Here is a 57,671-nt window from a genome sequence, read left to right as displayed (position 1 = left end):
CTTATGAACAATAATCCTGTTCACAACGATTTACCGTCGCTGTCTATCCGGCGGCCGGTGCTGATTGTTGTTCTGAATCTGCTTATTATCATTGCCGGTATCGCTGCCATTAATGGTCTGGAAGTAAGGGAGTTACCCGATGTTGACCGGCCTATAGTTTCAGTGACAGCCAGTTTTCCGGGCGGCTCGCCGGAAACTGTTGATACCGAAGTTACCAGTAAGCTTGAAGGCGCTGTAGCACGGGTGTCCGGGGTTAAGTCTATTAATGCCTCCAGTGAAGAGGGCAGCTCACGGGTTCGGGTCGAGTTTCGTCCCGGTACTAATTTAGATGATGCCGCCAATGAGACGCGTGAAGCAGTAAGCCGGGTGCAACGTGAGTTACCTGACGGGGTGGAGCGCTTAGCCATTATAAAAGCCGATAATGATGCTCAGTCAGTTGTCAGTATCGCGGTATCGAGTACCACGCTCGATTTAGAAACGTTGACGGAGCGGATTGAAACCGACCTGGCGCCTTTGTTTTTAACCATACCAGGGGTGGCTGACGTCAGACTAAATGGTGACAGGGAGCGGGTGCTGCGGGTTATTCTGGACCCGCTTCGTCTGACAAGCTTTAATCTGGCAGTGACCGATGTTGCTGCTGCGCTGCGCCAGGCACCTTTTGATGTGCCGGCTGGCAGTATGCGCTCAACGGATCAACAGCTTATCGTCCGGGCCGATGCCACGTCAGTCAGTGCGGAACAGGTGGAAGACATTATCGTTAGTGGTAACACGAGGATTGGCGATGTCGCCACCGTCTATTTTGGGCCGGCAGATGCTAACAGTATGGTGCGGCTGGACGGCAGGCCGGTTATTGGCCTGGGCATTATTCGTCAGGCCCGCTCTAATACCATCGAAATTTCTGATGAAGTACTGGCGTTGGTGAAGCAGGTAGAGAGCCGTTTTCCAGAGCTGCAATTGCAGGTAACCTCTGATGATGCCGAATTTATCCGCGGCTCGGTGCGCGAAGTTATTACCTCACTGGCGCTTACTGTTTTGCTGGTTATTTTTACCCTTTGGCTGTTTATTGGTTCCTGGCGCGCCACCATTGTCCCAGCCTTATCTATACCGGTGTCGCTGATTGGGGCACTGGCCGCCATCTGGTTGATGGGCTTTTCAATAAATATTCTGACATTGCTGGCATTGGTTCTGGCAACCGGTTTAATTGTGGATGACGCCATTGTAGTTTCAGAGAACATTCAGCGCCGGCGCAGTATGGGCTTAGGCGCACGCGCAGCTGCAGTTATCGGCACCCGGGAAGTATTTTTCGCGGTGGTGGCCACTACTGCAGTACTGGTCGCTGTGTTTGTGCCAATTGCATTTTTACCGTCAACTGCTGGCCGCTTATTCCGTGAATTTGGTGGTGTGTTGGCTGCGGCTGTTATTATTTCTTCCTTTGTCGCCTTGTCACTGGTACCGGCATTAACGGCCCGTCTGCCCATTAAAGAGGGCGCCAGAAATATGTTTGGTGGCATAGGTAACCGGCTGCTTGCTATTTACAGCCGCAGCCTGCACTGGACCCTGGACCACGCTATCATTGTTTTTATTGCTTGTTTGCTGGCCGCCGGTGGTGCAGGTGCCTTATATCTGGTGCTTGATAATGAACTGATGCCAAGTGAAGACCGCGGTACTATCAGAGTATTCGCCCGTGGCCCTGATGGCGTTGGTTTAAACTTTATGGACCGCCAGGCAGATAAAATGGAGGAAATTCTGCTCCCTTATGTTGATGATGGCGATATTGACTCTATTTATACGGTCGTGGGCCAATGGGACCCTAATCTGGTATTTATCACGGTGCCACTGAAAAACTGGAGTGAACGTAGTAAGTCGCAGCAGGAGATAATTAATCAGATTAGTCCGCAACTTGCCGCGATTCCGGGGGCGCCGGCGCGGGCCTTTGGTTCTAACAGCCTGAACCTGCGCGGCCAGGGCGGTGGCCTGGAACTGGCACTTACCGGTGAGTCTTATGCCGGTATCTTTGCCGCCGCTCAGGCATTCTCAAAAGCTATTCAGCAGCAAATGCCTGAACTGGGGATGCCGCGCATTTCTTATCAGCCAACCCAGCCACAGCTAAGAGTTAATATTGACCGGCGCCGCGCTGAAGAATTAGGTGTGCCGCTGTCTGATATTGCCGCAACCTTGCGGGTAGCGATAAACGGTGATGACTTAGCCGATTTAAATGTGGGCGACCAATCAATACCCATTATTTTGCAAGCGGCGGCTACCTCAGTGACCGATCCTTCTGATCTGGCAAATCTTTATGTGGGCTCCCGAACCGGCGGCTTAGTGCCGTTATCCAGCCTGGCTTATATTTCAGAGGAGGGAGTTGCGGCTGAGCTTGAGCGTCAGGCGCAGCGCAGGGCTATTGAAATGGAAATGGAGTTGCCGGCAGATTACCCACTGGATCAGGCAGTAGAACAACTGCGGGCGCTGGCCCAACAGGAGCTTCCTGCTAATATCGGCCTGGTATTTCTGGGTGAGGCGCTAACCTTCGAGGAAACTGCGCGTGAAGTCACCCTGACTTATGTGTTGGCTTTTGTCATTGTCTTGCTGGTATTAGCGGCCCAGTTTGAAAGCGCCAACAGCGCAGTTGTGGTAATGGCGACGGTACCATTTGGTATTGCCGCCGCTTTATTTGCGCTGTTTTTAACCGGCACATCTATTAATATCTATTCCCAGATTGGCCTGGTAATGCTGATTGGCCTGTTGGCTAAAAATGCCATTTTGCTGGTTGAATTCGCTGACCAGTTGCGGGACCGCGGCTATACCGTCAGAAAAGCGGTAGAAGAAGCGGCGCAAATCCGCTTACGGCCAATTGCCATGACATTACTGTCAACTTTACTGGGTGGTTTACCACTTATTTTATCCAGTGGCGCTGGCGCAGAAGCACGAAATGCCATTGGTTGGGTGGTGTTTGGTGGTTTGGGTATTGCGGTAGTATTTACCCTGTATCTGACACCAGTACTTTATCTGGCATTGGCCCGCTTTGCTAAACCCCGGGCAGACGAAAGTAACCGTCTGGAAAAAGAATTAGAGGCAGCGCAAAAGCTTGATTAATATCTGGCGCATAAAAGGGCTGATGACAGCAATTAGCAACGAATGATAGAAATAAAGCTGTGCGACCAGTTAGCAAACATTGGTGCAGCGGCATGGGACAGCTTATTTACTGCTGACATGCCGTTTTGCCGCCACGCTTTTCTGACAGCGTTAGAGCAGGGGGGCAGTGTTGGCGAAGGCACTGGCTGGCTGCCGCAACATTTGCTGCTGTATCGCGACGGTTGCTTAATTGCAGCTATGCCGCTGTATCTGAAGTTACATTCCTATGGCGAATACTTATTTGACTGGGCAATAGCGGAAGCTTATCAGCATTATCAGTTAAGCTATTACCCCAAATTACTCTGCGCTATTCCATTTACGCCGGCCGAGGGGCCCAGGCTTGGCGTAGCTACTGGCGAAAACCCGGACCAGCTTTTCCCGTTACTTTTGCAGGCAGTTAAACAGCGTCAGCAGCAACTGGCATGCAGTAACTTTCAATGTTTATACCCGGATCTGCCAAGCCAGCAACTTATGCGCCAGCACGGCATGCTGCCGCGCATAGATATCCAGTTTCAGTGGCACAACCATAACTACACCGGCTTTGCTGGCTTTTTAGCTGCGCTGCCCGCCCGTAAACGTAAACAAATCAATAAAGAGCGGCGCCAGGTAACACAGCAGGGTATCGTGATTAAATGTCACACGGGTGCTGAGCTTAGCCCTGACTTCTGGCAGAAATTCAGTCAGTTCTACAGCGCGACTTATCAGAAAAGAGCGGGACACAATGGCTATTTAACACCAGAAACCTTCATGCTTTGGGGCCTGAATGTGCCTGACAGCATAGTGGTGTTTGCAGCATACGCCGACAATGAACTGGTCGCCGCAGCATTGTGTTTTAAGTCAGACAGTTGCTTATATGGCCGTTATTGGGGCTGTCTGGCCGAGTTTGATAAGTTACATTTTGAATGCTGTTATTACGCGGGTATCGAATATTGCATCAACCACAATATGGCGCGGTTTGATGCCGGCGCTCAGGGGGAGCACAAACTTAAGCGTGGCTTTGTCCCTGTTATCCGGTATGGCTTTTATCATTTCAGCCCCAGCCCGCTTAAAAATGCCATTACCGATTATTGTCAGCGGGAACGCCTGGCATTTTTGCAACACTATCAGCTGACGCCTTAAACGCCCGCATTTTATTCAGTGTTAAAGTGAATTTATTTGGTTTTTTAGTATCAATATTCTGATTTCAAAAAAAATAATAAGGTGCCAATATGAATACAAAAGGCTTATTAGACCAATTATTAAAATCAGGCTCGGGTTTACTTGGCAATAGTACTGCGGGTGGCAACAGAACCAGCGGTTCGACAGCTATGGGCGGGCTTAGCGGTATGTTGTCAGGTAAAGGCGGTGCGGCCATGGCAGGTGGCGCCCTGGGCCTGCTGCTCGGCAGCAAAAAAGGCCGCAAACTAGGCGGGAAAGTATTAACATATGGCGGCATGGCAGCACTTGGCCTTGTCGCCTATAAAGCCTACAGCAACTGGCAGCAGAACCAGCAACAGCAAAATCAGCAATCGCAGAACTACAGTCCGGCAACGATAGATCGGGTTCCGGAAGCTGACGTTGAAATGCACACTAAAGCAATTCTGATTGCAGTTATCGCGGCGGCCAAATCTGATGGTCACATTGATGACCGGGAGCGGGAAATTATTGATGCTGAAGTGGCGAAATTTACCCGCGACGCCAGTTTGTTACGCTGGATTGATGCTGAACTGCAAAAGCCCCTGGATCCTGTGACTATCGCCTCAGCTGCCAGCAGCCAGGAAATCGCCGCAGAAATGTATCTGGTCAGTGTACTGGTTATTGACGAGGAAAGTTTTATGGAACGTAGTTACCTGAATGAGCTGGCGAAACAGCTGAAGTTACCCGTTGAATTACAGCAGGAAATAAAAAAGCAGGCGGTTGCGGCAGAGCAAATGGCAGCCTCCTGATCTAACACGGCTGAATTATTCCGGTTGTCACTGAGCTTATCCTGAGCCTGCTGCGTAACTCAGTTATCTGTCTATTATCCAAGGGACATAATGACTGACAATTCATCTCAGGTACCAACCAACCGGCTAAGCCGCTTTGGCGGTCTGGCATCACTTGCTACAAAGGTTGCCGGCGGTATGCTGGCAGAGGGTGTCAGACAACTGGCGCAGGGCAATCGTCCAGACAGCAAAACTATGCTGCTGACCCCGGCGAATATTAAGCGGGTTGCTGACAAACTGGCCCATATGCGCGGTGCGGCAATGAAAATGGGCCAGCTGTTGTCGATGGATGCTGGTGATTTACTACCCGCAGAACTGACGGAACTGCTGGCCCGGCTGCGCGCCAATGCCAACCCGATGCCATTTAAACAATTGTCCATGGTGCTGCGGCAGGAATTGGGCGAGCAATGGCAGCAGCACTTTGCTGATTTCAGCTTTAAACCAATGGCCGCCGCGTCAATAGGTCAGGTACATCAGGCTTATCATGATAACGGCGATAAACTGGCCGTTAAAATTCAGTACCCCGGTGTAAAAACCAGTATCGACAGTGATGTGGACAATGTGGCGTCGCTGCTGAAAATAAGCGGCTTGATCCCTGCTGGAGTTGAATATCAAAGTTTACTGGCTGAGGCTAAAAAACAATTAAAAATTGAAGCTGATTACCTGCAGGAGGCCGTCTATATGCAACGTTATCGTCAGCATTTGGCAGCTGACACCGCTTATTTGCTGCCGCAGGTATACCCACAACTAAGTACTGCAAATATCCTTAGCATGTCTTTTGTCGCAGGTGAGCCCATTGAAAACCTGCACACAGCGCCGCAGGCAGAGCGGGACAGGGTACTTGGGCTGATGTTCAGTTTGTTCTTTCGCGAGTTATTCGAGTTCAGACTGGTACAAACTGACCCCAATTTCGCTAATTACCTGTATAACCCGCAAAGCCAGCAGCTGGTATTATTGGATTTTGGTGCGTGCCGGGATTACTCGGAACAAATCAGTGACGGTTATCGGGCTTTATTTAACAGCGCCTGTCAGGATGATCGACTGGCTATGGAAAATGCGCTGACAACGATTGGTTTTTTCAGCCAGACCATTTTGCCTGCACAAAAAACAGCGGTATTACATTTAGTGGAGTTAGCTTGCGAGCCGTTGCGCTGTAACGACGTCTTCGATTTTGGTAGCAGTGATTTAGCAATCCGCCTGCGCCAGGCAGGCACAGCGTTAAGTATGGAGCAAAATTATTGGCACAGCCCGCCCGCTGATGCGCTGTTTCTGCATCGTAAAATTGCTGGTTTATATTTACTGGCGGCAAGATTAGGCGCCAGGGTTAATATAAGGCAGTTGCTTGAACCTTATCTCCAACAGTTTGTTACTAAACAGGAAAAGCATGGTTAAGCCTATAAAAAAGTTACAACTGGTCGGTACGGTTTTGGTTGCCGGTGTGTTTGCTGCTGTAGTAAAAGCCGAGCCCGCCACCGAATTGCCGCTATGGGAGGCGGGCATAATAGGCCTGAGCATTGAACAACTGGCGTATCCGGGTTCAAGCGAGCAGGTGCAACGCAATTTTGTGCTGCCCTACCTGATTTACCGCGGCGATTTTTTGCGCGCAGATCGTGATAATGTTGGCTTGCGTGCTTATAAAAGTGACACCCTTGAGCTGGATGTCGGTTTTGCCGCAGCGCTGGGTTCGTCCGAAAGTGATATACCCCAGCGTGATGGCATGCCAGAACTTGGCACCCTGGTCGAAGCTGGCCCGCGATTGCGCTGGACTATCAGCGATAATATCTGGGGCAGCCGGCTGCGCCTTGATTTGCCGGTTCGGGCCGTGTTCGATATTGAAGAGGGTATGCGTTACAGTGGTGTCAGCTTTGAACCGGCACTTTTTGCAGATGTTACCACTGCGGCTGAGTTAAGCTATACCTTTGGCGTCAGTGCGCTGTTTGGTAGTGAGAAACTTACCGATCGCTTCTATCAGGTGGCGGGTCAGTATGCCAATGCCGGGCGGCCAGAATTTGATGCCCAACCCGGGCTGATAGCGCTACGGGTATCCGGCGCAATAAGTAAAAAGTTTTCATCCAAATGGCGCGGTTTTGGTTTTGCCCGTTATGAGACAGTAACCATGGCCAGGAATCGTCGCAGCCCCTTAGTCGTTGATAATGGTGGCTGGTCTGTGGGCATAGGTGTAACGTATATCTGGGCCACATCGGCCCAGACCGTCACGGGTTGGTAAGTGTTGCCCGAACCTTAACGCACATGTTTTTCAAGGCTGGCAAAGTCGTCACTGCTATGGCGCTCTGGCAACTGCGGGCCATCACCCCAGTTGCGGTTAACCATTACCCCGCGTTGTACCGCCGGGCGGGCATCGAGCTGTTTCGCCCAACGCTGCAGGTTAGGGTAGTCCTGTACCTGTAAGAACTCTGCTGCATCGTACAGTCGACCCAACGCCAGGGCACCATACCAGGGCCAGATCGCCATATCGGCAATAGTGTAGTCGTCGCCGACAATATACTCATGCTGAGCCAGTTGCTTATCTAACAAGTCAAGCTGACGCTTGGCTTCCATGGCGTAACGGTTTATCGGGTACTCAAGTTTCTCCGGGGCATAAGCATAAAAGTGCCCAAAGCCGCCACCTAAAAACGGTGCACTCCCCATTTGCCAGAACAGCCAGTTTAACGTTTCGGCTCGTTTGGCTGGATCTGCAGGGATAAAAGCACCGAATTTTTCAGCCAGATATAATAAAATTGAACCAGATTCAAACACCCTGCTGCCTGTTGTGGTATCAAGCAGCGCCGGAATTTTTGAATTCGGGTTTAGTTCGACAAAACCGCTGCCAAACTGGTCGCCGTCTTTAATGCTGATTAGCCAGGCATCATATTCTGCGCCGCTGAAGCCCGCTTCCAGTAACTCTTCGAGTAAAATAGTTACCTTGACGCCGTTGGGTGTTGCCAGCGAATGTAACTGTAAGGGCTGTTTGCCTGTTGGCAACAGCTTTTCATGAGTAGCGCCGGCCACCGGGCGGTTAATGCTGGCAAACTGGCCGCCGCTTTTGGTATCGGGGTGCCAGACTTTGGGTGGGGTATAGCTATTACTCATAAATGCCTCCGGATAATAGTTAATGGCTGAAAATGATCTTGTTAAAAGATATTGGCGTCTGCTGCCATTAACTCAAGCCATATCATGCGCTGTGAAAAAAGAATTTAGTACTAAGCCAGATTAAATTTGAATATGCTGATTGCGATTGCGCTAATACACTGTTTAAACAATAAGCTTAGCGCCTGACCAACAGTATGAATAAACCACTAATAACCTTTTTAACCGGGGTAACATTGTTGCTTGGCGGTTGTGCTCAATATCAACCAAACCCGGTAATAACAACAAATCAGACTGAACTGCCAAAGCTTGCCAACGTCAGCTACGCCAGCCTGCTCAGTTTGCCATATACCGATAACAGTCTAAAGCTGCAGTACGGGGAGAGTACATTGCAGTATGGCCGCTTATACTTGCCGCAGACAGCACATATCCAAACCACATCACAGACAAAAGCACCGCTTGTGGTTTTTATTCACGGCGGCTGCTGGTTAAACGCCTATGATATCAGCCATAGCCGGGCGTTTAGTCAGGCAGTCGCGGCACAGGGTTTTGCGGTCTGGTCGTTAGAATACCGACGCATTGGTGATGAGGGTGGAGGCTGGCCGGGCAGTTTGCATGATGTGTTGCAGGGTCTTAGCTTTGTCAAAAACGGGCTTAATGGCTTTGTAGTAGATAACACCAATATTGTAATCGCCGGTCACTCTGCAGGCGGACAACTGGCCTTGCTGGCGGGAGGCCATAGTTATGTTCAGCCACAAGCCACTGCATTACCTGCGGTAAAAGCTGTAGTCGGATTAGCAGCTATAACCGATATGTTTGCCTATGCCAGCGGTGATAACAGCTGTCAGCGCGCAACCAACCAATTTATGGGTGGTAGCCCCACTGAGCAGCCGGCACGATATCAGCAGGCCAACCCACAACAGCAAAGGCTGCACCCGGCAACTTTGCTTTTACATGGCAGCGAAGATAGTATTGTGCCGTTAACTCAGGCCAGCGCCAGTGGTTTGTCATTTAAAACAATAACCAACGCCGGCCATTTTGATTGGATCCATCCGCACACACTGGCGTATAAGCAGTTTATTGAAACCTTGCAGGAGCTTTTTGCACAGTGACTAACCCCCTGGAATTTTTTGAAACAAACACCAGCCCATTAAGCCGGCAATTATTACAACATTGGGATAGTCAGGATCTTCTGGCGGCTAAAAGGGATGCTTTTGTTTTGCCAGAAAATACGGTTTATCTGGATGGAAATTCGCTTGGCGCCATGCCCAGAATGGCGGCAGAGCGTGCGCAACAGGTGTTGGCTCAGCAATGGTCACAGGATTTAATTAAAAGCTGGAACCAGCATAGCTGGATTGACTTACCCGGGAATGTCGGGGAAAAGATAGCCCGTTTAGTGGGTGCGGCCAGTGGTCAGGTCATTTGTTGCGATTCCACCTCGGTCAATTTATTTAAAGTTCTCAGCAGTGCCATGTTAATGCAGCCAGACCGCAAGGTGGTGTTATCTCAGGCTGGTAATTTTCCGACCGATCTTTATATGGTTGAGGGCCTGGCCAGTTTACTGGGTGAGCAAAATTGCCGCTTAAAACTGGTAGAGGATAGCGAGAATGACCAGTTATTGCGCCAGGCATTAACCGAAGAAGTCGCCGTACTAATGTTAACCCAGGTTGACTTTCGTAGCGGCCGCTTACTCGATATGCAGCGGCTAACCGAACTGGCGCACGGCAAAGGTATTCTGGTTATCTGGGATTTAGCACACAGTGCCGGTGCATTACCCATTGAACTCGATGCCTGTCAGGTAGATTTTGCGATAGGCTGTGGTTATAAGTATCTTAACGGCGGCCCGGGCGCCCCGGCCTTTATTTATGCGGCGACACGTCATCATAATGCTGTGCGGCAGCCATTGTCTGGCTGGATGGGGCACAGCTCGCCTTTCAGTTTTGATAAGCAGTACCAGAAAGCGCCGGGTATTAGTCAGTTTTTAACCGGCACGCCGGCAATAATATCAATGAGCGTGTTAGATGCGGCGCTGGATGTGTTTGCAGATGTTGATATGGCGCAGCTGCGCCTGAAATCACTGGCGCTTAGTAACTGTTTCCAGCAACTGGTGCAGCAACACAATAGTTTAAAACAGCTGACGCTGTTGACACCAATACGGCGGGCAGAGCGGGGTAGTCAGCTGGCTTATCAGCACCCTGCTGCTTATGCCTTGTGTCAGGCACTGATTCAGCATGGGGTAATTGCTGATTTTCGGGCGCCGGATATTCTGCGGCTGGGGTTTACGCCACTTTATTTAAGGTATGTGGATATCTGGCAGGCAGTAACCACGCTGGCGGAGTTGGTGCAAAGTGGTGAGTACTCAAAACCAGCATACGCAGTGAAGAACAAAGTTACTTAGCCCTGCAGGGTTTTAGTAAACCAAAGTAAGCGATTATTGGCTGGCATGGCGTAATCCTGCTGTAAATTAAAGCCTTGCTGCTGCGCCAGCATTAACACCTGCTCACTATTCCGGATGCCCATTGCCGGGTCGCGACTTTTTAAACTGGCATCAAACGCCTGGTTACTGGCGCTGCTGAACTGACCATTGTAATTAAAAGGGCCATAAATACATAAACTGGCCCGTGCTGCAGTCAATTCACTTAGGCGACTAAAAAAGTGATTAACCACCGGCCAGGGCATAATATGCAGGGTATTGGCAGTAAATAAGCCTTCTGCCACAACGACTGGAGGCGGATCTGTGCAGATATCTAACGGTAGCGGTAGCGGCAAATTTGGTAACGCGGCACGACGGATGCGCTCTTTTAACGCAGGAAGATAGACCGGCTGATCAGACGCCTGCCAGCACAGATGCGGTAAATGCTCAGCAAAATGCAGCGCATGCTGGCCAGTACCGCTACCGACTTCCAGTACGTTGTTGCAGCCGGCAAAAGCCTGCTGCAGCACAGTTAAAATAGGTGATTTGTTATTTTCACATGCTTGTGAAAACGGTAAGTCAGAATCCATATTCATATCTATTTTAAAATCTCTGTTACTTAGTATTAGTTACCAACGGTCACGCCACCAATAATCAATGGGTCAAGTGTTCCCAAGCGCTTAAGATCTTTATTGGCATAATGAAATTGCTGCAATACATAGCGCATCGCATTTAAGCGGGCACGTTTCTTACAATCAGATTTAATCACTATCCAGGGCGCATGTTGACTGTTGGTTTTGGCAAACATCGCGTCTTTTGCGTTGGTATAGTCATCCCAGCGGTCAAGTGAGGCCCGGTCAATCGGGCTTAATTTCCACTGTTTAAGCGGGTGTGATTCACGCTCCAGAAAACGTCTTTTTTGCTCTGCACGGCTGACTGAAAACCAAAACTTAATCAGATGGATCCCCGAGTCAGTAAGACTTTTCTCAAAATCAGGTACCTGCTGCATAAAGTTATGGTATTGCTGTTCGGTACAAAAATTCATTACCCGCTCCACCCCGGCGCGGTTGTACCAGGAGCGGTCAAACAGGACAATTTCGCCGGCCGTAGGTAAATGCTGAACGTAGCGCTGAAAATACCACTGTCCCTGTTCAACATGCGTCGGTTTTTCCAAAGCTACCACTCGCGCACCACGAGGGTTAAGGTGTTCCATAAAGCGTTTAATGGTACCACCTTTGCCGGCGGCATCACGTCCTTCAAACAGCACAACCAGACGGGTGCCGGTATCCTTAAGCCAGTGTTGCAGCTTTAATAACTCAACCTGTAAATCATATTTCTGCTTTTCATAAGTTTTACGCTGCAAGCGGTTTTTATAAGGGTAGGGGCTGTCACTGTCATTGGCAAAGCGCTCAGTATCAAGCTCAACGCTATTCGTTGCTTGTTTGTTCAGATGCTCCAGTCGCAAAGACTTACCGAGCAACGCGATATCATCTGGTGATGCACCTTGTAAAATTGCTCTGAACTGTGCGCTAAAACCGGCAATAGTTTCAGCATCGGCATCATCAACACTGCGACTAATAATATCTTCCAGCACTACTTCTAATGACTGCTGCCCAGCAAGCATCCGCTGTTTAACAGTAGTTTGAGCAATTGCAGCAGGGGTAAGCTCTTTCAAAACGCCTGTATCAGCAAGGGATTGCTGTTTTTCAGATGTGATGGGCGGCTGCTTAGGTTCAGTTTTGACCATTAATCTTTCCTGTTTATCAGCTGCAAAAAAAACCAGCAAACGTCAACACGTCATAGTATAGATAAGTCGAGTTTTCATTATTTACTAAGGATAGCTTGCGCTAACATCTGTGCCCAGATGCCGCTACCTTTGGCTGAGGGATGAAAGCCATCTGCTGCCAGCAGATCGGTTGTTAAAGGAGTCTCGCTATTAACCATTTGTGCTTTTGGCCAGTGCTTTAATTCGGCAGCCAAAGCCTGGTTAAGTATACTGGCTTTTAAACCTAGCCAATAATTAAGGGGCGAGGGCAAGGCAGTGAAATCCTGCATCGGAGGTATGGCGCTAAATAGCACGTAAGGATTTGTAAAATCAGTGGCCAGTCTGGTTAATAATGCTCTGATCTGCTGTTTAAACTCAGCCTTGCTGCGACGTGCAGTAACATCATTTACGCCAATTGACACCACGACCACATCTAGCCGGTAAACCGCATTATTATGGGCATAAAGCTGGTGTAATAAGTTGTTTAACCCAATGCTATCAAGCCCGGTTTTCGCGGCTAGCTGCCAGTTCACCTGGTACTGCTTTGCCAGTAACTCAACTAATTGCCCGGAAAAAGCCTGTTGTTGCTGCTCAATACCCACACCCGCAGCGGCCGAATCACCACATATCAATAAGCGGAGCGATTCGCCGTTGCCCAACATACCACTGCGCCGCCCGGCAGCTTCAGGCAAGCGCAATGCTAATTTGCATACCCGCTTACCTTGCCACCATAACAAAGGCCAGCAGAGCAGGGTTAAAAGTAGCCATCTTATGGTCATCAGTTAGGATTTAAGCCTTAACAGCCCGCTCCATCAAAGTATAGTAATCACCATATCATGTATTTTGATTTTAGGATAAATGACGTTTTATTTTAGCTATAATCGATATTTATCCATGTACTTGAACTGTTCCTTGGGTATGATCGCAAACTAATTTTGTCATAAGGATTTTTCCTCTTTTGCCAGTGCCAGAAAATTCCAGTAAAAACGCTGCGGTCGCCAAATTCGCCTTAATTATTGTCTGTCTGGGCTCCATTATTGGGCCTCTGGGAATGGCTTCTGTAAATATTGCGATTCCAGATTTGGCAGCTGATTTACAGGCAAATGCCAAGATGGTCTCGTGGCTACCGACACTATTTATCTTGAGCAGTGTAATCTTCATGCTGCCTGCTGGAAAATTAGCAGACAACTATGGAAGAAAGCGCATCTATTCTTACGGCCTGGCCTTAAACGCCTTCTCTTCTTTTATGTGTGGAGTTGGCTCCAGCATTGAGTGGATCCTGTTTTGGCGATTTGTACAAGGAGCTGCAGCGTCGATGATATTTGGTACTGGTGTTGCAATCATTACATCAGTTACCCCTTCTTACAAAAGGGGGGCAGCGTTAGGGATCACTGCAGCATGTATTTATGTTGGATTGACCATTGCGCCAGCAGTTGGAGGCTGGCTTACGGAACTGTGGGGCTGGCGCTCGGTGTTTTTCTTTCAGGTACCGATCGTCCTTGCACTTCTACTGTTAATTAAAATGCGCCTGACCGGTGAATGGAAGAATGATGAGAAAACTAAATACGATTGGTGGGGAACTGGTATTTTTGCATTATTCTCTGCAACCTTAGTTTACGGTTTAAGCATATTACCCAACAATTTGGGATGGGGGATGCTAGGACTATCTGCTATCAGTTTAGCGCTGTTCATCTTGCATCAGAGTCGAAGTCATCGGCCGCTTATTCGGGTACAAATGTTTCGCGAGAGCAGAGTGTTCTCTATGTCATTGACTACGTCACTGTTGATGTATGCCAGTAATTTTCCGCTGGTTTTTCTGATGAGTTTATATTTGCAATATGTAAAAGGCCTGAGTCCTTCCCATGCTGGGCAGGTTTTATTGGTTCAGGCCTTCTCGATGGCTATAATGGCCCCGTTGTCTGGCAAGCTAGCCGACAGATTCCAGCCAAGGCTGGTGGCTACTTTGGGTTGTGTAATTGTTGCTTGTGGATTACTGGTATTGAGCTTTATGAACACAGCAACCAGTGTGGCTTATATTGCCAGTTCGCTGCTACTGATTGGTATCGGATTTGGCTTATTTTCTACGCCTAACAACAACGCTATTATGGGAGACGCTAGGCCTCAAGAAGTAGGGGTGGCTTCTGCTTCGATGAATCTTGCACGAACGATAGGCAATCTTTTAGGAATGAGTCTGGTAAACCTTATGGTGCATTACTATTTAGGTAACGCACAATTTACTCCAGGGCAAAACCCCGCACTTATTAAGACGGTTGAGATGGCACTCAATATGTCTCTTGCATTTGTTGTAGTAGCCTGTGGAATATCAGTTTTGCGTGGTAAGTCGAGAGCAGCGTAAACTGGACAAAGTAAACTTTTAAATTCAGTGCGAGAAAAAAATTCTTTTAAAAAAACGGCAGCTAATAATCCAATTTAACATAATATACATTAGCGGCTATATATTAAGGCCAGTTAATATTAGCTGATTTAAAGTTAATACCAAGGCCAGCTGACTCTGTGTTCGATCTGAAGCCTTCCCTTAAGCGTATAAAAATTAATTACCGGAACTGCCTAATACCGGTTTAAAGTTTCGGAGGTTATCATGCGAGTTTATCTAATCTATGTTCTGTTCACGTTATCTGGAGTCCTTACAATGAATGCTGAGTCTGAGCCTTTAGAACAACCGGCAACAGCATTAATGCCAGGTACAGTAGCGCTGGAGTTTTACAACCCGGAGCACTTTAGTCTGGTGCAACTGGTGCACGATACTGTTATGGGCGGACGTTCTGAAGGTTCAGTAAAAGCAGTATCAGAGCCTGCAGGCCTGCGCTTCTTTGGTAACTTATCACTGGCAAACAATGGTGGTTTTGCTTCTGCTGAATTCAAGCTCGCAAAAGCACTAGCTCCTCATATTTACCGAAGTATTAAGCTAAACATTGCAGCTGATGGCAGACAATATCAGTTAAGATTGAAAACGCCCTATATCCCGCAAGGTGTAGCCTATGTTGCTGACTTTAACAGCACTAAAGATAAGCAAAGTTACTATTTTACACCCGCTGATTTTAATGGTCGCTATCGTGGCCGGCTGGTGACTAATCTGCCAGAACTCAGGCTTGCCGATGTTAGCCATGTCAGCGTAATGCTGGCAGACCAGACCAGCGGCGCTTTTAGTATTGTGTTGTACTCAATCAGCTTATCACCGGCACAAGCCATATAGTGGCTCTAATTTAAAAAATCAGGGTTCAAGTGCCTTAATACCAACCTGAATTATAAGGCCATTTTCATCAAGTTCCCTTACCGTCAGCACTAATTGGTCAAGCCTGACCTGGTCACCTATTACCACACGGCGGTGAAACCGCTCGCTGATATAGGATGACAAGCTCTGCTGCTTGTTTTGATCAGCCATATTGATGGTATAAAACGCATCTAAGTCTGCAAGGCTTACTTCGCCATTTAGTACGAAGTCACCAAAGAAGTTACTGTTACTTAAGCCTGAACTGTCTGCATCACTGGCCAGTACTTCACTTATTTTCTTCACGTCTTTCAGCTTTGCCAATACCATTACCGTATCACGGCTGTTAAATACCGGTTCTTTGTCAGGTAACTGCCATTCGCCATCCCGGATAATGCCGAGAAACTGTACTGATACGCTAAACTTTAAATCCTGCCAACAAACACCGCGGATTGGTGACTGTTCTTCAACATTAAAAGCTAATACCTCCATTACATCTTTGCTGGGGATTGCGTCCAGCGGCATGGCCTGATCCGGTTCTAATTCGCCCGGTACTTCAAGTTTTAACCAGCGGGCTACAGGTACCAGCGTCCAACCTTGCAGAACCAATGATACAATCACAACGACAAAGGCTACGTCGAAATATAGATGTTCGTTCGGAACCCCGGCCAACCAGGGAAATAACGCCAGAATAATCGGCACGGCGCCACGTAAACCAACCCAGCTGATAAAAACCTGGTCTTTAATAGGAAAGCGGAATGGAATTAAACTGACTAGCACGGCAAGTGGCCGGGCAATAAATATTAAAATGCCCGCCAGAATTAACGCATCAATTAAATGCTCTTTCAGATTACTGGGAACGACAAGCAAACCCAACATCAGAAACATACTTATCTGACTTATCCAGGCTAAGCCATCATGCATTCGAAGGATATGAATAATTTGCGGCAGTCTGGCATTACCTACCAGATAGCCCATTAAATACACGGCCAAAAAACCGCTACCACCAAAGCTGTTGGTAATGGCATAGATAAAAATACTACTGGCTACAGCCAGTAAAGGGAAAAAAGCGAAACTTAACGGCAATTTCCGACATAAAAATACGAATACCCGCCCTGCTCCGTACCCCATGGCGCCGCCAACCACAGCCTGCTGCAAAAATGATATTAATACTATCCAGTCCAGCTTGGCGTCCTGGGCTAATACACTTACCAAAGTCAGTGTCAGCATTACTGCCATCGGGTCATTACTACCCGACTCAATTTCCAGGGTCGAGGCGACTCGCTGTTTAATTCTAAGCCGTTGCGATTGGAATATTGAAAAAACCGCAGCAGCATCGGTAGAGCTTAAAATTGCGCCTAACAGCAGTCCTTCGACGAAAGAAAGGTTTAGCAAATAAGCGGCAGATACCCCCACTACCCCACAGGTAATGACAACGCCCAGCGTCGCCAGCATTGATGCTGGTGCTAATGCCACCCGGAAACGTTCCGGATGAGTACGCATACCACCGTCAAATAAGATAATAACTAAGGCAATAGAGCCTATCAGAAACGCGGTTTGTGGGTCATCAAACTGAATGCCGACAATGCCATCTTCGCCGGCTATCATACCGATGATGAGAAAGATAAGCAGCATAGGCGCACCTAAGCGCGCCGATATTAGTGTGGCAATAATACTGACGAAAAATAATAAGCCGCCAATCAAAATAGAGAGGTTTATCGCATCCAAAAAAACCTCCTGTCGTTATAAATACTAGGCTCTGGCGTTGATAACTTCGTTTACCACAGTCTGTAATGCCACTAATGGCGACGTTGCCTGAGTGATTGGCCGGCCAATCACCAGATAATCTACTCCGGCTTTAATTGCCGCCGCCGGTGTCATAATCCGCTTCTGATCATCAGCGCTGCTACTAGCAGGGCGGATCCCAGGGGTAACTAATTGAAAATTATTACCAAATTGCTGTTTTAATGCAACCGCTTCCTGTGCAGAACATACTACGCCATCTAAACCACTTGCGGCAGCCAACCCGGCGAGTTTCTGCACTTGTTGTGCCGGGCTAAGTGTAATACCCAGCTCAGTTAAATCGCTTTGTTCCATACTGGTCAGCACGGTCACCGCAATAAGTTTTGGTTTATTAATGCCGTAGCGCGCTATTGCTTCCCGGGCAGCGGTCATCATTTTACTTCCGCCACTGGCATGGACGTTAACCATCCAAACCCCAAGATCAGCAGCTGCCTGTACCGCTTTGGCTACCGTGTTCGGTATATCATGAAATTTCAGATCGAGAAAAACTTCAAAATTTCGTTGTTGCAACTCAGTGACAAAAGCCGGACCAAAATGAGTAAACATTTCCTTGCCAACCTTCAAACGACATAAAGCCGGGTCAAGTTGTGCCACTAAATTAAGTGCTTCAGTTTGATTGGCATAGTCAAGCGCAACAACAACAGGCGTGTTACAAGACATCGATATTCCTTATGCACAGGTAAATTACTAACGGCCGTCAATACCAGTAATTGGCTCTACGGTTTCCCATTGCTGACAAGATGGACATAACCAGTATTGTTGACGGGTCTTAAAACCGCAATTGCGGCAACTATACAACACTTTATTAGCCAGGTAGGCTTGTACCAGCTCTTCCACTGAAAAAAGCGCTTCTGCCGCGGCAGTGGATTGATGCTGTCGTACCTGTAACAATTTTTGAAAAAGACGAATACTGGGTTGCTGCTGCAATTTGTCCAGTAAAAACTGTTCAGCTGCCTTTGGCGAGCCATGCTCTGCCAACCAGTCTGCCAGTAAGCCACTAGCTGTTACATTGTGTTGCTTATTCGCCAGCTGGCTGAGTAGCTGATACCATTGATCACCGTTGAAGTCACACTGTTGTAACAGCGGCAATACTTCAGCACTCCATTGCGGCTTTTGTTTGATGATACTGAGTAGTGGCACCTTTGCCTGCTCACTCTGCTCTTGCGCCAGATAAAATTTGGCCTGGGCAAAGCGCGGGCGGATAGCCAGCGGGCTACTATCAACTAACTGCTGTAAACGTTTAACATCGGGCTGGTCTTGCATTGCCTCCACGGCCATATTTGCCAGCGCAATTTTTAAGGATCGGGACTGGCTGTTATTGACTTCTTCTTCCAGCGCTAACGCTTTATGCCAGTCATGACTGGCGGTGAAAATACTAAATAATTGTTTTAATGCCGGTTCACGCCAACGGGTGGTATTAACCAACGGCGTGGCAAGACTTTCAGCCCGGTCATATAAACCGGCAGAAAAGTAATCCTTTGCGAGTTCGTACTGAATTTGCTGAGCTTGGGGTTTTGCTAACTTCAGCTGATGTAGCTTTTCATGAATACGTATAGCTTTGTCCCAATCGCCTTTACGCCGGAACAAGTTTGCCAGGGCCAAATAAGTTTCGATAGTGGCTGCTTCAATATCCAGCAGCTCCAATAACTGCTCAATTGCTTTGTCTTCTTGATCAGTCAGTAAAAAGTTAAGACCGGAAGAGAGATTACGGGTAACGCTGGCGCGATCTTTGAGTTCAGTATGTTTAACGCTATTTCTACCCATAAACCAACCGTAAGCAGCAGCAACAGGGAGCAACAAAAATAGCAATTCCAACATAAAAGTCAGGTTTTCTCTGCGGAAGGTTTAAGCCAGTTTTTAGTGCGTCGGGCCATACTTAACCAGGCAGCAATTATTAATCCTAACAGTACGCCGGTTATTAGGAAAATAATGGCAATATCAACAACGCGTAATTGCAGCTTTACGACAAGAAAGTGAATATCGGTAAGCTGTTGGTTAATAGCACCAAACACAAAACCTACTACCAGAAAAGCAATAATCAGTATCAGATACAGTAATCTGCTCAAAAGACTCTCCGTGTACTGCAATTGACCTGATTAGGGATCAGGTATTATCTTTTACCCGATCGCGTAATTCTTTTCCTGGCTTAAAGTGTGGGACGTATTTACCGTCTAACTCAACTTTGTCACCGGTTTTCGGATTGCGACCAATACGGGGAGCACGATAGTGCAGCGAAAAACTGCCAAAACCGCGAATTTCGATACGTTCATTCGATGACAGTGACTGGGCCATCTGTTCCAGAATTTCTTTAACAGATGCTTCGACATCCTTGACTTGAATATGCGGGAAATCGGTTGCTAATTTTTCAATCAATTCAGACTTGGTCATAGACCCTCCTGCAAAACCCAAATGATAAAGCAAGGGGCAGATGCCCCCTGCTTTGCTAGCAATTAATCCTGCTTCTGAGCAGCTTTAAATGCTTCGGCCATAGCATTACCACCGAAGTCAGCTTCTTGCTGCTTGGTATTAACGGTATCCATAGCTTCTTTTTCTTCAGCTTCGAATTTCGCTTTGATTGACAGGCTGATTACGCGGTTTTTGCGATCAACACCCATTAAACGAGCTTCAACTTCTTCGCCTACTTTCAGTACTGTTGAGGCATCTTCTATCCGCTCACGCGCGATATCAGAAACCCGGATGTAACCTTCTACAGCACCTTCTAACATTACAGCAGCGCCTTTAGCGTCAACGGCAGTAACTTCACCTTTAACGATAGCACCTTTTTTGTTGTCAGCAAGGTAACCATTGAACGGATCTTCATCCAGTTGTTTGATACCTAAAGAAATACGCTCGCGCTCTGGGTCAACTTGTAACACAACTGCGTGTACTTCGTCGCCTTTCTTAAACTCACGTACCGCTTCTTCGCCAGTAGCGTTCCAGCTGATATCTGATAAGTGAACCAGGCCGTCAATGCCGCCATCTAAGCCGATAAAGATACCGAAGTCAGTGATTGACTTGATCTTACCGCTTACGCGATCATTTTTGTTAAAGCCTTTAGCAAACTCTTCCCAAGGGTTAGCTTTACACTGTTTCAGGCCTAAAGAAATACGACGACGCTCTTCGTCAATTTCTAATACCATTACTTCAACAGAGTCACCTAAGTTAACCACTTTAGATGGGTGAATGTTTTTGTTAGTCCAGTCCATTTCTGAAACGTGAACCAGACCTTCAACGCCTTCTTCGATTTCCACGAAGCAGCCGTAGTCAGTTAAGTTGGTTACGCGACCAGTGATGCGGGCACCTTCTGGGTAACGTGAGGCGATAGCGGCCCATGGATCTTCACCCATTTGCTTCAGACCTAATGAAACACGTTGCTTCTCGCGGTCAAATTTCAGTACTTTTACTGGAATTTCGTCGCCAACATTAACAATTTCACTTGGGTGCTTAACGCGCTTCCATGCCATATCAGTGATATGCAGTAAGCCGTCTACGCCACCTAAATCTACGAAAGCACCGTAGTCAGTAAGGTTCTTAACGATACCTTTCACTTCCATGCCTTCTTCTAAAGTTTCTAACAGCTGATCACGTTCCTGGCTGCTTTCTGACTCGATCACCGCACGACGTGATACAACCACGTTGTTACGCTTCTGATCCAGCTTGATAACTTTGAATTCAAGTTCTTTGTTTTCCAGGTGTAAGGTGTCACGTACCGGACGCACATCTACTAATGAACCTGGCAGGAAGGCACGAATACCGTCGACTTCAACCGTAAAACCACCTTTGACTTTACCGGTAATAACACCGATAACAGTTTCTTTATCTTCGCAAGCTTTTTCCAGGCGAACCCAGGCCTCATGGCGCTTAGCTTTTTCACGAGATAACAAGGTCTCACCGAAACCATCTTCAATAGCATCTAACGCTACATCAATGATATCACCAACGCTAACTTCGATTTCACCGCTTAGCGATTTGAACTGCTCAACAGGGATCGCAGCTTCTGATTTAAGACCGGCGTCAACCATAACAACGTCTTTCAGAACAGCAACAACGGTACCTTTAACAATGGCACCCGGGCGGGTTTCGATGGTCTTGAGGCTTTCCTCAAATAATTGTGCAAAATTTTCAGTCATAGTCACTTTTTCAGTTAAGTGCTCCACTTCGCATCATGCGTTATGGGGTTGCTAAGTTTACCAGCAACAATCCTTGTTACCGGCTGTCCAAAATGCAGTTGTGGTATTTAGCCCACATTCAGCAGCGCATTGCTGTTGATGTGGTTAAGTACCTCTTCCAACACTTGTTCAATGGGTTTATTGGTCGAATCCAGCATATAAGCGTCGGTAGCAGGTTTTAAAGGCGCTGCTGCCCGGTTCATATCGCGCTCATCACGCGCCCGGATTTCGTTCAAAAGGTCGCCGATATTAACATCCACACCCTTTTGTTTCAACTCTAAATATCTACGGTTGGCGCGTTCTGCAGGGTCAGCTGTTAAAAATATTTTAACTTGGGCCTGTGGGAACACCACAGTGCCCATGTCGCGGCCATCAGCTACCAGGCCAGGTGCCTCTGCAAACGCCCTCTGCCGGCGTAACAGTGCTTCGCGTACCCGTGGTAAAGACGCTATCTTAGACGCTTCATCGGCTACTTCCTGAGTGCGAATAGTGTGCGAGACGTTTTCGCCTTCCAGTGTTACCTTGGTATTGCCCTGTTCATCTGCACTGAACTGCACATCCAGGTGCGCTGCCAGCGGCTGTAATGCTTCTTCGTCATCAGCAGCAATTTGATGATGCATCGCAGCCAGTGCCAGCACCCGGTAGATAGCGCCACTGTCAAGTAATTGCCATCCTAACTTCTGAGCCAGCAAACGGCTTAAGGTGCCTTTACCTGAGCCTCCCGGGCCATCAATGGTAATTACTGGTGCATGTTGCGGCATCCTACCTCCTAAAGAGCATTAATTTGCTAACTCAAATTTTTAAACCGCCATATTATACAGGTTTTTGCGACAAAAGCTGTGTTTAGTTGCGATAAAGATGCTGGCTAAGACGCAGCCAGGATGACTGCGTCAGTTGTAAGAAGAGATATTTCAGGCTTGCAGGCTTTGAAACAGGGCAAAATAGCCAGGGAAAGTTTTTGCTGTACAATCTGGATCTTCAATGGTGACCGGCGTATCGCCCAGCGCAACCAACGAAAAACACATTGCCATTCTATGGTCGTTATAGGTAGCAATGCTGGCATGCTTTAATTGCGCAGGTGGCGTGACTTTAAGGTAATCATGTCCCTCTTCCACTGTGGCCCCAACCTTTCTGAGCTCGGCAGCCATCGCGGACAACCGGTCGGTCTCTTTAACCCGCCAGTTATAGACATTACGGATAACGGTCGGCCCTTTGGCAAATAATGCGGTAGTGGCGATGGTCATAGCCGCATCAGGAATAGCGTTATAATCACGATCTATGCCGGCCAGTGTGTTACGCGTTACTTTAATATAGTCGTCGCCCCATTCCACGTTGGCGCCCATCGCTTCCAGAGCATCGGCAAAATGAATATCGCCCTGTACAGCATGTTTACCAATACCCGTCACTGTAATGCTGCCACCTTTAATGGCCGCGGCTGCCAGAAAATAAGAAGCCGAGGAAGCATCCCCCTCCACCAGCCAGTTGCCTGGGGATCGATACTGCTGATTGCCGCGGATAATAAAACGCTGGTAATCATTATTCTGCACAGTCACCCCAAAGCGTTGCATCAGCGCCAGAGTGATATCAATATAGGGTTTGGATACCAGCTCACCGATAATTTCAATATCGCTATCGCCGTCGAGTAACGGCGCTACCATTAAAATCGCGGTTAAAAACTGGCTGGAAATGCTGCCGTCTATCTGAACTTTTCCTCCTTGCAGCGCTTTGCCTTTGATTCGCAATGGTGGAAAGCCGTCGTTGTCCAGATAGCGAATATCGGCCTGCAACTGCTGCAGCGCTTCAACTAAATGACCAATCGGTCGCTCGTACATTCGCGGCTCACCTGTCAAGGTGACATCAACGTTAGAGGCGGCCAATGCAGCGGTTAATGGCCGCATTGCTGTACCGGCGTTACCAAGGAACATTGTAATAGCCTTGGGCTGCTTAAACAGGCCGCCCACCCCATGCACTGCGCACTTGGTGCGACAGGCTGACAACTGATAACTGACACCTAATGCCGTTAATGCATTGAGCATATGCCGGACATCATCACTGTCCAGTAAGTTGGAAATGTCAGTCGTACCTTCAGCCAGCGCTGCCAGTAACAGGACCCGGTTAGAAATACTTTTGGAGCCCGGTAAATGCACTTCGCCCGCCACTTTAGCAATGGGTTCTATGGTTAATGTTTTCATCCGTTTACCCGCTCAAATTCCTGCATAAAGCTAACCAGTGTCTGCACGCCTTCAAGTGGCATCGCGTTGTAAATACTGGCCCGCATGCCACCGACCATCCGGTGACCTTTTAAGGCAAGCAAGCCGTGCAACTGTGCCTGCTCAACGAACATATCGTTCAGGCGCTCGTCGGCTAAGAAGAAAGGTATATTCATCCACGAGCGACAGGCTTTAGCGACGTCATTACTGTAAAAGTCACTTTTATCAATATAATCATAGAGTAAACTGGCTTTAATTTGGTTACGCGTTGCCATTTCGGTTACGCCACCCTGCTGTTTCAGCCACTTAAACACCAGGCCTGCCAGATACCAGGCAAAGGTTGGCGGTGTATTAAACATGCTGTCGTTTTCTGCTGCCAGCCGGTAATCCAGCACTGCCGGAATAGCAGCGCCTGCCACTGGCAGCAGATCTTCCCGTACGATTGCCAGGGTTAAACCTGATGGGCCGATATTTTTCTGAGCTCCGGCATAAATAACCCCGTAGCGACTAACATCAATCGGGCGCGATAAAATGGTTGACGATAAGTCAGCCACGATTGGCGCGTTGGTTTGCGGCAGGTCAGTGAATTCGATGCCATCTACTGTTTCATTCGGGCAACAATGCACGAAGGCAGCGTTTTTGCTGAGATGCCACTGCTCAGGTCCAGTAATCGTCCGCAGGCCCTCTGCCGTTTTTTGGCGAATATCCAATACGCTCAGGTTACCGTATTTATGCCCTTCCTCTACTGCTGCCTTAGACCAGGCACCGGAAATCACATAATCGGCACCACTTTTGCCGGAGTTAGTCTCTGCGTTAAACAAATTAAGTGGTACAGCGGAAAACTGACCCCGGCCACCACCATGCATAAACAGCACTTTGTAATTAGCTGGAATATTCAGTAAATCGCGTAAGTCTTGTTCGGCCTCTGCCGCTACCTTAATAAACGGCTTGCTGCGATGACTGATTTCCATTACCGAGCAACCCTGCTGTTGCCAGTTGATAAACTCCTGCTGCGCTTGTTGCATCACTGCCGTTGGCAACATGGCCGGGCCGGCACAAAAATTAAAGGTGGTCATGTATTACTACTCTCAACTATTTAAATCAGTAATTCTTAAAAATCAGCTAAAAAAAACGAGCGCTACTGCGCCCGTTTTCGGATGAATTATGACTGCTCAGTATCGTTGTCCTGAGCCAGCTGGCTGTCCTGCAGATCCGTGCCGGGAATATCAGCACTGTCAGCGCTGGCTGTCGCGTCTGCCGCGTCTGCCGCGACTACTTCACCCTCAACATCATGAGGCAGGTCTTGCTCCTGAATCTCATCGACTTTCGCTACCCCAACCACTTTCTCCTGTTCCTGAGTGCGGATCAGAATAACGCCCTGGGTGTTACGGCCTACTTCAGAAACTTCTTTTACCCGGGTCCGTACCAGGGTGCCACGGTTTGAAATCATCATAATTTCATCCGTTTCACTGACCTGTACTGCGCCAACAACCAGACCATTACGCTCAGATACTTTAATTGACACCACGCCCTGAGTTGCCCGGCTCTTGGCTGGGTACTCGGTTAACGCCGTCCGTTTACCATAACCATTTTCGGTTACTGTCAGTACGGCACCATCGCCTTTCGGAATGATCAGTGAAACCACTGAACCACCCTCACGTAAGCGGATACCACGAACACCGGTAGCAGTACGGCCCATGCCACGAACCTGATCTTCGGTAAAGCGTACGACTTTACCATCATCTGAGAACAGCATAATTTCATTGCTGCCATCAGTAATGTCAACGCCAATAAGGTGATCGCCCTCATTCAGATTTACGGCAATAATACCGTTTGCCCGCGGCCGCGAGTAATCGGTAAGCGCAGTTTTCTTCACAGTACCGTTAGCGGTCGCCATAAACACGTATTTACCTTCTTCATACTCTCGAACCGGTAAAATAGCGTTAATTCGCTCGCCCTGCTCCAGTGGCAGCAGGTTGACGATGGGCTTACCTCGCGCAGTGCGGCTGGCCAGTGGCAACTGATAAACTTTCATCCAGTACAACCGGCCGCGATTAGAGAAACACAGAATGGTGTCATGGGTACTGGCAACCAGCAGTTTATCGACAAAGTCTTCGTCTTTAACCGTGGTGGCTGCTTTACCTTTACCGCCGCGGCGCTGGGCTTCATAGTCAGACAATGGCTGATACTTGGCATAACCAAGGTGTGACAGGGTTACGACCACATCTTCTTCGGTAATTAAGTCTTCCATATTGATATCCAGCATATTGTCCTGGATATCGGTGCGCCGGGCATCACCATACTGGGCTTTTGCCGCTTCTAACTCTTCGCAAATTACTTCCATTAACCGTTCAGGACTACCCAGAATATGCAGCAATTCGGCGATTAACTCTAACAGCTGTTTGTATTCGTCCAGAATTTTTTCATGCTCTAAGCCGGTAAGCTTGTGCAGACGTAAATCCAGAATGGCCTGAGCTTGCTGCTCCGTTAAGAAATACAGATTATCGCGAATACCAAAATGCTCTTCCAGCCACTCTGGCCGGGCAGCATCTTTGCCCGCACGCTCTAACATGGTACTGACATCGCCTAACTGCCAGCCGCGCTCAACCAGGCCCGCTTTCGCTTCCGCCGGGCTGGCTGAGGTTTTAATCAGCTCAATAATTTCATCAATGTTGGCCAGTGCTATCGCCAGGCCTTCCAGGATATGGGCGCGGTCCCGTGCTTTACGTAAGTCGTAAACAGTACGGCGGGTTACCACTTCACGGCGGTGCAGGACAAAGCATTCCAGCATTTGCTTTAAGCTAAGCAACTTAGGCTGGCCGTCGTCCAGTGCTACCATGTTAATACCAAACACCGTTTGCATCTGAGTGTTAGAATACAACTGGTTCAGCATGACATCTGACGACTCACCACGTTTCAGCTCGATAACAATCCGCATACCGTCTTTATCAGACTCATCGCGCAGCGCTGAAATACCTTCAATCCGTTTTTCTTTTACCAGCTCGGCAATTTTTTCAATTAAGCGGGCTTTGTTAACCTGGTACGGCAATTCGTTAACGATAATGGTCTCGCGACCGGTTTTCTCGTCAGTCTCGATACAGGTTTTGCTGCGGATATATACCTTGCCACGACCGGTACGATACGCTTCTTCAATGCCTTTTCGACCATTAATAATGGCTGCAGTCGGGAAGTCCGGGCCTGGAATGAATTGCATTAATTCATGCAGTTCAATATCCGGGTTAGCAATTAATGCCAGACAGCCATCGATAACTTCATTTAAGTTATGCGGCGGAATATTGGTGGCCATGCCCACGGCGATACCGGAGGAGCCGTTAATCAATAAATTTGGGATCTTAGTAGGTAATACTGCCGGGATTTGCTCAGTGCCATCATAGTTAGGCACAAAATCGACCGTTTCTTTATCAAGATCGGCCAATAATTCATGGGCAATGCGGGCCATTCTGACTTCGGTGTAACGCATTGCTGCTGCAGAGTCGCCATCGATAGAACCGAAGTTACCCTGACCATCAACCAACATATAACGCAATGAAAACGGCTGAGCCATCCGGACGATAGTGTCGTATACCGCACTGTCACCATGCGGGTGGTATTTACCAATAACGTCACCCACTACCCGGGCCGACTTTTTATAGGCCTTGTTCCAGTCATTGCCTAACTCTTTCATGGCAAACAGAACGCGACGGTGAACAGGCTTTAAACCGTCCCTTACATCGGGTAAAGCCCGGCCAACAATTACGCTCATAGCGTAATCGAGGTAGGAGTTTTTTAATTCCTCTTCGATATTAATCGGAACTATTTCTTTGGCCAGATCTGTCATAAAACGCTAATTTCCCTTAAATCAGATAGATAACTCGCTTTTTTCGATGTTATAGAGCGCGAGACAACGCAGGATTCTACCACATAAAATGGCAGTTGCCATGCCTGTTATGCATGCCAAAACCTGTCGGCTATTTGCTGAAACAGATCAAGGCTTTATAATGGCAAAAATTTTAAAGGCCTGAACCATGACACAAAATATAAATGTTGATCCAGCTGAAATTGCAAAATTTAATGATATTGCCGCCCGCTGGTGGGATCAGGACGGTGAATTCAAACCATTGCATCTGTTAAACCCTACCCGACTGGGCTATATCAGCGATATTGCAGGCGGCGTTTTTGGCAAGTCTGTGGTCGATGTTGGTTGTGGCGGCGGTATTTTGGCTGAAAGCCTGGCCCGCAGTGGTGCTGAGGTAACTGGCATTGATATGGCTGACGATGCCCTGGCTGTAGCCAGATTACACGCACTTGAAACTGGTGTTACCCTGAATTATCAGCAAAGCACCGCTGAAGATTTTGCCACCAGTCAAGCCGCTACTTATGACATTGTTACCTGTATGGAAATGCTGGAACATGTGCCAGAACCCGCGTCGGTGGTAAAGGCGTGTGCAGATTTAGCCAAGCCTGGTGGTTTACTGTTTTTTTCTACCATTAATAAAACGGTAAAAGCTTACGCTATGGCGATAGTAGGTGCTGAATATATCCTGCGGCTGGTACCCAGAGGCACACATCAGTTCAGCAAGTTTATCCGCCCATCGCAGCTCATGCGTGATATCGAGCAGGCGGGGCTGGAGCTGGTTGATGCCACCGGCTTGCACTTTAACCCACTGAATAACAGCTTTAAAACCGGCCCAGGGCTGGATGTAAATTACTTTGTTGTAGCACGTAAGCCCCTAAACTGATCAATTGCCAACTTTTTATCTGGCAGGCAAATTGACGCCTGCCAAATAGCCAGTTGCACTTAAAAGCAGCTGCTTAGAACAAATAATTTTATAACCAAGAAAAAGCTTGCTTCATTTTTGCGATTTCTCTGACAGGCGTTATCAGGTTAGTAGCTACTAACCGACAACTATTACGGTTTTTTTTTCAACAAATTGCGCCCTTGCAAAAGCCGTCAATCCACACTATCTTGTGATCAGTTTTAAATTTACACCTATATGTTGTGCAAAACGCCAGCAAGCAGGTGCGTGTAATGGGCCGTGCGCTAACGGGCTGTCAGTTAATAATAACTATTGAAACGGAACTCTTCAGCGATGACGCAAAATCTCTTTGTCACCAAACGTGACGGACGCCGTGAACCTCTCGATTTAGATAAAATTCACCGGGTCATTACCTGGGCCGCCGAAGGCTTGCATAATGTGTCAGTTTCTCAGGTTGAACTGAAGTCACATATTCAGTTTTATGATGGCATAAAGTCGGCTGATATTCATGAAACCATTATTAAAGCCGCAGCCGATCTGATTTCTAAAGACAGCCCGGACTATCAGTATCTGGCTGCCAGATTAGCCGTATTCCACCTGCGCAAAAAAGCCTATGGCCAGTTTGAACCGCCGCATCTGTATGACCATCTGGTTAAGATGGTAGAAGCCAAGCGTTACGATCAGCACATACTGGCTGACTACAGCCGGGAAGAGTTGGAGACAATCAACGGTTTTATCGATCATAGCCGCGATTTAAACTTCAGTTATGCTGCTGTTAAGCAGCTGGAAGGTAAGTATCTGGTACAAAACCGGGTAAGCGGTGAGATCTACGAAAGTGCCCAGTTTTTATATATTCTGGTGGCAGCTTGTCTGTTTGCCAATTATCCGAAAAGCACAAGACTAGACTTTGTCCGCCGTTTCTACGATGCGACGTCGATGTTCAAATTATCTCTGCCGACGCCAATTATGTCTGGTGTGCGTACCCCTACCCGTCAGTTCAGTTCTTGCGTGCTAATTGAATGCGGCGACAGCCTGGATTCAATTAATGCCACCTCCAGTGCCATTGTTAAGTATGTATCGCAGCGCGCTGGTATTGGAATTAACGCGGGCCGTATTCGCGCGCTGGGCAGTCCAATTCGCAACGGTGAAGCCTTCCATACTGGCTGTATTCCTTTCTATAAACATTTTCAGACCGCTGTAAAAAGCTGTTCTCAAGGTGGTGTACGCGGTGGTGCGGCAACTTTATTCTTCCCACTGTGGCATTTGGAAGTTGAATCGCTGCTGGTGTTGAAAAACAATCGGGGAGTGGAAGAGAACCGGGTGCGCCATTTAGATTACGGTGTACAGTTTAATCGGCTGATGTATACCCGGTTAATTAAGGATGACTACATTACGCTGTTCAGCCCGTCAGACGTACCTGGCCTATACGATGCGTTTTTCCAGGATCAGGAACAGTTTGATAAGTTGTATGTAAAATATGAAGCAGATAGTAGTATTCGTAAAAAACGCATTAAAGCGTTAGAACTATTTACCCTGTTTATGCAGGAACGGGCCAGCACCGGCCGTATTTATCTGCAGAACGTTGATCACTGTAATACTCATAGCCCGTTTAATCCGAAACTGGCGCCGGTCCGGCAAAGTAATTTGTGTCTGGAAATCGCCTTGCCAACTAAACCGTTAGAACATGTTAACGATCCGAACGGTGAAATTGCGCTATGTACCTTATCGGCCTTTAACCTTGGCGCCATAACCGAGCTTGACGAGCTGGAAGAACTGGCCGAGTTAGCCGTACGCTCATTAGACAGTTTACTGGATTATCAGGATTACCCTATTCCGGCAGCTTACCATGCCTCGATTAGCCGTCGTACCCTGGGTGTTGGGGTAATTAACTATGCGTACTATCTGGCGAAAAATGGTGTTAAGTATTCTGATGGCTCTGCTAATGGTTTAACCCACCGTACTTTTGAGGCTATTCAGTACTACCTGTTAAAAGCGTCAAACAAGCTGGCACAGGAGCAAGGCCCCTGCCCTAAATTTAATGAAACAACCTATGCCGAAGGTATCTTGCCTATCGACAGCTACAAAAAAGATCTCGATAAAGTCTGTGCAGAACCATTGCAGCTGAACTGGGAACAATTGCGTAAAGATATTTTGCAGTTCGGTTTGCGTAACTCGACGTTATCCGCGCTGATGCCATCAGAAACGTCATCGCAAATTTCTAATGCCACTAATGGCATTGAACCCCCGCGCGGTCATATCAGTGTTAAAGCCAGTAAAGACGGCATTTTAAAACAGGTAGTGCCTGAGTATGAGCGCTTAAAAAACCAGTATGAACTGCTGTGGGATATTCCATCAAATGATGGCTATCTGAGCCTGGTGGCGATTATGCAGAAGTTTGTCGACCAGACCATTTCGGCTAATACCAATTATGACCCCAACAAATTCGATGGTGGCCGGGTACCGATGAAGCTGTTATTAAAAGACCTGCTTACCGCATATAAGCTGGGGGTGAAAACCATGTACTACCATAACACCCGCGATGGTGCAGCTGATATGCAGGAAGATATTAAACCTGAGCAGGAAGACGACGGCTGTGCCGGCGGGGCCTGCAAAATTTAACACGGAAAAGTCATCGCTCCGCTCTGGCGGAGCGTAGTAACAACAGGTTTTGAATCAGGATATATACAGCAATGGCGTATACTACCTTTAATCGCGAAATTAATAATCAACTGAAAGAACCGATGTTCTTTGGTAATGCAGTCAATGTGTCACGCTATGATCAGCAAAAGTACCCTATCTTTGAAAAACTGATTGAAAAGCAACTGAGTTTCTTCTGGCGGCCTGAAGAAATTGACGTTAGCAAAGATCGGATAGATTTCCAGAACCTGCCTGATCATGAAAAACATATTTTCCTGAGCAATCTGAAATATCAGACCTTGCTTGACTCCGTGCAGGGTCGCTCGCCCAATGTGGCATTTTTGCCAATAGTCTCTATTCCTGAACTGGAGACCTGGATTGAAACCTGGGCATTCAGCGAGACTATCCATAGTCGTAGTTACACCCATATTGTCCGCAATATTACGTCAGAGCCGCATAAAGTGTTTGACGACATTATGCTTAATGAAAAGATTCTGGAGCGCGCTGATGATGTAACCCGCTATTATGATAGCCTGATTGACGGCATTAACCTATATCAGCGCTGTGGTGAGGGTGATCACCAGATTAATGGTCAGACAGAAAGTATCAGCCTGCGGGAACTGAAAAAACGTTTGTATATTTGCATGCTGTCAGTCAACGTGCTGGAAGCCATTCGGTTTTACGTCAGTTTCGCTTGTAGCTTTGCCTTTGCTGAACGAGAACTGATGGAAGGCAACGCTAAAATCATTAAGCTGATTGCCCGTGATGAAGCGCTGCACCTTACCGGTACCCAGCATATGCTGAATATTATGGCAGCCGGTGAAGACGATCCACAGATGGCGGAGATTGCCAAAGAATGCGAAGAGCAAGCCTATGCCATTTTCTTAAAGGCTGCAGAGCAGGAAAAAGACTGGGCTCAATACTTATTTAAAGATGGTTCAATGATTGGCCTGAATAAAGATATCCTGTGCCAGTATGTTGAATACATCACCAATAGCCGGATGCAGGCAGTTGGCTTAAAAGCCCGTTTCAGTACCACTCAGAACCCTATCCCCTGGATTAACGCCTGGCTGGTGTCAGATAATGTTCAGGTTGCGCCACAAGAGTCTGAAATCAGCTCGTATCTGGTTGGCCAGATAGATAATGAAGTCGACGGCGCTGAATTCGGCGATTTCGATCTCTAATCAGGAATGCCACAAATAATAATTACAGGGCGAGCTGCTATCAACTTTGATGGCAGCCAACCTACCATTTTACATAGCCTGGAACAACAGCAACAAGATGTCAGCTACCAGTGTCGCGAAGGATACTGCGGTGCCTGTCGCTGTAAATTAATTAGTGGTCACATTCAGTATTTACATGAACCATTGGCGTTTGTTCGCCAGGGCGAGTTTTTACCCTGTTGTAGCATTCCTGCTACAGATATTAAAATTGAAATCCCCTGAACCACTGGTGTTTTCTCACGATATATCGCACACTTACCTGGTGTTTTTGCTAAAAGGCTGGTTGCAATGAAGATAGCGTTGTTTGGGTTATTATTCAGTTTCACGGCTTTTGCCATCGAGCTTGAACAGGCAAACAGCTGGTATGAACAAGCTCAATATCGGAAAATAATCACTGAAATTGAGCAGCAGCCAACGTTTCAACAAAACCCCGATCTCACTGCGTTTTATGTACAGGCAATGTTTAATTTACGCCAGCGCGAAGAAGCCAATACCTTACTGAACCAGCTAATCATTAAACACCCGCAGCACAGCGAGTTGCTGTACCTGGCGGGGATAAACAAAATCGTGCTTGCCTCAGGAGGCAATATTTTCAACGCCCGCCAACGAACCAGTGACGGTCTGCAGCTAATTGTCCGGGCAGTGACTGTCGATCCTCATAATTATCCGGCACAGCAAGCTCTAATCAGTTTCTATCAGACCGCCCCGGCTACAGCAGGTGGTAGCAAAGAATTAGCGGCTGAACAGGCTACCTTGCTGGCCGCGCTGGACCCGCTGCAGGGTGCACTGGCCCAGGTGCAAATGTTAATACTGGAAGAACGGCTTAGTGAAGCGGTAGCGCTTATCGATAAACACTTAACTGCAACACCAAACCAACCCGACTTGTTAGCCAGCAAAGCCAGTATTCTGGCAAGACAAGATGCGTTTCTGGTAGCACAACAACTGTACAGCAAAACGGCTGAGTTCAGCGTCAAACCAAACCAGCGATACAGCGCCTTATATCAGGTCGGCCGCCTGGCAGTTCTCACTGAAAACAATGTGTTAGAGGGTATTACCTCACTGTCTGAATATATTGGCTATTACAAAGACTCCGATCAAAGCCGGCTAAACTGGGCAAAATTGCGTTTAGTACAGTTATTTATGTTGGCGGGTAGTGAAGCACGAGCTGAATTATTATTTGCCGACATTGCCAATACCACCAGCGCAGACCAAGATTTTATGAATTTAAAAGAACAGGTTAAACTGCAGCTGGCACCACCACTGTGACACAGGCGCCAACCACAGGCTGTATTTATTGTAAGGTTTTAGTCAACAAAGGCTGTTTACTACTGACGGATACCTTCAACCGTCAGGTCCAGATAAACCGTGGATGATGCAGGCCCTAAGTCATAATTGATACCAAAATCTTTCAATTCAAATGACGTTGTGCCGGCGAAACCAGCGCGATAACCGCCCCAGGGATCACTGCCTTCCCCCAGTTTTTCTGCAGCAATCATTACTTCTTTAGTGACGCCGTTCAGAGTCAGGTTACCGTACAAATCAAAATTGTCGCCCTCTTTTGCAACAATTCTGGTGCTGGTAAAGCTTGCTTTGGGGTGCTTGGATACGTTTAGAAAATCAGCACTGCGTAAATGTTTATCTCGCTCAGCGTGGTTTGAATCAATACTGGCTGTATCAATTACTAAATTTATTTCTGAGTCAGCTAGCTTAGCCGCATCATAACTGAACTGACCCTCAAAGGTGTTAAACCGGCCATATAACCAGCTATAACCAAGATGGCTTATTTTAAACTGGACAAACGCATGAGCGCCGTCGGTATCAACTTTATAGTCAGCAGCGTTGGCTGTAAGGCTTAATGTAGCGGCTATCGCCGCGGCAAGTAGTTGTATTTTCATTCTATGGCTCCTTGGATTGCAAAGTTAACGGGCAGAGCGCCCAAACATTCGTTTCAGGGTAAAATCTTTATCAATAAAATGATGTTTAAGCGCTGCCAAAGCGTGCAGCAGACTAAGTGCAATGACAACATAGGCCAGGTACTTATGTACGATACCGGCCCTGTCTGCCTGTTGCGGGAATAATTCGCCAAAGCCAGGGACGTCAAACCAGCCAAATACCGAAATTGGCCGGCCGTCGGCGGTGGAAATAAGATACCCGGACAACATAATCAGCAGCATCAGCAGGTATAGCAATGTGTGTGTCAATTTGGCGAGCCGTTTTTCGACTAAGCTATGCGACTTAAGTGGCGCCGGGGTTATGGAAGAGTAACGCCACAGTAATCTGAGCATTACGACCCCAAATAGTAAAATTCCCACACTTTTATGCCAGTAAGGCGCTGTACGGTACCAATTACTGTAATAAGTGAGATCTACCATCCAGTAACCCAAAGCAAATAGCGAGTATATGCTTAGAGCAACCAGCCAGTGTAAACTGATACTGATGATACCGTAGCGGGATGAAGAGTTAGTGAGCATACTGCCCTCCTTGCATAAGGGCAGAATAGCTCAACTAAAGAGAATTAAAATTGCATTTAACAACAAAAATATATCTATTTTATAGAACGATTAGCGATCACTTGTCCAACTTGCCATCACGAATATGTTTTTCGCCACGGGCGTTAGCCAGCGCTACCTGCTTTTGCCGCTCAGCAAATGCCGCTTTTTGCTCCGCAGTGGTATGACTGACACAATGCGGGCAACTCAAGCCTTTGACATAATCATTTGAGGCCATTTCCGCAGCTGACAATGGCATTCGACAAGCATAGCACTGGTCATAACTGCCCTGCTCAAGGCCATGTTTAACCGCAACCCGTTGATCGAATACAAAGCACTCACCCTGCCACAAACTTTGTTCAGCCGGCACTTCTTCCAGATACTTTAAAATGCCACCGTCAAGATGATACACCTCATCAAAGCCCTGCTCTTTTAAAAACGCGGTGGATTTTTCACAACGAATACCGCCGGTACAAAACATGGCAACTTTTTTATGTTTGGTTTTATCGAGATTTTCAGCCGCCCAGGCTGGAAACTCCCGGAAAGAGGTTGTATTGGGATTAACAGCGTTTTTAAAGGTACCAATAGCAACTTCATAGTCATTGCGGGTATCAATCAGCAAGGTATCCGGATCGCTGATTAACTGATTCCAGTCATCGCCTTTAACATAGGTACCGACAATGTGTGCTGGATTGATGCCTGCAACGCCCATAGTAACAATTTCGTTTTTCAGTTTTACCTTAGTACGGTAAAACGCAGGCTCATCGGCAAAGGACTCTTTATAACTGAGATTGGCAAAACGAGGATCGTCAGCAAACCAACGATTTACAGCGTCTATTCCTTCACGTAAACCACAAATAGTGCCATTTATGCCCTCAGCAGCCAGTAACAAGGTACCTTTAACCCCATTGACCGCCATCACATCATACAATGGCTGACGCAGCGCCTGATAATCAGGCAGATTAACAAATTTATATAAAGCAGCAACAACGTACATAGTTCACCTCTTGCAACGCCGGACCGTAAATCCGGAGCAAATTAACAACGGCCGGCATTATACCGATCATCCGCCTGCTGGCAAAGGTTACAAGCTTAACTTAATTAACCACCTACGTTGTTGCCAAAGCTACTCAATAGAAGTTGCGCAGCCAACGCCACTAATAACACCCCCATTAATCTGTCAAACCAGTAGCCCTTCAACAACAAAAAACCACGAACCTTAGTGTTGGTCAGTGCAAAAGATAACAAACAAAACCAGGCCGCCGTCGCCACTGCCATATATAAACCATAAATAAGTTTATAACTAAACGGCGTATCAGCAGAAATAACAACAGCAAACAACGACAGAAAAAATAGCGTGGCTTTAGGGTTTAAGCCATTCGTGATAAAACCGGCGCTGAATGCTTTAAAACCCGCAGGCCTGACTTGTTGCTCCAGCGCAATAGCGTCAGCAGTAGCCGGGGCTTTAGCGCGCAATGCGCCCTGGGCCAGATAAAGCAGATAACAGGCGGATAACACCGTTAGTAGTTGAAAAAGCCAGGGGGTAGTTTTAATTAATACTCCTATTCCGACCAATGAATAGGTGACATGCAGCAGAATTGCCAGACCAATCCCCAGACTGGCATACACTGCCGCGCGACGGCCGAACCGCACAGCGTAGCGCAATACAATCGCAAAATCCGGCCCGGGGCTGGCTACTGCCAGTAAATGCACGGACGCAATAATAAGAAATTCTGGCCAGAACGACATAGTTAATCAGCCTTAAAAAAGCATCATTGTAGCAAGGCGTCAGACATACGCCAGTAGCAGCTACTACTGTTACAGAAAATGATCTTTAAAACGGCCCCACTGATAATACAATTGCTGGCCCTGGCGACGAAATGCAGTCATCGGAAATTCTTTTAAGCCACTTTGATAGATTGGTAATGCAGGCAGCACCTTACCGGTTACCAGTTGCGCCAACCGCTTGCCGGCATGTGCACTGAACGACAAACCACTGCCACAATAACCAGCAGCATAAAATAAATTAGGCTCTGGCGAATAAATCCTAGGTAAATCATCAAATGATACCCCTACCCAGCCGCTCCATTGGTATTGGTAATTAAGCTGTTCCAGCCCGGCAAAACTGAGTTTCAATGCTGCCAGTAATCGCCGCGCATACAATGGATCGGCGGCGGCTTTGCCTGTTATAGCACCTCTGCCACCAAACAATATGCGGTTATCGGGAAGCAGTCGATAGTAATATTTCAGCGTTCGGGTATCCATCATAATACTGTGTTGCTGCCAATTAACTTGTTGTAACTGTTGACTATTAAGCGGCTCGGTCACTATTATACTGCTCAGCACGGGCAAACAACTGTTATTAAGCGCGGGATACAAGCCTCTGGCAGTATAGGCATTGGTAGCCAGCACCAGATTGCTGGATCTGATAACAGCCTGCGGTGTGACAACTTCAAAGCCTGTTTGACACCGTTTAAAGCTCAATACCGGGCTTCGTCCATACAGTTTTGCTCCCGCTTCTACAGCCATTCTGCTGTAACCCTGAGCAAGCGCTAACGGATTTAAGCCATAACAATCAGGGAATGACAAAGCCGCATAGGCTTGCTGGTGGTTAACTACCGTCTGTTGCAGCTCTGACTTATCAAGATATCGCACCGGATAGGCGAAATGTTGTTGCAGAAATTCGGCCTGACGGGCCAGATCTTTTGCTATGCCGGGCTTATGGGCTAACTTATAGTAGCCAACCGGCTGAGGCTGACAATTTATATTACCCACTTCAATCAGCTGATTCACTCTTGCAATTGCTTCACCGTATTCCTGATGAAAAAGCCTCGCCGTATCCAGACCAAATTTGTCAGCTAATTGAGCAAGCCCTAATCTGCCGGTACCTCTGAGCACAAAGCCGCCGTTACGACCACTGCAACCCCAGCCGGGTTGCAAAGCTTCTATTACCACAACGTCACGTTGGTGATTTGCTGCCAGCTCGTAGCCACAGTTTAAACCTGTATATCCTGCACCAACTACCACGGTATCACAGCTTATATCCTGAACAATTGCAGGATAATTGACCTGTTCAGGTGTCTCAGCTTGCCAGTAGCTGGCAACATCAGCTTGATTACTGTTCAGCTGAGAGTCGACATAGGGATCGTACATCAGCAATTACCAGCAAAAGTCAGTGCCATCTCTGCCGCAGTACAGTGGCACTCGCTACCACAAATTGGACAAACATATCCTTCAGTCTTGCACAGATGTAACCAACGATCAGGGTGAATTGTAATCAGTTTAGCACCGGCCTTACTGAAATAACGCTGAGCGGCATTACCCGGGCTTTCCCGCCAGATATGGGCCAGGCCTGCTGTAGCACCTTGTTGACACAATGCAGACACAGAAACTTTTAATAATGCTGACCCCAGGCCTTGTCCCTGTAATTCCGGGGCAACGGCAACTGACTTAAAATATGCCATCTTCTCGGGCGTGACAGGCCATAATTTGACGGTACACCATTCGTCCTGAGGCCATTGACCCGCAGCAAAACTTAGTCGATACCCCACTACTCTGCTTTCAGATAACGCAACAAAACTTGCATTTATGCCATGTTTAATTCCACGTTGGTACAACCCCGTTAACTTAGCCAGATCCAGGTAGTTATCACCGTGTACCCGGTTCGCAAGTTGCATAACATCCGCAAAGTGAGCAGGCTGCATTTTTGCAATCGATTTCATAAACCCCCGTTACAGCTGGCTTGCAGCTGCTATTTGTAACAATTTGTCCCCATATAATCGACCAATGTCGATAAAACTGCGATGGACAACCGCTTGATTTTAAAATAAGGTTAATTTGGCGCTTATGAACAATAAGCGTTATCTAGTGATAATCAAAAAAATAATCCAGGAAAACACTATGAAACACAACAATAAATATCATCCCGTTGCGCATGCAGTTAAGTATGCCATAGCAACCACTTTTGCGTTAGGTATAGCAAGTGGTGCAGCTGTCGCTCAGGAAGAGAGTGATACGGCGAGTAAAGAGCAAAATATCGAAAAAATTGCTGTGGTAGGTAGTCGTTCTGCACCGCGTTCTATTGGTGATTCACCGGTGCCAGTAGACATTATCGGTGGTGATGAACTGGCTAAAAGCGGTAGTTCAGACATGCTGAACATGATAACCACCGCCGTACCTTCTTTAAACGTCCATTCAAACCCGATTAGTGATGCAGCTACCCTGATAAGGCCCGCCAACCTGCGCGGTTTGTCTGCAGACAGCACCTTAATTCTGACAAATGGTAAACGGCGACATAAAGCCTCTGTTATTGCCTTTTTAGGTGGTGGTATTAACGATGGTGCCCAGGGCGCCGATATTTCTGTTATCCCGGGTATTGCACTGAAGCAGGTAGAAATATTACGTGATGGCGCTGCTGCACAGTACGGCTCTGATGCTATTGCTGGTGTTATCAACTTTGTCTTAAAAGATGCTGCTGACGGCGGTAGTTTTGAAGTTAAACACGGTGAATATTATGAGGGCGATGGCACTTCAACCGAATATGCTGCCAATATTGGTATGCCATTAACTGACGATGGCTTTGTTAATATCAGCGCTCAGTACAAAAATTCTGATGCCACCAGTCGTAGTGTGCAACGCGCTGATGCCCTAGGTTTCATTGCCGCCGGCAATAATTTTATCGCTCCGATTACCCAGGTTTGGGGTTCGCCGGAAATTAAAGATGACATTACCATTTTCGTTAACTCAGGCCTTGACCTCGGTAATGGTGGCGAAGCCTATATGTTTGGTAACTACTCCGAACGTGACGTTACCGGCGGTTTTTACTACCGCAACCCGCATAACCGGCCAGGCGTATTCTCAAATGATGGCGGTGAGACATTGCTGGTTGCGCAGTTAGATCCAAACATTGCCTGCCCGACTGTCAATATCACCAGCGGTAATGTACTGGATCAGGCCGATTATGCCCTGATAGCAGATCCAAACACCGCAGTTGGCCAGAACTGTTTTGCCTTCAACGAGCTGTTCCCTGGCGGTTTTACCCCAACTTTCGGTGGTAATGTAACGGATACTGCACTTGCCATTGGTACCAAAGGCGAATTTAAGGATGGTTGGTTTAAAGATATTATGTACGATTTCAGTGGCTCTGTTGGCCGCAATGAATCGACCTACAAGATGACCAACACAGTCAATGCTTCTCTCGGCCCAGAAAGCCCAACTGAATTCAACCCGGGTAAATATATTCAGTTAGAAAAAACCTTCAGCGCCGATTTTGTAAAATTTGTTCCTGCGGGTTTGTATGAAGATTTAACGGTAGCCTTTGGTGCCCAGTGGACTGAGGAAAGCTTTGAAGTTGTTGCCGGCGATGTCGCCTCCTTCGCCGTTGGCCCTTATGTAGATCAGGGTTTCAGTATTGGTTCAAATGGTTTTCCAGGCTTTAAACCAGAAGATGCCGGGGTGTATACCCGTCGTAATTACGCCGCGTATGTTGATATGGAAGCAGAAGTATCTGAAGCATTATTACTTGGTCTGGCGCTTCGCTACGAAGATTATGACACCTTTGGTGACACCACCAATTACAAACTGACCGGTCAGTATCGGTTAAATGATGATTGGGCACTCCGCGCCTCTACCAGCAGTGGCTTCAGGGCACCGACAGTGGGTCAGTCAAACGTCAGTAACGTCCAGACCAACCTGGAGTCAGGTGTACTGGTTGACTCAGCGTTGCTGCCACCAACTAACCCTATTTCATTGCAATTAGGCGGCCAGGAGCTAACGCCGGAAGAATCAACCAGCTATGCTTTTGGTATGGTTTACAGTTACAACAGCTTCTTTGTTACCCTCGACTATTACAACATCGAAGTTACTGATCGGATAAGCCAGTCCAGCAAAATTAACCTGACAGATGCTGATCGTGATGCACTGCGCGCTGCGGGTGTCAGAAATATTGATTCTATCCAGCAGGTCAGCTTCTTTACTAATGACTTTGATACCACTACTCAGGGTATCGATTTAGTCGCCAATTATGCAATGGATATTCTAAACGGTCGCGGTACCTTCAGCCTGGCGTATAACTGGAATGAGACAGAAGTTGACCGGATCAGCACCCCACCTGAAGGACGGCCAGCCATTACCGGTCCGGACAAGGTTTCCCGCTTAGAGAATGACCTGCCTAACCACCGGGCAACACTGAGCTGGAACCAAAGCTGGGATGACTGGAGCTTCTTCGCACGGGCTAACTACTATGGTGAGTACCAGGGCGTGCACGTCGACTGGGTTGGCTCACCTGCCGAGCCGGGTACTGAGGTTAATGCCGCAGCAAAAGTCACCTTCGATGCTGAAGTAAGCTACTACGTTACTGATAATTTCGTATTGGCCGCAGGTGCGCAGAACCTGTTTGATGCTGAGCCGGAGAAACTGCAGCTAACCCAGGCGGGTGTTGCCAATAATGAATTTGGTGGTAAGTACTATGAAACCTCGCCAATGGGTATTAATGGGGGTTACTATTACGTCAGAGCAAGCTATAAGTTCTGATTAAATGTGTTAGCAGTATGTAAAACTGCCCTCAATTGAGGGCGTTTTTTTTAGATTTTTCACAGGCTACGCAGTAACGCCTGTAACGGGTGCTTTGGTTTATTACCAACCAGGCGTTTAACCTGACTACGACAGGAAAATCCGGTCACTAAAATATTCGGCACACCAAAACGCTCTACCGGTGCGCGCCAACTCATGTCAAACAGCGCTTTACTGTTATCCAGGTTCTGGGCTTCGTGACCATAAGTACCGGCCATCCCACAACAGCCAACCGGTACAGCTTGCAAACTCAGGCCTGCATCACTGAATATTTGTTGCCAGGCCTTTTCCGTTGCTGGTAATGCCGTTTTCTCAGTGCAATGTGCTAGTAATGCAAAGTCGGCTGCGTTTCCCGCCCTTGGTATTGACTGTTGTATCAGCCACTCATGCAGCAATTGCACCTGAAACTCACCGCGCTTATCGCCCAATGCTTTATTATACTCATCGCGGTATGCCAGCACTAACGAGGCATCCAATCCCAGCATTGGCATGTTAAGCTGTTGCAGCTGATTTAAAAACCGGGCGGCGGTTGCCGCTGTTTCAGAAAACTGCCGTAAAAAGCCTTTGACATGTTGTGGCTTGCCGTTTGGTACAAATGGCAACAAAACCGCTCTGAAACCAATCTTTTCAAGTAATTTCAACGCATCGGCCACCAACTCCGCATCGTAAAAGCTGGTAAACGGATCCTGCACTAACAATACCGTTCTGGCTTGTTCAGCGGCCGACAACTGTTGTAACACTGTCAGATCAAACTGATACTGTTTAGCTGTCAGTTGGGCCAGGGTAGGAACAGATAGCAAAGGCGTATCAACGTAGCCTACCGTTTTTTTCAGAACAGCAGCGGTGACCTTACGTTTGAGCACGAAGTTTACCAGTTTAGGCGCTTTGGCCAGCATTGGTGCGGTTCGCTCAATATTGCCAACAATATAATCTTTGGCCGGCCGTAAATAGCGACTATAGTAAAGCTGCAGAAACCGCGAACGAAAGGATGGCACATCTACTTTAACCGGACATTGACTGGCACAGGCTTTACACGCCAGGCAACCTTCCATTGCTTCCATTACTTCATGTGAGAAGTCCTGTTCACCTTGCCGTTTTGCCAGACTATTTTTTACCTTTTGCCATAACGCACTAAAACCTGGTTTTTTATCAATTAGTTGCTGTTCTTTTGCCAACACATCAAAACCCTGCAGCTCGGTTAAGCGTAACCATTCCCGCATTAACCCTGCCCGACCTTTCGGGCTATGGCGCCGGTCTTTGGTTACTTTGCTGGACGGACACATTGGCGAGCTTTCATCAAAGTTAAAACACTGGCCATTGCCGTTGCAGTTAAGACTGCTGTCAAAACTTGTTTTCACCGCTACGGGGATTTGCCGGTCAAACCAAGCGCGTTTCTGACCATCTACCGATACCAGTTGATCAGCGCTCGAATAAGGCGTACAGATTTTTCCAGGGTTAACTCTGTTGCGCGGATCAAAAGCCGCTTTAATTTTTCGTAATTCATTAAAAAGTTCATCGCCGAAAAATGCCGGGCCATATTCACTACGATAGCCCTTGCCATGCTCGCCCCACATCAGGCCGTTATACTTGGCTGTTAAGGCAACAACTTGATCTGATATGGTACGCAGCAGTTTTTCCTGCTCAGGATCACATAAATCTAACGCAGGCCGCACATGTAGCACACCGGCATCAACATGGCCGAACATGCCGTAATGCAAACCATGGCTGTCCAGCAATGCTCTGAATTCCATAATAAAATCGGCCAGATTCTCCGGCGGTACTGCGGTATCTTCGGCAAAGGCAATTGGCTTCTGCGCGCCCTGGGTATTACCTAATAATCCCACAGCTTTTTTCCGCATTGCATAAATATTACTGATGGCTGCAGCATCGTAGGTTAACTGATAACCGATTATTCCGTCGGTTTTATCAGCAATGGCAGCGTCTAATTTAGTCGTCAACACTGAGATTTTCTGTTCAATTTCTGCCTGGTCTTCACTGTTGTACTCGACCATGTTCAGGCCCTGCATCTCAACACCGGGTACATCAGTAATTAACTCTTTAACCTGATGCCAGATAATATCATTGCGGGCCAGATCCAGTACTTTACTATCGACGGTCTCTACCGAGGTTGCCTGTGCCGCAACTAAGAAAGGGGCATTTCTGAGCGCACTTTCAAAACTGTCGTATTTTACATTTAGCAGGCACTTAAACCGGGCAATCGGGGTGATATTCAGTTTTGCTTCTGTGACAAAACCAAGTGAACCTTCTGAGCCGGTGATTATCCGGGATAAATCAAACTCGGATAAATCGTCATTAAACACATGCTCCAGATCATAGCCGGTTAGAAAACGGTTTAAGCGCGGAAATTTGTCAAGGATCTGCGGTCTGAAATCACGGCAGCTGTCCAGTACCTGTCGGTAAATCCGGCCAATACTGTTCGGCATTCCGGCTCGGTGCTCTGCTTCAAACGTGGCCATTTTATGGGTTTTCAGAATATTACCGTCAATCAAAACCGTTTTTAGCGCCAGCACATGGTCACTGGTTTTGCCATACACCAGTGAGCCCTGGCCTGAAGCATCGGTATTAATCATGCCGCCAATGGTGGCACGATTAGACGTTGATAAATCCGGTGCAAAGAAAAAGCCATAGGGTCTTAAAAATGCATTCAGCTGGTCTTTAATCACGCCGGCCTGCACTCTGACCCAACGCTGCTCTACATTAATTTCCAGAATACCCCGCATATGCCGCGATAAGTCGACCACAACATGCTCAGTCAGGGCCTGGCCATTAGTGCCTGTGCCCCCACCCCTCGGGCTAAACTTAATATGAGAGAAACTTGAAGTTTGTGCCAGAGAAGTCAGCACAACCAGATCATCAGTGCTTTTAGGTAACAATACTGCTTGCGGCAACGCCTGGTAAACACTATTGTCGGTTGCCACTGCCAGGCGGCTACTATAACTGGTTTCAATATCGCCGCTAAAGCCAGCAGCTATCAGGGCTTTATTAAAAGCGACGATGCTGGCATCCAGCGTCAATTCAGGCGTAAGTTTAGGGATCATAGCCATTTTTCTACTCCATATGGCCCATTTTTGCGGCTTTTGTCGCCAGATATCGATGGCTATGTGCCGTGGTTTTCACCCGGTGCTGTACTCGCTCCAGAATATTCACACCGACATCTGTTAGTGCTTTTAACTTCCTTGGATTATTTGTCAGTAAGCGAATTTGCTGCACGCCTAATTGCTCAAACATTTTTGCGGCAATATCGTACTCTCGCATATCAGGCAAAAAGCCCAGAATTTCATTTGCCTCAACGGTGTCCAGACCTTTGTCCTGTTCCGCATAAGCCCGGATTTTGTTGATCAGGCCTATACCCCGCCCTTCCTGACGCAGATACAAAATACAACCCCGGCCCAGATCTGCAATTTTGCGCATCGCAGACTCCAGCTGGGGCCCACAATCACAGCGCAGACTAAATAGCGCATCGCCCGTTAAACATTCGGAATGAACCCGCGCTAACACCGGCTCGCTGGTTGTAATATCGCCAAGCGTCAGAGCAACATGTTCTTTACCATTGTCAGCTAAAAAGCCATGCAGCCTGAATTCAGCGAAAGGTGTGGGTAATACAGTGGAGGTGACAAGTTTAATGGTCATTTTACTTCTCAGCTATTAAGGCGCACTACTACTTTAAGAAAATTGGGCCTGAGCTTCGTTAAAACAAGTTATAATATACGCCGATTATAACAGGCTGGTTTGACGTGGCTACAGCAATATTTTGTGATAATATCACATTTGCTTGAGCTGTCGCCGAATTGTGCTTGCAGCCAACCCCTGGATAGTTGTCAATTAACTGATTGTCCTGAACCTTCGCGGCAAAATCGGCTACACTATGCGCGCTTAAACTTCTTCTTGCATTCAGGACTCTATATGTTGCGTTTCTTCGAACGACTTACTAAACCTTTCCCAGCTGCAGAACCCGGCCAACCGCCACGTGGCTTACTGGCATTTTGCCGCCACTACACGAGGGGTATGGAGCGCTCTTTGATATTTATGTCGCTATCATCAGCGATCCTGGCCGTTCTGGAAGTGTCATTATTCAGCTTTATGGGGCAGTTAGTCGACTGGCTTGTGGCGAACGACCCGGACAATTTTTTTTCTGATGAGCGGGCAACGCTTATTTGGATGGCACTGGTTACCTTAGTTCTATTACCCCTGATGACATTTATTCACTCGGCAATAGTACACCAGACCCTACTGGGTAATTACCCGATGTCAATCCGCTGGCTGGCGCACCGCTATTTACTGCGGCAGAGTGTTAGCTTTTACCAGAACGACTTTGCCGGTCGAATTGCTACCAAAGTGATGCAAACTGCGTTGTCAGTCCGGGAAACAGTAATGAAATTGCTTGATGTTATGGTGTATGTCTTGGTCTATTTCAGCGCCATGCTTTTTTTCGTGGCAGATGCAGATGTGCGGTTAATAGTGCCGATGCTAGTCTGGCTGGTGTTGTATATTGCCCTGCAATTTTACTTTGTGCCCCGTCTTAAACGGGTATCGACCGCCCAGGCGGATGCACGCTCTGAAATGACCGGCCGGATTGTCGATAGCTACACTAACATTACCACTATAAAGCTGTTCTCCCATACTAACCGCGAAGAAGGTTATGCTAAAGACAGTATGGATGTATTCTTGCAACCTGTATATCAGCAAATGCGGCTGGCTACCGGCCTGAGTGTCTCAGTGCAAAGCCTGAATTATATACTGGTGTTCAGCGTTGCTGCCTTATCCTTGTACTTATGGGCAGGCAGCGCGATTACCGTTGGTGCTATTGCCATAGCCATTAGTCTGGCACTACGTTTAAATGGTATGGCACAGTGGATTATGTGGGAAGTCAGTAGCTTGTTTGAAAACATTGGCACCGTTGCAGATGGTATCGCCACCCTATCCCGACCTATTGATGTAAAAGATAACGCCAATGCCAGTAAATTAACGGTATCAGCGGGTAAAATAGAATTTCAGCAGGTGAGTTTTAACTATGGTAAAACCGCGGTTGAAGGCGGGAAAGCGGCAATACTGCAACAACTTAACCTTAGCATTAAACCGGGCGAAAAGGTTGGCCTGGTAGGCCGCTCCGGCGCCGGCAAGTCAACGCTGGTCAATCTGCTGCTGCGTTTTTACGACATTGAAAGCGGAAAAATTTTAATTGATGGTCAGGACATTAGCACCGTAAGCCAGGAAAGTTTGCGCCAACATATTGCCATGGTCACCCAGGATACGTCTTTGCTGCACCGCTCAGTACGCGAGAATATCGCCTATGGCAGACCTGACGCTACTGAAGCAGAGCTGCTATTAGCAGCTGAACAAGCTGAAGCCAGCGACTTTATTAATGATTTAACCGACCCCAAAGGCAATAGCGGCTTTGACGCCCAGGTTGGTGAGCGCGGTGTGAAATTATCGGGCGGTCAGCGTCAGCGTATCGCTATTGCCCGGGTTCTGCTGAAAAACGCCCCTATTCTAATTCTGGACGAAGCCACTTCGGCACTTGATTCAGAAGTAGAGGCCGCCATTCAGGCCAGTTTAAATAAATTGATGGATGGCAAAACGGTTATCGCTATCGCCCACCGTTTGTCTACCATAGCTCAGATGGACCGGCTGATAGTGCTGGACCAGGGCACTATCGTAGAGCAAGGTACCCATAACGAATTAATTGCCTCCGGTGGTATTTATGCCCAGCTATGGGCCCATCAAACCGGCGGCTTTATAGGGGTTGAATAATAGCGGTTGAATAAACCGCTGCGGACGCCGCCCTATTTATTGCGACGGTGTCCCGATAACTTTCAAATCATTGTTAACAGCATGCACGCCGGGCGTACCTGCAGCAATATTTTCTGCCAACTCTCGCTGCTCTTCGGTTGCAACTTCTCCGCTTAGCTGCACATCGCCTTTGCTGGTTTCAACCAGAATATTCACGTTATTTAAACGTTGTTCTTCTCTGATTGCAGTATGCACTGCAGTGGTAATATTTAAATCATCTCCAGCGCCATCTTCACTTTTGATCGTCATACCTGCTTCATCGGTCTGAGATTCAATGCTTTGACGCTCACAGCCCGCCAGAAACAAACCTGCAGCCAGAAACGCCCCTGTAGCTAATAATTTTCTTTTAACATCATTGTTCATAATCTGCTCCTGCTTATGGTTTAAATTGCAGTACCAATAAAGAATTGTCTTATAAGAGTGTAGTTCCGACCAAATCATGTCGCAATAAATACCAAAAGTCTGTGCGCTGGCATACATATAAAAAACCCGGCATATTGGCCGGGTTTTTGGTTGGGTTATTGATTAGCGTTGGCGCAACTTGGCTTATGGCTTTAAGTCTTGTTGCTGTTTTGCCAAACGTTTTTCCCAGAAAGTCGCATTTTTAATGCCAAGCTTAACCGGGTCGAAATTAATCGGCCCACCTGATTTCTTTTGCTCCTCATAATCACGTAGACACAATATAGCTGGTTTAGCGACAAAGAAAATTGCCAGGATACCCAGAATATTAATCCAGGCCATCAAGCCTACTCCGATATCACCAATTCCCCAGATGTAGCCGGAGGTGTTTACCATGCCATACGACACCATTGCCATAATAATAATTTTCACCAATACCAGAGGGATCTTGCCCTTAAAGTAGCGGTTTAAGTAAGCCACGTTAGTTTCAGCAATATAGTAGTAGGCCAGAATGGTGGTAAAAGCGAAAAAGAAAATGGCGATGCCCACAAACGCCTGACCAAATTGGCCAAACACGCTGTTTAATGCCATTTGGGTAAAGGCGGGTGAGGCAACCTCGGTAGCAGCATCGATATTCTGCACGATAATAGTACCCGCACCGGTTGCCGCATTAAAGTCTTCTGTCTGAATGTTGTACTGTGAAGTCAGCAAAATCATTAGCGCAGTAGCAGTACAGACAAACAACGTATCAACATACACCGAGAAGGCCTGCACGAGACCTTGCTGGGCAGGATGATCGACTTCAGCAGCTGCCGCGGCATGTGGTCCGGTGCCCTGACCGGCCTCATTGGAGTAAATACCTCGTTTCACGCCCCAACCAATCGCAGCGCCCATTCCTGCCTGCGCCGTAAATGCATCAGAGATAATTAAACTGAAAATGCCCGGTACTTTATCCAGGTTGAGGAAAACCACAATTAATGCCATTACAATATAACCCAGCGCCATAAAAGGTACGACAATCTGGGTAAAATGGGCAATCCTTCTGATACCACCAAAAATAATAAAGGCCAGGACAATAAGAATGATTGCCAGCGCGACCAATTTTAAACTGGCTACCTCACCAAAACTGGTCACTACCATGTTGCCTTCACCGAACACCTGGGTAAACGCATTACCCACTGCATTTGCCTGCACACCCGGAAGGAAGACCCCACAGGCAACAATTGCTGATACTGCAAATAAAATGGCTAACCATTTCTGGCCCAGGCAACGCTCAAAATAATACGCCGGGCCACCACGATACTGGCCGTCTTCTTCCACTTTATAAACCTGACCCAATGTTGACTCTGCATAGGCAGTGCTGGCACCAAGAAATGCGACTACCCACATCCAGAACACAGCGCCAGGCCCGCCAAAACCAATGGCGGCAGCTACGCCGGCAATATTACCTACCCCAACCCGGCCAGACAGCGATACCGCCAACGCCTGAAATGACGAAATACCTTTATCAGATTCATTGCCGCTGAGCAGCAGTTTACACATTTCTTTAAAATGCCGGACCTGAGCAAAACGGGTAATGATGGAGTAAAATAAACCGGCGCCAAGACACAAAAATATCAGTGCCGGGCTCCAGATAATACTATTGACGGTGCTGACCAAGGCTTCCATTAGCTTCCCCTGTAATTATTGTTGTTGGTTTTTATTGAGTTATAGTTGTAATTTGCCACAACAAGCAGTTAATAGCTACGTTTGGCACCGCCGCAGTGGCGTGTTTAATGGTTTTTTAAACGATTTTAATATAGCAAAGCGGGACAATGCGTAAAAGATAATAAAAAGCCCCGCATTGCGGGGCTCTACTGAACTTTAAATTTAGTGTTTGCCAAATTTTTCAGCCAGATATAACCAGGTTTCAAGCACGGTATCCGGGTTCAACGACACGCTATCTATGCCCTGTTGCATCAACCAACCGGCAAAATCTTCATGATCAGACGGGCCCTGGCCACAAATACCGATGTACTTCCCTTTGGCTTTGCAGGTTTTAATCGCCATTTCCAATAGTTTATAAATGGCCGGATTACGTTCATCAAACAAGTGAGCAATTAAACCACTGTCCCGATCTAAGCCCAGGGTTAACTGAGTTAAATCGTTTGAGCCTATTGAAAAGCCGTCAAAGTACTCCAGAAACTCTTCAGCAAGTAAGGCGTTTGACGGCAATTCACACATCATAATAACTCTTAAGCCATTATCACCGCGTTTCAGACCATGCTCCGCCAGTAAATCAATTACTGCTGCCGCTTCTTCCAGAGTGCGAACAAAAGGGATCATTACTTCAACATTGGTAAAGCCCATCACGTTGCGCACGCGTTTCAATGCTTCAACCTCAAGCGCAAAGCAATCACGGAAGTCTTTTGAGATATAGCGCGACGCACCACGAAAGCCAATCATCGGATTTTCTTCGTGCGGTTCATATTGCCTGCCGCCGACCAGGTTAGCGTACTCGTTCGATTTAAAATCAGACATTCGCACTATGACTTTTTGCGGCGCGAAGGCGCAGGCCAATGTGGCGATCCCTTCGGTTAGCTTGGCAATATAGAACTCAACCGGATTAGCATAGCCCGCGATCATCTCGCTGATAGTTGCTTTAAGTTCAGGCGTTTGCTTATCGAAATTAAGTAAGGCTTTAGGGTGAACACCTATCATCCGGTTAATAATAAACTCGAGCCTGGCCAGACCAATACCAGCATGTGGTAATTTAGCGAATGAAAATGCCCGCTCCGGATTACCCACGTTCATCATAATTTTTAAATCAAGTGCCGGCATCTGATCAACCCGGCTGCTGACAACTTTATAGTCCAGCTTGCCGTCATAAATAAAACCGGTGTCCCCTTCGGCACAGGATACCGTGACTGGCTGGCCTGTTTTTAGTTTGCTGGTAGCATCACCGCACCCCACTACGGCAGGAATCCCCAATTCTCTGGCAATAATTGCTGCGTGGCAGGTACGGCCGCCACGATTGGTGACAATAGCTGAGGCCCTTTTCATAATGGGTTCCCAGTCCGGATCGGTCATATCTGTCACCAGCACGTCACCTGGCATAATCTGGTCCATCTGCTCTATGCCTTTAAGCACTTTTGCGGTACCGGCGCCAATCCGTTGGCCAATCGCCCGCCCTTCCACCAGCACGGGTGCCGAACCCTGCAACTGGAAACGCTCCATGCTGTTGCTGTCCTCCCGGCTTTTCACTGTTTCCGGCCTGGCCTGTACGATATAGAGTTTGCCGTCGTTACCGTCTTTAGCCCATTCAATGTCCATTGCCCGGCCATAATGCTCAGCAATAATGACTGCTTGGCTCGCCAGTTCTTCAACTTCTGCATCGGTTAACGAAAACTGCTGACTTCGTCCGGCATCAATATCAACAATTTTTACCTGCTTACCATGGCTTTGCTCGGCCGAGTAAACCATTTCTACTTTTTTACTGCCTAAATTACGCTTCACTACCGCGGGCCGGCCTGCTGCCAGGGTGGGTTTATGAACATAAAATTCATCGGGATTTACCGCGCCCTGCACCACCATTTCACCCAATCCATATGAGGATGTGATAAATACCACATCTTCAAAACCAGATTCGGTATCAATGCTGAACATTACGCCTGACGATGCAATATCAGAACGCACCATCTTCTGTACACCTGCAGATAACGCCACCCCACGATGGTCGTAGCCCTGATGCACGCGATATGAGATAGCACGGTCATTAAATAAAGAAGCAAAAACATGCTTAATAGCAATAATTACTGCATCATAACCACGCACATTTAAGAAGGTTTCCTGCTGGCCGGCAAATGATGCATCGGGCATATCTTCTGCTGTTGCCGATGAGCGAACGGCGAAAGAAACATCGTGAGTAGGATCAGCATGTAATTGCTGGTATGCCTCGCGAATAGCCTGTTCAAGTTCGGGTTGAAAAGGCGTGTCAATAACCCACTGTCGAATCTGAGCACCGGCTTTACCGAGCGCGGTGACATCATCCACATCCAGGCCATCAAGCAGCTGGTATATCCGTTCATTAACCCCGCTTTGCTCAAGAAACTGATTAAAGGCATCAGCTGTGGTGGCAAAACCGCCCGGCACCTGCACCCCGGCATTGGCCAGGTTACTGATCATTTCTCCAAGGGAAGCATTTTTGCCCCCTACCCGATCCACATCGTGCATACCCAGCTTTTCATACCAAATCACAAATTCTTGCACAGTTCGTCTCCATTTTTTGTCGTAGGGCGTGTAAGCTTACAACCAGCGTTACATAGCATAATGATTTTACACTCTGGCCGAGGTTATTTAAAACCTTAATTTTCATGTAATTATATAACAACAAAACGGAGTTTACGGTGCGGACTGCTTTCTATGTTTCTGATGGTACGGCCATTACAGCTGAGGTATTCGGCCATGCCTTACTTACTCTTTTTCCAGCACAATTTGAACACATCACCATACCTTTTGTAGAAACCGCTGATATGGCGCAGCAAGTAAAACAGCGAATTAATGATCGGTATAAAACAACGGGGGTGAAACCACTTATTTTCCAGACGTTTGTTGATGACAACTTGCGCCATATTATTAACAGCAGCAATGGCATTTGCTATGACTTTCTGAATACCTTCGTTGAACCCATTCAGCGCGAGTTAGGCATCGCGCCAGTGCCCAAAACCCATCGAACACATAGCATGCATGAAAAAACCTACGATTTTCGGATTGATGCTGTTAATTATGCGTTGGCCAATGACGATGGCGCTAATATGAAAAACTTTGACCAGGCTGATATTATTTTAGTGGGGGTCAGCCGTTCAGGTAAAACGCCCACCAGCCTTTATCTGGCGCTGCAATATGGCATTAAGGCGGCCAACTACCCCTTTGTGGAAGAGGATATGGACGCCTTGCGACTACCGGCAGAGCTGATGCGCAATAAAGATAAGCTGTTTGGCCTGAGTATAACTGCTGAACGGCTAAGTCAGATCCGCCAGCAGCGCCGGCCAGACAGCCGTTATGCATCTATCCGGCAGTGTGCTGTTGAGCTAAATGAAGTAGAAGCATTGTACCGTCAGGAACAGATCCCGTTTTTAAATTCAACCCATCTTTCTATTGAAGAAATATCGGCAAAAATTATCGCTAAAACAGGTTTAAAGCGGCATAAATACTAAAGAAAAAGGCCCTTTCAGGCCTTTTCATATTTTATCGTAATTCCGATTGAGCAGATGAACTCTGCTTGCGCTGTTATTTGCGGCTGGCGCTTAACGTATCAGCAATTAAGAAAGCCAACTCCAGCACCTGGTCAGCATTTAACCTGGGATCGCACTGGGTAAAATAGCGCTTACCCAAATCATGCTCACTTAAACCGTAGGCCCCGCCGGTGCACTCGGTTACATGCTCACCCGTCATCTCAAGATGTATACCACCCGCATGAGTGCCTTCAGCCTTATGCACGGCAAAAAAGTTCCGGATCTCCCGCAAAATAGCTTCAAAATCCCGGGTTTTAAAGTCGTTACTGGCCTTAACGGTATTACCATGCATCGGATCTGAACTCCAGACTACGGTCCGGCCCTCTGCTTTAACCTTACGCACTAAAGCTGGTAATTTATCAGCCAACTTATCGGCACCCATTCGGGTGATCAGAGTTAACCTGCCGGGTGTATTATCCGGATTCAGCGCATCAATCAGCCTGATTAATTCATCCGGTTGCATGCCAGGGCCAACTTTAACGCCAACAGGATTGTGAATGCCGCGGAAAAACTCCAGATGCGCATGATCTAATTGGCGGGTGCGCTCACCTATCCATACCATATGCGCCGAACAATCATACCAGTCACCGGTCAGTGAATCACGTCGGGTCAGCGCTTCCTCATAATTAAGTAATAAGGCTTCATGTGAGGTATATAGCTGCGTCTCACGAATGGAAGGCGAGTTTTGCGCGGTTATACCGCATATCTCCATAAAGCGTAATGCTTCCTGGATCCGCTGCGCGACATTATGATAGCGGTCTTTTAACGGGTTAGACTCAACAAAGCCCATGTTCCATTTACTGACCTGATGCAAGTCTGCTAAGCCCCCCTGGGCAAACGCTCGCAGCAAGTTCAGGGTAGCAGCAGAGTGATGATAAGCGGTTACCAGACGATTTGGGTCTGGCTGGCGGGCGCTCTCGGTAAATTCAAAACTATTGACGATATCACCACGATAACTTGGTAGTGTGACGCCGTTTATCGTTTCAAGATCGCTGGAACGCGGCTTGGCATATTGGCCTGCCATCCGCGCAACTTTAACCACTGGCAAACCACCGGCATAGGTTAAAACCACCGCCATCTGCAGCAACACTTTAAAGGTGTCACGAATTTTCGGCGCATTGAAATCGTTAAAGCTTTCGGCGCAATCACCACCTTGCAATAAGAAACCTTCGCCTTTAGCGACCTGGCCTAATTGAGTATGCAGATCACGGGTTTCCTGAGCAAATACCAGCGGCGGATACCGATGTAGTTGCTGTTCAATTTGCTTAAGCAGTTGCGGGTCCTGGTAGGACGGCTGTTGTTGAATGGGCAGAGCTCGCCAGCTGTCTGGCGTCCAGGTGGTCACAATGGTTTTCCTATACAAAGTAATAATATTAAGTCGTCTGCAAAGTTATAGACTTCCGGACGTAAATTCAATGTTGTTTTCAGAGTTTTTCGCACTAATTCAACTTATAAAGTAATAAGCGGCAATAATGACTAATGCTTGGTCAACTCAGGCGCCAAAAGCAACTGGTCACAGGCTTGTTCAATTAAATCCAGCACCAGCTCAAACCCTTTACTGCCGCTGTAGTAAGGATCGGGAACTTCGTTTATCGTCGGATACTCTGGATGAAAAGACAGAAACAGTTTAATTTTGTGTGAATGCTCTGCAGGGCAACGTCTGTTAAGTTCAGCCAGGTTTTCACTATCCATTGCCAGAATAAGATCATAATCAGCAAAATCCTGCTCGAATACCGGACGAGAATAAATTCCGGAAAAATTGTAGCCTCTGCCGCTGCCTGCGTTAACGCTCCGGCTGTCTGGTCGCTCCCCTTTGTGGGAAGCACTGGTACCGGCCGAATCAATTTTAATATCAATACTTTGCAGTTGAGCTTTGTGTCTTAGTACAGCCTGTGCTGTTGGTGAGCGACAAATATTTCCTAAACAGACAATCAATATTTTCTTTGCAAGCATGATATTTCCCTGACGTTATTCCCTATAGTAAATTCAGAATTATTATCCTGAAGTTATTTTTTAAACTCGGCAGCTGCAAGGTAGCTTTATTTTGACTTTACAGCCATCAATAGTTGCAATTGACAACAGCGCGGTACAGTATACCTAATGTTGTTTTAGTCTGCGAACCAGACTAAAGTCGTTTGGAGGTGGAAACAATGGAACGGTTTTCCAGACTGATAATATTGTCAGAGCGTGAGCAGTTGCACAATACAGCGATGTTAGCCCAGTCTGTTGGAATAAAAGTCCAGCAATGTAGTCGCACTGATTTTATGCAACAACCTATTAAATCAGGTGTGTTGGTTGGCTGTCAGTTTAACAGTCACGATTTGACAAAAAAAGGCGTTTCAAGTGAGTTAGCAATGTTAATGCAGCGTTGTCCGGTATTTATTTTTCAGGCCGAACGAGCGCTCATCGACCCATCCATTGCCGTGCACAGCGGGCTAAGAGGTTTAATTTACCGCGATGAACAGCTGGATAGAGTATTGACAGCGCTTAAAACCCTGATGTCCGGTCAGCTTTATTACTCACGGACAGTAATGTCTGACGTCGTTGATTTGCTAATCAATAAACCTAAAAAATTAAATTCAGAAGTCACCGCTGCGGCGACAGCCCAATTGACCAGACAAGAAAAGCGGATAATAGGTCTGGTGGCCGAGGGCGCCCGTAACAAAGAAATAGCAGAATTATTAAATATCAGCGCCCACACTGTAAAAGCGCATTTGTCGGCAATCTTTCGTAAAACTCAGGCCCGCAATCGGGTTGAATTGCTGCGCTGGTTACAACAATCCAATCTGATAATTGATACTCAGCCTGAGGTAGCCAGATTCGCCTGATCATCTGTTCGCCAGAAGCCACGCTCCAAACCAACATTTATCAATTCAACAACAGCACTTTCCATTGCTTGTTTTACACAGTATTGTACAGGTTCGTTGGTAGAGTATCCGCCTTCCATTTCAACCAGCCTGTTTAATGATACATAGCGGAACAAGCCTGCTCGCAGTTCCTGAGAAAATACTTTTTTGGTAGTCGAAACAGACAACAACACCTGACCACTGTGAACATCAATAGCCCGCAGATAAACGGTAACCTGGTCTTCCCGGTACAATTCCGATAAACCCAGACCAAAGTACTCTGCGCCGATGCCGCCGGTTGTTAAATTAGTTTCATAGCCAATAATGCCACCTTCAAACACCAGGCGAGCTTCTTTTAACGGCGGTAAGTCGGTTAACTTTTTATTAGAACCATAAATTTTCCGTTCAGTAAGCAAGTTCTGCAGCCCTTCACGTTCCAACGGCGCAAACCAGCCGCTATCTAGCAGGATTTGGGTTAGCATCGACGTTGCGCCTTGCGTGACAGCGGTAGAAAAACTGGAAACGTTGGCCTGAGGTTTGTACTGACCCGTCTGATCCCGAAACGCATAGACCGATACCGGGATCTGCGTGCGTGGTTTTGCCTGCTGTTGTAAATTCAGCATAGTAGTGCTGATTGAGTCGACACTGGCGGGAGTAATATTCAGCTCGGGTTTTGATACCAAAGAACATCCTGTTAAAGCTGATATCACTGTTAAAAGAATTACTGCTCTCATCATTACCCCCCTATCACAGGAATAGTAATAATAGTGACTTCACCTGTATCGAGGTTAGTAATGTTTACAATAACACTGCCATCAGTACCGGTTGTGATTTCCACCAGAAACTCACCGGTGTTGTACACACCATCAACCAGTTCACCATCGGCAATTCGCCTGGTAAGCGAATTTATAATATTACGCTCCAGCGCTTCCTGAAACTTATCAATGAATGATAACGTCGGCCGCTCTTCAGTATAACCATTTTGGCTCTGGGCTTTTTGCAGTAAAAAATTACCATTTAGCGGATTGCCACCAAAACTGGGATTTATAGGGGTATAAACTAGCTCAGTCGCACTGGCAACGGTAGTTGCCAGCAGGAATAGCAGTACTACATATTTCTTCATTATTATTCCCTTTTAGAATATTTCTTGATCCTGTTCACCTAACAGCATACTGGCCTGGATATTGGCCAACTCATTAATACTGCGCAGAATGGCTTGTTCGGCCATCTCTTTTACATTGTTGTAGCGCCGACCAAAGTACGTCTGATATACACGTTGCTGATTCATTTCCACCCATAGAAAGGTGCCCGCCTGTGGGTACACTTGCTCGTAAATAACAACAGACACGCCTTCAGTAGCTGGCATATCCCGCCAGTGCCCTGAATAGTAAAACATGAAGTCTTTGCCAAAACGTGAGATGGTGCGGTCAATAACTAAGCCGCTTAATTCGATGTCATTTGCTGCTACCTTTACTGGTAGCAGCAATATTATTAACAGAAAAAATAGTTTCATATACCGTTGGCGGCCAAAGGCCGCCCTTCAAGTTAGTTTTGGGTAACAATTGCGGTATTGAAATCACCAAGCTGGGTAATATTCATGATATTACCATTACCATACTGCTCACCAAGAACCAGGTTATCATTACCTACCTGACTAATGCTTACAGTGCCATTCTCACCTGAAAGTGCAAAGTAACCGTCATTACCGGCTACCCAGTTACCGTCACCTTCCTGCAAAATATCTGCAATATTGCCGCTACCTTCCACCAGGATATCTACCAGGTTTAAATCACCGCTCTGTTCAACATCAATAGTATTCATGGCCACAGCAACATCACTGGTAATCAGCGTTTCGTTGAGGTTACCATCCTGCTCCACGCCAATTTCATTGTCA

The 57,671-nt window shown here is 47.3% G+C and carries 50 protein-coding genes (2 of these 50 cut by a window edge); 19 read left to right on the top strand and 31 right to left on the bottom strand.

From position 1 onward, the window contains the following. The 6 genes from CRO03_RS00505 to CRO03_RS00480 form a co-directional block, all read left to right on the top strand. Positions 1-7 carry the final stretch of an efflux RND transporter periplasmic adaptor subunit gene (locus CRO03_RS00505; RefSeq protein ID WP_097109634.1) on the top strand. The gene continues 1,043 nt to the left of window position 1, outside the view, so 7 of the gene's 1,050 nt are visible here — the last part of the coding sequence; the start codon falls outside the window, past its left edge; its stop codon occupies positions 5-7. Beyond that, positions 4-3,093 carry an efflux RND transporter permease subunit gene (locus tag CRO03_RS00500; protein WP_097109633.1) on the top strand — a complete coding sequence of 1,030 codons (3,090 nt, stop codon included), beginning with the start codon at positions 4-6 and terminating at the stop codon, positions 3,091-3,093. Before CRO03_RS00505 ends, CRO03_RS00500 begins: the two co-directional genes overlap by 4 nt. A gap of 42 nt (positions 3,094-3,135) precedes the next feature. Next, positions 3,136-4,251 carry a GNAT family N-acetyltransferase gene (locus tag CRO03_RS00495; protein ID WP_097109632.1) on the top strand — a complete coding sequence of 372 codons (1,116 nt, stop codon included), beginning with the start codon at positions 3,136-3,138 and terminating at the stop codon, positions 4,249-4,251. Between the two features lie 89 nt (positions 4,252-4,340). Next, entirely contained in the window at positions 4,341-5,057 is a 717-nt protein-coding gene (locus tag CRO03_RS00490; protein WP_097109631.1) for a tellurite resistance TerB family protein, read from the top strand. Positions 5,058-5,147: 90 nt separating this feature from the next. Beyond that, positions 5,148-6,488: an ABC1 kinase family protein gene (locus CRO03_RS00485; protein ID WP_097109630.1), complete on the top strand. Its 1,341-nt coding sequence runs from the start codon at positions 5,148-5,150 to the stop codon at positions 6,486-6,488. Next, positions 6,481-7,323: a MipA/OmpV family protein gene (locus tag CRO03_RS00480; RefSeq protein WP_097109629.1), complete on the top strand. Its 843-nt coding sequence runs from the start codon at positions 6,481-6,483 to the stop codon at positions 7,321-7,323. Before CRO03_RS00485 ends, CRO03_RS00480 begins: the two co-directional genes overlap by 8 nt. A gap of 14 nt (positions 7,324-7,337) precedes the next feature. On the opposite strand, the gene yghU is transcribed toward CRO03_RS00480, so the two are convergent. Further along, a complete protein-coding gene (yghU, locus tag CRO03_RS00475; protein WP_097109628.1) occupies positions 7,338-8,186 on the bottom strand; it encodes a glutathione-dependent disulfide-bond oxidoreductase in 849 nt (282 codons plus the stop codon). A gap of 194 nt (positions 8,187-8,380) precedes the next feature. Here yghU and CRO03_RS00470 point away from each other — a divergent pair, with 194 nt between their 5' ends. Further along, positions 8,381-9,295: an alpha/beta hydrolase gene (locus CRO03_RS00470; RefSeq protein ID WP_097109627.1), complete on the top strand. Its 915-nt coding sequence runs from the start codon at positions 8,381-8,383 to the stop codon at positions 9,293-9,295. Further along, a complete protein-coding gene (gene kynU, locus CRO03_RS00465) occupies positions 9,292-10,581 on the top strand; it encodes a kynureninase (protein WP_097109626.1) in 1,290 nt (429 codons plus the stop codon). The genes CRO03_RS00470 and kynU overlap by 4 nt, the downstream gene beginning before the upstream one ends. On the opposite strand, the gene CRO03_RS00460 is transcribed toward kynU, so the two are convergent. The 3 genes from CRO03_RS00460 to CRO03_RS00450 all read right to left on the bottom strand — a co-directional run bounded on the left by CRO03_RS00460 (position 10,578) and on the right by CRO03_RS00450 (position 13,140). Next, positions 10,578-11,186 (bottom strand): DUF938 domain-containing protein, encoded by a 609-nt coding sequence (locus tag CRO03_RS00460; RefSeq protein ID WP_245861363.1) that lies wholly within the window; start codon positions 11,184-11,186, stop codon positions 10,578-10,580. The two genes, kynU and CRO03_RS00460, sit on opposite strands and share 4 nt — an antisense overlap. A gap of 35 nt (positions 11,187-11,221) precedes the next feature. After that, positions 11,222-12,343 (bottom strand): polyphosphate kinase 2, encoded by a 1,122-nt coding sequence (gene ppk2 / locus CRO03_RS00455; protein WP_170948904.1) that lies wholly within the window; start codon positions 12,341-12,343, stop codon positions 11,222-11,224. A gap of 77 nt (positions 12,344-12,420) precedes the next feature. Further along, positions 12,421-13,140: an SGNH/GDSL hydrolase family protein gene (locus CRO03_RS00450; RefSeq protein WP_097109624.1), complete on the bottom strand. Its 720-nt coding sequence runs from the start codon at positions 13,138-13,140 to the stop codon at positions 12,421-12,423. Between the two features lie 185 nt (positions 13,141-13,325). Between CRO03_RS00450 and CRO03_RS00445 the strand changes: the two genes are divergently transcribed. After that, entirely contained in the window at positions 13,326-14,717 is a 1,392-nt protein-coding gene (locus CRO03_RS00445) for an MFS transporter (RefSeq protein ID WP_097109623.1), read from the top strand. 294 nt (positions 14,718-15,011) lie between these two features. Further along, positions 15,012-15,575 carry a CIA30 family protein gene (locus tag CRO03_RS00440; protein WP_170948903.1) on the top strand — a complete coding sequence of 188 codons (564 nt, stop codon included), beginning with the start codon at positions 15,012-15,014 and terminating at the stop codon, positions 15,573-15,575. Positions 15,576-15,593: 18 nt separating this feature from the next. Here CRO03_RS00440 and CRO03_RS00435 read toward each other — a convergent pair whose 3' ends face one another. The 10 genes from CRO03_RS00435 to gyrA all read right to left on the bottom strand — a co-directional run bounded on the left by CRO03_RS00435 (position 15,594) and on the right by gyrA (position 27,610). Continuing rightward, positions 15,594-17,318 carry a potassium/proton antiporter gene (locus tag CRO03_RS00435; RefSeq protein ID WP_097109621.1) on the bottom strand — a complete coding sequence of 575 codons (1,725 nt, stop codon included), beginning with the start codon at positions 17,316-17,318 and terminating at the stop codon, positions 15,594-15,596. Positions 17,319-17,342: 24 nt separating this feature from the next. Then, a complete protein-coding gene (gene pyrF / locus CRO03_RS00430) occupies positions 17,343-18,053 on the bottom strand; it encodes an orotidine-5'-phosphate decarboxylase (protein ID WP_097109620.1) in 711 nt (236 codons plus the stop codon). Positions 18,054-18,080: 27 nt separating this feature from the next. Next, positions 18,081-19,157 carry an N-acetylglucosaminyl transferase gene (locus tag CRO03_RS00425; RefSeq protein ID WP_245861360.1) on the bottom strand — a complete coding sequence of 359 codons (1,077 nt, stop codon included), beginning with the start codon at positions 19,155-19,157 and terminating at the stop codon, positions 18,081-18,083. A gap of 59 nt (positions 19,158-19,216) precedes the next feature. Further along, the gene (locus tag CRO03_RS00420) at positions 19,217-19,459 is read right to left on the bottom strand and encodes a LapA family protein (protein ID WP_097109618.1); all 243 of its coding nucleotides are present in this window, start codon (positions 19,457-19,459) and stop codon (positions 19,217-19,219) included. Between the two features lie 37 nt (positions 19,460-19,496). Further along, positions 19,497-19,781, bottom strand: coding sequence for an integration host factor subunit beta (gene ihfB, locus CRO03_RS00415; RefSeq protein WP_019674263.1), 285 nt, complete (start codon positions 19,779-19,781; stop codon positions 19,497-19,499). 62 nt (positions 19,782-19,843) lie between these two features. Further along, positions 19,844-21,523 (bottom strand): 30S ribosomal protein S1, encoded by a 1,680-nt coding sequence (gene rpsA / locus CRO03_RS00410; protein ID WP_170948902.1) that lies wholly within the window; start codon positions 21,521-21,523, stop codon positions 19,844-19,846. Positions 21,524-21,630: 107 nt separating this feature from the next. Next, positions 21,631-22,323, bottom strand: coding sequence for a (d)CMP kinase (gene cmk / locus CRO03_RS00405; protein ID WP_097109616.1), 693 nt, complete (start codon positions 22,321-22,323; stop codon positions 21,631-21,633). A 150-nt stretch (positions 22,324-22,473) separates the two neighbouring features. Next, positions 22,474-23,754 carry a 3-phosphoshikimate 1-carboxyvinyltransferase gene (aroA, locus tag CRO03_RS00400; RefSeq protein WP_097109615.1) on the bottom strand — a complete coding sequence of 427 codons (1,281 nt, stop codon included), beginning with the start codon at positions 23,752-23,754 and terminating at the stop codon, positions 22,474-22,476. Next, positions 23,751-24,848, bottom strand: coding sequence for a 3-phosphoserine/phosphohydroxythreonine transaminase (gene serC, locus CRO03_RS00395; RefSeq protein ID WP_097109614.1), 1,098 nt, complete (start codon positions 24,846-24,848; stop codon positions 23,751-23,753). The genes aroA and serC overlap by 4 nt, the downstream gene beginning before the upstream one ends. An 86-nt stretch (positions 24,849-24,934) precedes the next feature. Further along, the gene (gene gyrA / locus CRO03_RS00390; RefSeq protein WP_097109613.1) at positions 24,935-27,610 is read right to left on the bottom strand and encodes a DNA topoisomerase (ATP-hydrolyzing) subunit A; all 2,676 of its coding nucleotides are present in this window, start codon (positions 27,608-27,610) and stop codon (positions 24,935-24,937) included. Positions 27,611-27,797: 187 nt separating this feature from the next. On the opposite strand from gyrA, the gene ubiG reads away from it, so the two are divergent. From ubiG to CRO03_RS00365, 5 genes are all read left to right on the top strand, one after another. Then, complete coding sequence (gene ubiG / locus CRO03_RS00385) at positions 27,798-28,511, top strand: bifunctional 2-polyprenyl-6-hydroxyphenol methylase/3-demethylubiquinol 3-O-methyltransferase UbiG (protein ID WP_097109612.1); 714 nt, start codon at positions 27,798-27,800, stop codon at positions 28,509-28,511. A 351-nt stretch (positions 28,512-28,862) separates the two neighbouring features. Then, a complete protein-coding gene (gene nrdA / locus CRO03_RS00380; protein ID WP_097109611.1) occupies positions 28,863-31,148 on the top strand; it encodes a class 1a ribonucleoside-diphosphate reductase subunit alpha in 2,286 nt (761 codons plus the stop codon). 71 nt (positions 31,149-31,219) lie between these two features. Further along, positions 31,220-32,350: a class Ia ribonucleoside-diphosphate reductase subunit beta gene (nrdB, locus tag CRO03_RS00375; protein WP_097109610.1), complete on the top strand. Its 1,131-nt coding sequence runs from the start codon at positions 31,220-31,222 to the stop codon at positions 32,348-32,350. A 6-nt stretch (positions 32,351-32,356) separates the two neighbouring features. Then, complete coding sequence (yfaE, locus tag CRO03_RS00370) at positions 32,357-32,611, top strand: class I ribonucleotide reductase maintenance protein YfaE (protein WP_097109609.1); 255 nt, start codon at positions 32,357-32,359, stop codon at positions 32,609-32,611. A 66-nt stretch (positions 32,612-32,677) separates the two neighbouring features. Further along, on the top strand, positions 32,678-33,655 hold the full coding sequence (locus CRO03_RS00365; protein ID WP_097109608.1) for a tetratricopeptide repeat protein: 978 nt from the start codon (positions 32,678-32,680) through the stop codon (positions 33,653-33,655). A gap of 59 nt (positions 33,656-33,714) precedes the next feature. Here the strand turns inward: CRO03_RS00365 and CRO03_RS00360 are convergent, their stop codons facing one another. The 6 genes from CRO03_RS00360 to CRO03_RS00335 all read right to left on the bottom strand — a co-directional run bounded on the left by CRO03_RS00360 (position 33,715) and on the right by CRO03_RS00335 (position 38,600). Further along, positions 33,715-34,284 (bottom strand): YceI family protein, encoded by a 570-nt coding sequence (locus CRO03_RS00360; protein WP_097109607.1) that lies wholly within the window; start codon positions 34,282-34,284, stop codon positions 33,715-33,717. Positions 34,285-34,308: 24 nt separating this feature from the next. Beyond that, positions 34,309-34,860: a cytochrome b gene (locus CRO03_RS00355; RefSeq protein WP_097109606.1), complete on the bottom strand. Its 552-nt coding sequence runs from the start codon at positions 34,858-34,860 to the stop codon at positions 34,309-34,311. Between the two features lie 97 nt (positions 34,861-34,957). After that, positions 34,958-35,875, bottom strand: a complete 918-nt coding sequence (trhO, locus tag CRO03_RS00350) for an oxygen-dependent tRNA uridine(34) hydroxylase TrhO (RefSeq protein ID WP_097109605.1) — start codon at positions 35,873-35,875, stop codon at positions 34,958-34,960. Positions 35,876-35,979: 104 nt separating this feature from the next. Then, the gene (locus tag CRO03_RS00345; protein WP_097109604.1) at positions 35,980-36,627 is read right to left on the bottom strand and encodes a LysE family translocator; all 648 of its coding nucleotides are present in this window, start codon (positions 36,625-36,627) and stop codon (positions 35,980-35,982) included. Between the two features lie 69 nt (positions 36,628-36,696). Further along, positions 36,697-38,031: an NAD(P)/FAD-dependent oxidoreductase gene (locus CRO03_RS00340; protein ID WP_097109603.1), complete on the bottom strand. Its 1,335-nt coding sequence runs from the start codon at positions 38,029-38,031 to the stop codon at positions 36,697-36,699. Next, positions 38,031-38,600, bottom strand: coding sequence for a GNAT family N-acetyltransferase (locus CRO03_RS00335; RefSeq protein WP_097109602.1), 570 nt, complete (start codon positions 38,598-38,600; stop codon positions 38,031-38,033). Before CRO03_RS00335 ends, CRO03_RS00340 begins: the two co-directional genes overlap by 1 nt. A 178-nt stretch (positions 38,601-38,778) precedes the next feature. Between CRO03_RS00335 and CRO03_RS00330 the strand changes: the two genes are divergently transcribed. Beyond that, positions 38,779-41,409 (top strand): TonB-dependent receptor plug domain-containing protein, encoded by a 2,631-nt coding sequence (locus CRO03_RS00330; RefSeq protein WP_097109601.1) that lies wholly within the window; start codon positions 38,779-38,781, stop codon positions 41,407-41,409. Between the two features lie 59 nt (positions 41,410-41,468). Here CRO03_RS00330 and ydiJ read toward each other — a convergent pair whose 3' ends face one another. Both ydiJ and ribA read right to left on the bottom strand, forming a co-directional pair. Next, positions 41,469-44,513 carry a D-2-hydroxyglutarate dehydrogenase YdiJ gene (ydiJ, locus tag CRO03_RS00325; protein WP_245861357.1) on the bottom strand — a complete coding sequence of 1,015 codons (3,045 nt, stop codon included), beginning with the start codon at positions 44,511-44,513 and terminating at the stop codon, positions 41,469-41,471. 4 nt (positions 44,514-44,517) lie between these two features. Further along, positions 44,518-45,099, bottom strand: a complete 582-nt coding sequence (gene ribA / locus CRO03_RS00320) for a GTP cyclohydrolase II (RefSeq protein WP_097109600.1) — start codon at positions 45,097-45,099, stop codon at positions 44,518-44,520. Positions 45,100-45,372: 273 nt separating this feature from the next. Here ribA and CRO03_RS00315 point away from each other — a divergent pair, with 273 nt between their 5' ends. Further along, positions 45,373-47,220 (top strand): ABC transporter ATP-binding protein, encoded by a 1,848-nt coding sequence (locus CRO03_RS00315; RefSeq protein ID WP_097109599.1) that lies wholly within the window; start codon positions 45,373-45,375, stop codon positions 47,218-47,220. A gap of 36 nt (positions 47,221-47,256) precedes the next feature. On the opposite strand, the gene CRO03_RS00310 is transcribed toward CRO03_RS00315, so the two are convergent. The 3 genes from CRO03_RS00310 to ppsA all read right to left on the bottom strand — a co-directional run bounded on the left by CRO03_RS00310 (position 47,257) and on the right by ppsA (position 51,906). Then, entirely contained in the window at positions 47,257-47,622 is a 366-nt protein-coding gene (locus tag CRO03_RS00310) for a BON domain-containing protein (RefSeq protein ID WP_097109598.1), read from the bottom strand. 183 nt (positions 47,623-47,805) lie between these two features. After that, complete coding sequence (locus CRO03_RS00305) at positions 47,806-49,326, bottom strand: alanine/glycine:cation symporter family protein (RefSeq protein WP_097109597.1); 1,521 nt, start codon at positions 49,324-49,326, stop codon at positions 47,806-47,808. A gap of 201 nt (positions 49,327-49,527) precedes the next feature. Next, on the bottom strand, positions 49,528-51,906 hold the full coding sequence (ppsA, locus tag CRO03_RS00300; RefSeq protein ID WP_097109596.1) for a phosphoenolpyruvate synthase: 2,379 nt from the start codon (positions 51,904-51,906) through the stop codon (positions 49,528-49,530). 137 nt (positions 51,907-52,043) lie between these two features. Here ppsA and ppsR point away from each other — a divergent pair, with 137 nt between their 5' ends. After that, positions 52,044-52,853, top strand: a complete 810-nt coding sequence (gene ppsR / locus CRO03_RS00295; protein ID WP_097109595.1) for a posphoenolpyruvate synthetase regulatory kinase/phosphorylase PpsR — start codon at positions 52,044-52,046, stop codon at positions 52,851-52,853. A gap of 73 nt (positions 52,854-52,926) precedes the next feature. Here ppsR and CRO03_RS00290 read toward each other — a convergent pair whose 3' ends face one another. Together CRO03_RS00290 and CRO03_RS00285 are read right to left on the bottom strand one after the other, a co-directional pair. Then, the gene (locus CRO03_RS00290) at positions 52,927-54,276 is read right to left on the bottom strand and encodes a class II 3-deoxy-7-phosphoheptulonate synthase (RefSeq protein WP_097109594.1); all 1,350 of its coding nucleotides are present in this window, start codon (positions 54,274-54,276) and stop codon (positions 52,927-52,929) included. Between the two features lie 131 nt (positions 54,277-54,407). Beyond that, positions 54,408-54,884, bottom strand: coding sequence for a low molecular weight protein-tyrosine-phosphatase (locus CRO03_RS00285; RefSeq protein WP_097109593.1), 477 nt, complete (start codon positions 54,882-54,884; stop codon positions 54,408-54,410). A gap of 197 nt (positions 54,885-55,081) precedes the next feature. Here CRO03_RS00285 and CRO03_RS00280 point away from each other — a divergent pair, with 197 nt between their 5' ends. Then, a complete protein-coding gene (locus tag CRO03_RS00280) occupies positions 55,082-55,759 on the top strand; it encodes a response regulator transcription factor (protein ID WP_097109592.1) in 678 nt (225 codons plus the stop codon). Here the strand turns inward: CRO03_RS00280 and CRO03_RS00275 are convergent. The 4 genes in view from CRO03_RS00275 to CRO03_RS00260 are tightly spaced (at most 53 nt apart) and all read right to left on the bottom strand, a layout consistent with a single transcriptional unit that may run on beyond the window. Next, positions 55,732-56,460, bottom strand: a complete 729-nt coding sequence (locus tag CRO03_RS00275) for a CsgG/HfaB family protein (RefSeq protein WP_245861354.1) — start codon at positions 56,458-56,460, stop codon at positions 55,732-55,734. The genes CRO03_RS00280 and CRO03_RS00275 overlap by 28 nt on opposite strands. A 53-nt stretch (positions 56,461-56,513) precedes the next feature. Then, a complete protein-coding gene (locus CRO03_RS00270) occupies positions 56,514-56,900 on the bottom strand; it encodes a curli assembly protein CsgF (protein ID WP_097109590.1) in 387 nt (128 codons plus the stop codon). A gap of 12 nt (positions 56,901-56,912) precedes the next feature. Continuing rightward, entirely contained in the window at positions 56,913-57,290 is a 378-nt protein-coding gene (locus CRO03_RS00265; protein WP_097109589.1) for a curli production assembly/transport protein CsgE, read from the bottom strand. Positions 57,291-57,322: 32 nt separating this feature from the next. Beyond that, positions 57,323-57,671, bottom strand: the 3' end of a protein-coding gene (locus CRO03_RS00260) for a hypothetical protein (RefSeq protein WP_097109588.1). 1,139 nt of this gene lie beyond the right edge of the window; the window shows 349 of its 1,488 coding nt (coding positions 1,140-1,488); the start codon falls outside the window, past its right edge; it ends in the stop codon at positions 57,323-57,325.

Origin of the sequence: Arsukibacterium tuosuense (genome assembly GCF_900215315.1) — a bacterium.
Taxonomy (GTDB): domain Bacteria; phylum Pseudomonadota; class Gammaproteobacteria; order Enterobacterales; family Alteromonadaceae; genus Alishewanella; species Alishewanella tuosuense.
The sequence above is the reverse complement of the archived record's forward strand: the minus strand, read 5'-3'. Positions and strand labels throughout refer to the sequence as shown.

Bases quoted from the DNA above. Each gene is read 5' to 3' on its own strand.
- CRO03_RS00330 (WP_097109601.1), top strand. From the start codon at position 38,779: ATGAAACACAACAATAAATATCATCCCGTTGCGCATGCAGTTAAGTAT.
- nrdA (WP_097109611.1), top strand. From the start codon at position 28,863: ATGACGCAAAATCTCTTTGTCACCAAACGTGACGGACGCCGTGAACCT.
- CRO03_RS00345 (WP_097109604.1), bottom strand. From the start codon at position 36,627: ATGTCGTTCTGGCCAGAATTTCTTATTATTGCGTCCGTGCATTTACTG.
- rpsA (WP_170948902.1), bottom strand. From the start codon at position 21,523: ATGACTGAAAATTTTGCACAATTATTTGAGGAAAGCCTCAAGACCATC.
- CRO03_RS00305 (WP_097109597.1), bottom strand. From the start codon at position 49,326: ATGGAAGCCTTGGTCAGCACCGTCAATAGTATTATCTGGAGCCCGGCA.
- serC (WP_097109614.1), bottom strand. From the start codon at position 24,848: ATGACCACCTTTAATTTTTGTGCCGGCCCGGCCATGTTGCCAACGGCA.
- CRO03_RS00495 (WP_097109632.1), top strand. From the start codon at position 3,136: ATGATAGAAATAAAGCTGTGCGACCAGTTAGCAAACATTGGTGCAGCG.
- CRO03_RS00425 (WP_245861360.1), bottom strand. From the start codon at position 19,157: ATGGGTAGAAATAGCGTTAAACATACTGAACTCAAAGATCGCGCCAGC.
- CRO03_RS00450 (WP_097109624.1), bottom strand. From the start codon at position 13,140: ATGACCATAAGATGGCTACTTTTAACCCTGCTCTGCTGGCCTTTGTTA.
- ppk2 (WP_170948904.1), bottom strand. From the start codon at position 12,343: ATGGTCAAAACTGAACCTAAGCAGCCGCCCATCACATCTGAAAAACAG.
- CRO03_RS00480 (WP_097109629.1), top strand. From the start codon at position 6,481: ATGGTTAAGCCTATAAAAAAGTTACAACTGGTCGGTACGGTTTTGGTT.
- CRO03_RS00335 (WP_097109602.1), bottom strand. From the start codon at position 38,600: ATGAAATCGATTGCAAAAATGCAGCCTGCTCACTTTGCGGATGTTATG.
- CRO03_RS00490 (WP_097109631.1), top strand. From the start codon at position 4,341: ATGAATACAAAAGGCTTATTAGACCAATTATTAAAATCAGGCTCGGGT.
- CRO03_RS00440 (WP_170948903.1), top strand. From the start codon at position 15,012: ATGAATGCTGAGTCTGAGCCTTTAGAACAACCGGCAACAGCATTAATG.
- CRO03_RS00360 (WP_097109607.1), bottom strand. From the start codon at position 34,284: ATGAAAATACAACTACTTGCCGCGGCGATAGCCGCTACATTAAGCCTT.
- ribA (WP_097109600.1), bottom strand. From the start codon at position 45,099: ATGACCATTAAACTTGTCACCTCCACTGTATTACCCACACCTTTCGCT.
- trhO (WP_097109605.1), bottom strand. From the start codon at position 35,875: ATGTACGTTGTTGCTGCTTTATATAAATTTGTTAATCTGCCTGATTAT.
- nrdB (WP_097109610.1), top strand. From the start codon at position 31,220: ATGGCGTATACTACCTTTAATCGCGAAATTAATAATCAACTGAAAGAA.
- ydiJ (WP_245861357.1), bottom strand. From the start codon at position 44,513: ATGGCTATGATCCCTAAACTTACGCCTGAATTGACGCTGGATGCCAGC.
- CRO03_RS00485 (WP_097109630.1), top strand. From the start codon at position 5,148: ATGACTGACAATTCATCTCAGGTACCAACCAACCGGCTAAGCCGCTTT.
- cmk (WP_097109616.1), bottom strand. From the start codon at position 22,323: ATGCCGCAACATGCACCAGTAATTACCATTGATGGCCCGGGAGGCTCA.
- gyrA (WP_097109613.1), bottom strand. From the start codon at position 27,610: ATGACAGATCTGGCCAAAGAAATAGTTCCGATTAATATCGAAGAGGAA.
- ihfB (WP_019674263.1), bottom strand. From the start codon at position 19,781: ATGACCAAGTCTGAATTGATTGAAAAATTAGCAACCGATTTCCCGCAT.
- yghU (WP_097109628.1), bottom strand. From the start codon at position 8,186: ATGAGTAATAGCTATACCCCACCCAAAGTCTGGCACCCCGATACCAAA.
- CRO03_RS00310 (WP_097109598.1), bottom strand. From the start codon at position 47,622: ATGAACAATGATGTTAAAAGAAAATTATTAGCTACAGGGGCGTTTCTG.
- aroA (WP_097109615.1), bottom strand. From the start codon at position 23,754: ATGAAAACATTAACCATAGAACCCATTGCTAAAGTGGCGGGCGAAGTG.
- CRO03_RS00340 (WP_097109603.1), bottom strand. From the start codon at position 38,031: ATGTACGATCCCTATGTCGACTCTCAGCTGAACAGTAATCAAGCTGAT.
- CRO03_RS00315 (WP_097109599.1), top strand. From the start codon at position 45,373: ATGTTGCGTTTCTTCGAACGACTTACTAAACCTTTCCCAGCTGCAGAA.
- CRO03_RS00270 (WP_097109590.1), bottom strand. From the start codon at position 56,900: ATGAAGAAATATGTAGTACTGCTATTCCTGCTGGCAACTACCGTTGCC.
- CRO03_RS00365 (WP_097109608.1), top strand. From the start codon at position 32,678: ATGAAGATAGCGTTGTTTGGGTTATTATTCAGTTTCACGGCTTTTGCC.
- CRO03_RS00285 (WP_097109593.1), bottom strand. From the start codon at position 54,884: ATGCTTGCAAAGAAAATATTGATTGTCTGTTTAGGAAATATTTGTCGC.
- CRO03_RS00280 (WP_097109592.1), top strand. From the start codon at position 55,082: ATGGAACGGTTTTCCAGACTGATAATATTGTCAGAGCGTGAGCAGTTG.
- CRO03_RS00460 (WP_245861363.1), bottom strand. From the start codon at position 11,186: ATGGATTCTGACTTACCGTTTTCACAAGCATGTGAAAATAACAAATCA.
- CRO03_RS00500 (WP_097109633.1), top strand. From the start codon at position 4: ATGAACAATAATCCTGTTCACAACGATTTACCGTCGCTGTCTATCCGG.
- CRO03_RS00355 (WP_097109606.1), bottom strand. From the start codon at position 34,860: ATGCTCACTAACTCTTCATCCCGCTACGGTATCATCAGTATCAGTTTA.
- yfaE (WP_097109609.1), top strand. From the start codon at position 32,357: ATGCCACAAATAATAATTACAGGGCGAGCTGCTATCAACTTTGATGGC.
- CRO03_RS00265 (WP_097109589.1), bottom strand. From the start codon at position 57,290: ATGAAACTATTTTTTCTGTTAATAATATTGCTGCTACCAGTAAAGGTA.
- ubiG (WP_097109612.1), top strand. From the start codon at position 27,798: ATGACACAAAATATAAATGTTGATCCAGCTGAAATTGCAAAATTTAAT.
- CRO03_RS00470 (WP_097109627.1), top strand. From the start codon at position 8,381: ATGAATAAACCACTAATAACCTTTTTAACCGGGGTAACATTGTTGCTT.
- pyrF (WP_097109620.1), bottom strand. From the start codon at position 18,053: ATGTCTTGTAACACGCCTGTTGTTGTTGCGCTTGACTATGCCAATCAA.